The organism is Geodermatophilus africanus, from assembly GCF_900107105.1.
Taxonomy (GTDB): Bacteria; Actinomycetota; Actinomycetes; order Mycobacteriales; family Geodermatophilaceae; genus Geodermatophilus; species Geodermatophilus africanus.
The window spans coordinates 339481-395727 of record NZ_FNOT01000002.1; the positions used below are offsets into that span (position 1 = coordinate 339481).

At 74.6% G+C, this 56247-nt stretch carries 55 protein-coding genes and 3 pseudogenes (2 of these 58 cut by a window edge); 27 read left to right on the top strand and 31 right to left on the bottom strand.

Translation table 11 applies throughout. The features are described from left to right. Positions 1-467 carry the 5' end (the start) of a cytochrome ubiquinol oxidase subunit I gene (locus BLW63_RS04265; protein WP_091151810.1) on the bottom strand. The gene continues 1090 nt to the left of window position 1, outside the view, so the window shows 467 of its 1557 coding nt (coding positions 1-467); its start codon is at positions 465-467; its stop codon lies beyond the left edge, outside the window. A 114-nt stretch (positions 468-581) separates the two neighbouring features. Here BLW63_RS04265 and BLW63_RS04270 point away from each other — a divergent pair, with 114 nt between their 5' ends. The 3 genes from BLW63_RS04270 (at position 582) to BLW63_RS04280 (ending at position 3210) form a co-directional block, all read left to right on the top strand. Continuing rightward, positions 582-947 (top strand): BlaI/MecI/CopY family transcriptional regulator, encoded by a 366-nt coding sequence (locus BLW63_RS04270; protein ID WP_091151812.1) that lies wholly within the window; start codon positions 582-584, stop codon positions 945-947. Positions 948-963: 16 nt separating this feature from the next. After that, positions 964-1917 (top strand): M56 family metallopeptidase, encoded by a 954-nt coding sequence (locus BLW63_RS04275; RefSeq protein ID WP_091151815.1) that lies wholly within the window; start codon positions 964-966, stop codon positions 1915-1917. A 186-nt stretch (positions 1918-2103) separates the two neighbouring features. Then, positions 2104-3210, top strand: coding sequence for an epoxide hydrolase family protein (locus BLW63_RS04280; RefSeq protein WP_091151817.1), 1107 nt, complete (start codon positions 2104-2106; stop codon positions 3208-3210). 29 nt (positions 3211-3239) lie between these two features. On the opposite strand, the gene BLW63_RS04285 is transcribed toward BLW63_RS04280, so the two are convergent. From BLW63_RS04285 to BLW63_RS04315, 7 genes are all read right to left on the bottom strand, one after another. Continuing rightward, complete coding sequence (locus BLW63_RS04285) at positions 3240-3626, bottom strand: hypothetical protein (protein ID WP_091151820.1); 387 nt, start codon at positions 3624-3626, stop codon at positions 3240-3242. A 98-nt stretch (positions 3627-3724) separates the two neighbouring features. Continuing rightward, positions 3725-6043 carry a heavy metal translocating P-type ATPase gene (locus BLW63_RS04290; RefSeq protein WP_091151822.1) on the bottom strand — a complete coding sequence of 773 codons (2319 nt, stop codon included), beginning with the start codon at positions 6041-6043 and terminating at the stop codon, positions 3725-3727. 12 nt (positions 6044-6055) lie between these two features. Further along, a complete protein-coding gene (locus tag BLW63_RS04295; RefSeq protein ID WP_091151824.1) occupies positions 6056-6931 on the bottom strand; it encodes a hypothetical protein in 876 nt (291 codons plus the stop codon). A gap of 11 nt (positions 6932-6942) precedes the next feature. After that, positions 6943-7149, bottom strand: a complete 207-nt coding sequence (locus tag BLW63_RS04300) for a heavy-metal-associated domain-containing protein (protein WP_091151826.1) — start codon at positions 7147-7149, stop codon at positions 6943-6945. 43 nt (positions 7150-7192) lie between these two features. Then, complete coding sequence (locus tag BLW63_RS04305) at positions 7193-7489, bottom strand: metal-sensitive transcriptional regulator (protein ID WP_091151828.1); 297 nt, start codon at positions 7487-7489, stop codon at positions 7193-7195. Positions 7490-7569: 80 nt separating this feature from the next. Further along, positions 7570-7926, bottom strand: coding sequence for a helix-turn-helix domain-containing protein (locus BLW63_RS04310; RefSeq protein ID WP_091151830.1), 357 nt, complete (start codon positions 7924-7926; stop codon positions 7570-7572). Positions 7927-8016: 90 nt separating this feature from the next. Then, positions 8017-8514, bottom strand: coding sequence for an Hsp20/alpha crystallin family protein (locus BLW63_RS04315; RefSeq protein WP_091151833.1), 498 nt, complete (start codon positions 8512-8514; stop codon positions 8017-8019). Between the two features lie 216 nt (positions 8515-8730). Between BLW63_RS04315 and BLW63_RS04320 the strand changes: the two genes are divergently transcribed. From BLW63_RS04320 to BLW63_RS04335, 4 genes are all read left to right on the top strand, one after another. After that, positions 8731-9156 carry an STAS domain-containing protein gene (locus BLW63_RS04320; protein WP_091151834.1) on the top strand — a complete coding sequence of 142 codons (426 nt, stop codon included), beginning with the start codon at positions 8731-8733 and terminating at the stop codon, positions 9154-9156. A gap of 146 nt (positions 9157-9302) precedes the next feature. Then, positions 9303-10493 (top strand): YibE/F family protein, encoded by a 1191-nt coding sequence (locus BLW63_RS04325; protein ID WP_244522348.1) that lies wholly within the window; start codon positions 9303-9305, stop codon positions 10491-10493. Between the two features lie 14 nt (positions 10494-10507). Next, on the top strand, positions 10508-11137 hold the full coding sequence (locus BLW63_RS04330) for a class I SAM-dependent methyltransferase (RefSeq protein ID WP_091152251.1): 630 nt from the start codon (positions 10508-10510) through the stop codon (positions 11135-11137). Positions 11138-11234: 97 nt separating this feature from the next. After that, complete coding sequence (locus BLW63_RS04335; protein WP_091151838.1) at positions 11235-11567, top strand: TraR/DksA family transcriptional regulator; 333 nt, start codon at positions 11235-11237, stop codon at positions 11565-11567. Positions 11568-11627: 60 nt separating this feature from the next. Here the strand turns inward: BLW63_RS04335 and BLW63_RS04340 are convergent, their stop codons facing one another. The 6 genes from BLW63_RS04340 to BLW63_RS04365 form a co-directional block, all read right to left on the bottom strand. After that, positions 11628-12011 carry a VOC family protein gene (locus BLW63_RS04340; RefSeq protein WP_091151840.1) on the bottom strand — a complete coding sequence of 128 codons (384 nt, stop codon included), beginning with the start codon at positions 12009-12011 and terminating at the stop codon, positions 11628-11630. A gap of 37 nt (positions 12012-12048) precedes the next feature. Next, the gene (locus tag BLW63_RS04345; protein ID WP_244522349.1) at positions 12049-12930 is read right to left on the bottom strand and encodes a glycosyltransferase family 2 protein; all 882 of its coding nucleotides are present in this window, start codon (positions 12928-12930) and stop codon (positions 12049-12051) included. A gap of 86 nt (positions 12931-13016) precedes the next feature. Next, positions 13017-13892, bottom strand: a complete 876-nt coding sequence (locus BLW63_RS04350) for a glycosyltransferase family 2 protein (protein ID WP_091152255.1) — start codon at positions 13890-13892, stop codon at positions 13017-13019. Continuing rightward, on the bottom strand, positions 13889-14923 hold the full coding sequence (locus BLW63_RS04355) for a prenyltransferase/squalene oxidase repeat-containing protein (RefSeq protein WP_244522350.1): 1035 nt from the start codon (positions 14921-14923) through the stop codon (positions 13889-13891). The genes BLW63_RS04350 and BLW63_RS04355 overlap by 4 nt, the downstream gene beginning before the upstream one ends. Before the next feature lie 52 nt (positions 14924-14975). Then, a complete protein-coding gene (locus BLW63_RS04360) occupies positions 14976-15722 on the bottom strand; it encodes a class I SAM-dependent methyltransferase (RefSeq protein WP_244522351.1) in 747 nt (248 codons plus the stop codon). Between the two features lie 112 nt (positions 15723-15834). Continuing rightward, entirely contained in the window at positions 15835-17085 is a 1251-nt protein-coding gene (locus BLW63_RS04365) for a glycosyltransferase family 4 protein (protein ID WP_091151846.1), read from the bottom strand. An 87-nt stretch (positions 17086-17172) separates the two neighbouring features. Here BLW63_RS04365 and BLW63_RS04370 point away from each other — a divergent pair, with 87 nt between their 5' ends. The 3 genes from BLW63_RS04370 (at position 17173) to BLW63_RS04380 (ending at position 19749) form a co-directional block, all read left to right on the top strand. After that, complete coding sequence (locus BLW63_RS04370; RefSeq protein ID WP_012949601.1) at positions 17173-17466, top strand: Dabb family protein; 294 nt, start codon at positions 17173-17175, stop codon at positions 17464-17466. 194 nt (positions 17467-17660) lie between these two features. Next, complete coding sequence (locus tag BLW63_RS04375) at positions 17661-18416, top strand: hypothetical protein (protein WP_091151848.1); 756 nt, start codon at positions 17661-17663, stop codon at positions 18414-18416. A 259-nt stretch (positions 18417-18675) separates the two neighbouring features. After that, positions 18676-19749, top strand: coding sequence for a DUF4192 domain-containing protein (locus BLW63_RS04380; protein WP_091151850.1), 1074 nt, complete (start codon positions 18676-18678; stop codon positions 19747-19749). A gap of 197 nt (positions 19750-19946) precedes the next feature. Here BLW63_RS04380 and BLW63_RS04385 read toward each other — a convergent pair whose 3' ends face one another. After that, positions 19947-22025 carry a S9 family peptidase gene (locus BLW63_RS04385; RefSeq protein WP_244522352.1) on the bottom strand — a complete coding sequence of 693 codons (2079 nt, stop codon included), beginning with the start codon at positions 22023-22025 and terminating at the stop codon, positions 19947-19949. Between the two features lie 158 nt (positions 22026-22183). Continuing rightward, positions 22184-22891: an iron-dependent transcriptional repressor DtxR gene (locus BLW63_RS04390; RefSeq protein ID WP_091151854.1), complete on the bottom strand. Its 708-nt coding sequence runs from the start codon at positions 22889-22891 to the stop codon at positions 22184-22186. 140 nt (positions 22892-23031) lie between these two features. Between BLW63_RS04390 and BLW63_RS04395 the strand changes: the two genes are divergently transcribed. Next, entirely contained in the window at positions 23032-24213 is a 1182-nt protein-coding gene (locus tag BLW63_RS04395; RefSeq protein ID WP_091151856.1) for an acetoin utilization protein AcuC, read from the top strand. Next, the gene (locus tag BLW63_RS04400; protein ID WP_244522353.1) at positions 24206-26956 is read left to right on the top strand and encodes a bifunctional acetate--CoA ligase family protein/GNAT family N-acetyltransferase; all 2751 of its coding nucleotides are present in this window, start codon (positions 24206-24208) and stop codon (positions 26954-26956) included. The genes BLW63_RS04395 and BLW63_RS04400 overlap by 8 nt, the downstream gene beginning before the upstream one ends. Before the next feature lie 267 nt (positions 26957-27223). On the opposite strand, the gene sigB is transcribed toward BLW63_RS04400, so the two are convergent. The 3 genes from sigB to BLW63_RS04420 all read right to left on the bottom strand — a co-directional run bounded on the left by sigB (position 27224) and on the right by BLW63_RS04420 (position 31138). Then, entirely contained in the window at positions 27224-28207 is a 984-nt protein-coding gene (gene sigB, locus BLW63_RS04405) for an RNA polymerase sigma factor SigB (protein WP_091151858.1), read from the bottom strand. 254 nt (positions 28208-28461) lie between these two features. Further along, positions 28462-28893: a D-aminoacyl-tRNA deacylase gene (gene dtd, locus BLW63_RS04410; RefSeq protein WP_091151860.1), complete on the bottom strand. Its 432-nt coding sequence runs from the start codon at positions 28891-28893 to the stop codon at positions 28462-28464. 628 nt (positions 28894-29521) lie between these two features. Continuing rightward, positions 29522-31138: a phytoene desaturase family protein gene (locus tag BLW63_RS04420; RefSeq protein WP_091151864.1), complete on the bottom strand. Its 1617-nt coding sequence runs from the start codon at positions 31136-31138 to the stop codon at positions 29522-29524. Between the two features lie 242 nt (positions 31139-31380). Here BLW63_RS04420 and BLW63_RS27770 point away from each other — a divergent pair, with 242 nt between their 5' ends. The 3 genes from BLW63_RS27770 to BLW63_RS04435 all read left to right on the top strand — a co-directional run bounded on the left by BLW63_RS27770 (position 31381) and on the right by BLW63_RS04435 (position 32699). Continuing rightward, entirely contained in the window at positions 31381-31503 is a 123-nt protein-coding gene (locus BLW63_RS27770) for an alcohol dehydrogenase catalytic domain-containing protein (protein WP_280140484.1), read from the top strand. A gap of 112 nt (positions 31504-31615) precedes the next feature. Then, positions 31616-32200, top strand: coding sequence for an HhH-GPD-type base excision DNA repair protein (locus BLW63_RS04430; protein ID WP_091151867.1), 585 nt, complete (start codon positions 31616-31618; stop codon positions 32198-32200). Between the two features lie 157 nt (positions 32201-32357). Further along, the gene (locus BLW63_RS04435) at positions 32358-32699 is read left to right on the top strand and encodes a DUF3099 domain-containing protein (protein ID WP_211516989.1); all 342 of its coding nucleotides are present in this window, start codon (positions 32358-32360) and stop codon (positions 32697-32699) included. A gap of 84 nt (positions 32700-32783) precedes the next feature. Here BLW63_RS04435 and BLW63_RS04440 read toward each other — a convergent pair whose 3' ends face one another. Both BLW63_RS04440 and BLW63_RS04445 read right to left on the bottom strand, forming a co-directional pair. Further along, a complete protein-coding gene (locus tag BLW63_RS04440) occupies positions 32784-33653 on the bottom strand; it encodes a carbohydrate kinase family protein (protein ID WP_091151872.1) in 870 nt (289 codons plus the stop codon). Positions 33654-33655: 2 nt separating this feature from the next. Then, positions 33656-34606 (bottom strand): pseudouridine-5'-phosphate glycosidase, encoded by a 951-nt coding sequence (locus tag BLW63_RS04445; RefSeq protein ID WP_211516990.1) that lies wholly within the window; start codon positions 34604-34606, stop codon positions 33656-33658. 76 nt (positions 34607-34682) lie between these two features. Between BLW63_RS04445 and BLW63_RS04450 the strand changes: the two genes are divergently transcribed. After that, positions 34683-34910 carry a DUF3039 domain-containing protein gene (locus BLW63_RS04450; RefSeq protein WP_091151874.1) on the top strand — a complete coding sequence of 76 codons (228 nt, stop codon included), beginning with the start codon at positions 34683-34685 and terminating at the stop codon, positions 34908-34910. Positions 34911-35052: 142 nt separating this feature from the next. On the opposite strand, the gene BLW63_RS04455 is transcribed toward BLW63_RS04450, so the two are convergent. The 3 genes from BLW63_RS04455 to BLW63_RS04465 all read right to left on the bottom strand — a co-directional run bounded on the left by BLW63_RS04455 (position 35053) and on the right by BLW63_RS04465 (position 38910). After that, the gene (locus BLW63_RS04455) at positions 35053-36114 is read right to left on the bottom strand and encodes a YihY/virulence factor BrkB family protein (protein ID WP_091151875.1); all 1062 of its coding nucleotides are present in this window, start codon (positions 36112-36114) and stop codon (positions 35053-35055) included. Between the two features lie 175 nt (positions 36115-36289). Next, positions 36290-38542 (bottom strand): VanW family protein, encoded by a 2253-nt coding sequence (locus BLW63_RS04460; RefSeq protein WP_091151877.1) that lies wholly within the window; start codon positions 38540-38542, stop codon positions 36290-36292. A gap of 143 nt (positions 38543-38685) precedes the next feature. Then, positions 38686-38910 (bottom strand): DUF7455 domain-containing protein, encoded by a 225-nt coding sequence (locus tag BLW63_RS04465; protein ID WP_012949566.1) that lies wholly within the window; start codon positions 38908-38910, stop codon positions 38686-38688. Positions 38911-39292: 382 nt separating this feature from the next. Here BLW63_RS04465 and BLW63_RS26655 point away from each other — a divergent pair, with 382 nt between their 5' ends. Both BLW63_RS26655 and BLW63_RS04475 read left to right on the top strand, forming a co-directional pair. Further along, complete coding sequence (locus BLW63_RS26655) at positions 39293-39634, top strand: oxidoreductase (RefSeq protein ID WP_170856639.1); 342 nt, start codon at positions 39293-39295, stop codon at positions 39632-39634. Further along, positions 39582-40862 carry an FAD-dependent oxidoreductase gene (locus BLW63_RS04475; protein ID WP_091151881.1) on the top strand — a complete coding sequence of 427 codons (1281 nt, stop codon included), beginning with the start codon at positions 39582-39584 and terminating at the stop codon, positions 40860-40862. The genes BLW63_RS26655 and BLW63_RS04475 overlap by 53 nt, the downstream gene beginning before the upstream one ends. A 210-nt stretch (positions 40863-41072) precedes the next feature. Here the strand turns inward: BLW63_RS04475 and BLW63_RS04480 are convergent, their stop codons facing one another. The 3 genes from BLW63_RS04480 to BLW63_RS04490 all read right to left on the bottom strand — a co-directional run bounded on the left by BLW63_RS04480 (position 41073) and on the right by BLW63_RS04490 (position 44431). Continuing rightward, entirely contained in the window at positions 41073-41465 is a 393-nt protein-coding gene (locus BLW63_RS04480) for a VOC family protein (RefSeq protein WP_091151883.1), read from the bottom strand. Between the two features lie 287 nt (positions 41466-41752). Then, a complete protein-coding gene (locus tag BLW63_RS04485) occupies positions 41753-42670 on the bottom strand; it encodes an MBL fold metallo-hydrolase (RefSeq protein WP_091151885.1) in 918 nt (305 codons plus the stop codon). Positions 42671-42982: 312 nt separating this feature from the next. Continuing rightward, positions 42983-44431: a pyridoxal phosphate-dependent decarboxylase family protein gene (locus BLW63_RS04490; protein ID WP_091151887.1), complete on the bottom strand. Its 1449-nt coding sequence runs from the start codon at positions 44429-44431 to the stop codon at positions 42983-42985. A 365-nt stretch (positions 44432-44796) separates the two neighbouring features. On the opposite strand from BLW63_RS04490, the gene BLW63_RS04495 reads away from it, so the two are divergent. Continuing rightward, positions 44797-45516 (top strand): Crp/Fnr family transcriptional regulator, encoded by a 720-nt coding sequence (locus BLW63_RS04495; RefSeq protein ID WP_091151889.1) that lies wholly within the window; start codon positions 44797-44799, stop codon positions 45514-45516. 16 nt (positions 45517-45532) lie between these two features. Then, the gene (locus BLW63_RS04500) at positions 45533-46951 is read left to right on the top strand and encodes an FAD-binding oxidoreductase (protein WP_091151892.1); all 1419 of its coding nucleotides are present in this window, start codon (positions 45533-45535) and stop codon (positions 46949-46951) included. Positions 46952-47356: 405 nt separating this feature from the next. Here BLW63_RS04500 and BLW63_RS04505 read toward each other — a convergent pair whose 3' ends face one another. Beyond that, complete coding sequence (locus BLW63_RS04505; RefSeq protein WP_091151894.1) at positions 47357-48301, bottom strand: endonuclease/exonuclease/phosphatase family protein; 945 nt, start codon at positions 48299-48301, stop codon at positions 47357-47359. Positions 48302-48322: 21 nt separating this feature from the next. Beyond that, complete coding sequence (locus tag BLW63_RS04510; protein ID WP_211516991.1) at positions 48323-48922, bottom strand: HD domain-containing protein; 600 nt, start codon at positions 48920-48922, stop codon at positions 48323-48325. A gap of 678 nt (positions 48923-49600) precedes the next feature. Between BLW63_RS04510 and BLW63_RS04515 the strand changes: the two genes are divergently transcribed. Together BLW63_RS04515 and BLW63_RS04520 are read left to right on the top strand one after the other, a co-directional pair. Next, entirely contained in the window at positions 49601-50125 is a 525-nt protein-coding gene (locus BLW63_RS04515; protein WP_139263470.1) for a hypothetical protein, read from the top strand. Continuing rightward, complete coding sequence (locus BLW63_RS04520) at positions 50122-50556, top strand: hypothetical protein (RefSeq protein ID WP_091151897.1); 435 nt, start codon at positions 50122-50124, stop codon at positions 50554-50556. The genes BLW63_RS04515 and BLW63_RS04520 overlap by 4 nt, the downstream gene beginning before the upstream one ends. Before the next feature lie 172 nt (positions 50557-50728). Here BLW63_RS04520 and BLW63_RS04525 read toward each other — a convergent pair whose 3' ends face one another. Further along, positions 50729-51097 carry a transposase gene (locus BLW63_RS04525; protein ID WP_091151899.1) on the bottom strand — a complete coding sequence of 123 codons (369 nt, stop codon included), beginning with the start codon at positions 51095-51097 and terminating at the stop codon, positions 50729-50731. A 359-nt stretch (positions 51098-51456) separates the two neighbouring features. On the opposite strand from BLW63_RS04525, the gene BLW63_RS04530 reads away from it, so the two are divergent. The 5 genes and pseudogenes from BLW63_RS04530 to BLW63_RS04550 all read left to right on the top strand — a co-directional run bounded on the left by BLW63_RS04530 (position 51457) and on the right by BLW63_RS04550 (position 55174). After that, on the top strand, positions 51457-52044 hold the full coding sequence (locus BLW63_RS04530) for a hypothetical protein (protein ID WP_091151901.1): 588 nt from the start codon (positions 51457-51459) through the stop codon (positions 52042-52044). 54 nt (positions 52045-52098) lie between these two features. Beyond that, positions 52099-53211: pseudogene (locus BLW63_RS04535) on the top strand (IS630 family transposase). A gap of 57 nt (positions 53212-53268) precedes the next feature. Then, positions 53269-53580, top strand: a pseudogene (locus BLW63_RS04540) (integrase core domain-containing protein); the annotation flags it as partial. Positions 53581-53898: 318 nt separating this feature from the next. Next, a pseudogene (locus BLW63_RS26015) lies at positions 53899-54000 on the top strand (IS5/IS1182 family transposase); the annotation flags it as partial. Between the two features lie 286 nt (positions 54001-54286). Next, complete coding sequence (locus tag BLW63_RS04550; protein WP_244522354.1) at positions 54287-55174, top strand: collagen-like protein; 888 nt, start codon at positions 54287-54289, stop codon at positions 55172-55174. 168 nt (positions 55175-55342) lie between these two features. On the opposite strand, the gene BLW63_RS04555 is transcribed toward BLW63_RS04550, so the two are convergent. After that, positions 55343-56247 carry the 3' portion of a CYTH and CHAD domain-containing protein gene (locus BLW63_RS04555; RefSeq protein ID WP_091151907.1) on the bottom strand. The gene runs 697 nt beyond the window's last position, so 905 of the gene's 1602 nt are visible here — the last part of the coding sequence; its start codon lies off the right edge, out of view — the gene reads right to left on this strand; its stop codon occupies positions 55343-55345.

Below are 56247 nucleotides of genomic sequence, written 5' to 3' on the forward strand. Positions count from 1 at the left end.
ACCCCGACCGGGTGCTGCATCCAGGAGTTGGCCGCGATGATGAAGTACGCGCTGACGATCGAGCCGACGACCGCCGCCCACAGCGCCGCCAGGTGCAGCTTCTTCGGGATGCGGCCCCAGCCGAAGATCCACAGGCCGAGGAAGGTCGACTCGAGGAAGAAGGCCAGCAGCGCCTCCAGCGCCAGCAGCGAGCCGAAGACGTCGCCGACGAAGCGCGAGTACTCGCTCCAGGCCAGGCCGAACTGGAACTCCTGCACCAGGCCGGTGGCCACGCCGAGCACGAAGTTGATCAGGTAGATGCGGCCCCAGAAGCGGGTCAACCGTAGCCATTCGGGCTTGTCGGTGCGCACCCAGAGGGTGTGCATGACGGCGACCAGAACCCCCAGGCCGATGGTCAGCGGGACCATCAGAAAGTGGTAGACGGTCGTGATGCCGAATTGCCAGCGCGCCACGTCCAGGACGTCCACGGCGGGCCCCTCTCCGGTCGTCGTACGATCGACGAGTTCTTTCTACGCCTCGTAGAACAGCAACTTCTACGACACGTAGAAAAGTCCGGTGTGATCCCGGGGACAGGAGGAGTCATGGCGTCGCTGGGAGACCTCGAGCGGGCGGTGATGGACCGGCTGTGGTCGGCCGGCGGGCCGCTCGCGGCCACCGAGCTGCGGGACGGCCTGGCCGACCGGGGCCTGGCGCTGACCACCGTGCACACCGTCCTGTCGCGGCTGGAGCAGAAGGGCTTCGTCGTCCACGACGAGGCCCGGCCGCGCCGGTTCCGCGCGCGCGGCACCCGTGCGGACCACGCCGCCGAGCTGATGCACGAGGTGCTCGGCCAGGCCGGCGACCGGCAGGCGGTCCTGGCCCGGTTCGTCGGCGGCGTCGACCCCGACGAGGCCCGGCTGCTGCGCGAGCTGCTGGCCGCGGCCGGTCCGGACGACGCGCCGCGCTGACCTCCGCGCCGTCCTCGTGCTGCCCGCGACCGCGGCCGCCCTCGCCGTGCTGGCCGCGCTGCTGGCGTGGCCGGTGCCGGCGCTGCTGGCCCGCGCCGGCTGGCCGCGGCGCGACCCGCTGGTGGCCCTGGTGTGCTGGCAGGCGATCGGGCTGGCCGGCGGCCTGTCGATCATCGGCGCGCTGCTCGTGCACGGCCTCGCGCCCTGGGGCCACTCGCTCCCCGAGGCGGCCTGGGCGGTGGTCGGCGGGCTCCCCGCCGAGGCGCCGGTCCGCGGGGACCACTGGGTCATGCTGACCCTGGCCGGCGTGCTCGCCACCGAGCTGGTCGGCGTCCTGCTGCTGTCCTGGGTCCGGACGGCGCGCACCCGCCGCCGGCACCGCGAGCTGCTCGAGCTCGTCGTCCAGCCGGCCTCGCTGCCGATGGCCCTGCCCGCCACCCCGCCCGACGCGCGGCTGCTCGAGCACCCCGCTCCGGTCGCCTTCTGCATCCCCGGCGCGCGACCGCTGCTGGTGCTGTCCTCCGGCATGGTCGCCGAGCTCGACGACGCCCAGCTGGCCGCCGTCGTCGCGCACGAGCGGGCGCACCTGCGCGAGCACCACCACCTGTACCTGCTGCCGTTCGTGGCGTGGGAGGCCGCGCTTCCGGTGCTGCCCGCCGCGGGCCGCGCGCACGCGGCGGTGCGCACGCTGGTGGAGATGCGCGCGGACGACGTCGCGCTCGGCTCGCTGCCAGGGCCCGCGCCGCGCCGGACGCTGGCCCAGGCGATCGTCGTCGCGGCGGGCGGGGCCGGGGGAGCGGGGGTGCCCTCCGGTGCGCTGGCGGTGACCGGCAGCGCGGTCGGCGCGCGGGTGGTGCGCCTGCTCGAGCCGCCGTCCCCACTGCCGGCGTGGGCGCGGGTGCTCGCGCTCCTGTCGGCCGGGCTGCTGCTGCTCGTCCCGACCGCCCTGCTGCTGCTCCCGGCGCTCTAGGCAGGACCGCCCCCGCGCCAGCCGACCCCCGCAGTGGCTCCTGCTGCCGTGATCATGGGCTTGTTGCTGCCTGGTGCGGCGTGCCTGCGCGTGTCGCCGGCAACAGGCCCATGATCAACCGGGGGCAGCCGACCTCCCACCCTTCTGACCCTGCCGGGCTCGCAGCGCGGGAGCAGGCTGGCGGACGTGTCCGAGACCGACGTGACCCCGTTCCGCGTGGACGTGCCCCAGGTGGAGGTCGACGACCTCGCCGAGCGGTTGCGGCGCACCCGCTGGCCGGTCGGGCAGGACCTCACCGGCGACCGCGGCATCCCGGTCGGGCGGGTGCGCGCGCTGGCCGAGCGGTGGGCGTCGGGGTGGGACTGGCGCGTGCAGGAGGCGGCGCTCGACGCCTGGCCGCAGGTGGCCACGACGGTCGACGGCACCCGCGTGCACGCCCTGCACGTGCGGTCCCGGGAGCCGGACGCCGTCCCGCTGGTGCTGCTGCACGGCTGGCCGGGCTCCGTCGTCGAGTTCCTGCGCGTGCTCGGGCCGTTGAGCGACCCGGCGGCGCACGGCGGCGACCCGGCCGACGCGGTCCACCTCGTCGTCCCCTCGCTGCCCGGGTACGGCTTCTCCGGGCCCACGCCCGACGGTGGGTGGACGCCGGCCCGGATGGCCCGGGCGATCGCCGAACTGGTCGCCCGGCTCGGGTACGACCGCTACGTCGTCCACGGCGGCGACTGGGGTGCCCACGTGGGGCGCGACCTCGCCGCCGCCGACGCGGCCCACGTCGCCGGGCTGCACGTGACCATGGCACCGGGACCGCCCGCGGAGGGCGACCCGGCCGCCGAGGAGAAGGCGGCGCGCTACGCCCGCGAGCTGTCCGGGTACGCCAAGCTGCAGGGCACCCGCCCGCTGTCCCTGGCGCCCGCGCTGACCGACTCGCCGGCCGGGCTGCTCGCCTGGATCGCCGAGCGGTTCGCCGAGTGGACCGACCCGGCGAGCGAGATCGACGTCGACCAGCTGCTGACCAACGTCGCCGTCTACTGGTTCACCCGCACTGGGCCGTCGTCGGCCCAGCTCTACTGGGAGCGCGCGCACGCGCCGACGCCGGGCTGGTCGCGGCACGTGCCGACCGGCGTGGCGGTGCTCCCGCACGACCTCTTCCGGCCGCCGCGCGCGGCGGTGGAGCGGGTGGTCGACCTCGTCTCGTGGACCGAGTTCGACCGCGGCGGCCACTTCGCGGCGATGGAGGTCCCCGACCTGCTGGTCGAGGAGCTGCGCCGGTTCGTGCGCGCGGTCGCCCGATGAGCGAGGTCGGCCGCCCGGACCTCCTCGCGCTACCGGCGTCCTGACTCCCGCCGGTGCTCCGACCGTGGCGCGACGGCCGGAGCCAGGACGGCGTACCCCGCCGCGACCGCTCCGCTGATCAGCGCCGCTCTCCGGTGGGGCGCCGAGCGCGTCAGCGGCACCATGCTCGCCGCGTGCAGCAGGTCCACCGCCGACCCGACGCGGACGATCCGGGCATCCGGAACGGCCAGGACGGCGCCGTGCTGGAGCGCCAGCCGGGCGCCCAGCAGCGGGACCGCCCAGCGCCGGGACCGGGGCAGCTCGGGGCACAGGGCGTCGACGACCCGCCCCGGCGCGGCGAGCAAGGTGAGCCCCCAGACGGCTCCCGCTCCCGCGAGCAGTCGGGTGATCCGGCGGCGCCGGTCGTCCACGGTCATGGTCGTCTCCACTCCTCCGCGGGGTCCGGTCGGGATTTCGTGCTCTGCTCACCAGTGTGGGCAGAGCACGACCTCTCCGGGAGAGCGCGGGAGTCCGGTCAGGCGGCGCTGACCGCGGCCCGGCGGCCGGAGGGGACGGCGGTGGTCGCGTCCGCGTTGCCCGGCAGCGGGGCGAACCGGCGCAGCCGCAGGCTGTTGGTCACCACGAACACCGAGCTGAACGCCATCGCGGCACCCGCGATCATCGGGTTCAGCAGCCCGGCCATGGCCAGCGGGATCGCCGCGACGTTGTAGGCGAACGCCCAGAACAGGTTGCCCTTGATCACCGCGAGGGTGTGGCGGGCAAGCCGGATGGCGTCGGCCGCCGCGCGCAGGTCGCCGCGCACCAGGGTGAGGTCGGAGGCCTGGATCGCCACGTCGGTGCCGGTGCCCATCGCCAGCCCGAGGTCGGCCTGCGCCAGCGCCGCGGCGTCGTTGACCCCGTCGCCGACCATCGCCACGACCCGGCCCTCGCCCTGCAGCCGGCGGACGACGTCGACCTTGTCCTGCGGCAGCACCTCGGCGACCACCTCGTCGATGCCGACCTCGGCGGCGACCGCCCGGGTCACCGTCGCGTTGTCGCCGGTCAGCAGCACCGGGTGCAGCCCCAGGTCGCGCAGCTGGCGGACCGCCTCGGCCGAGGTCGGCTTCACCGCGTCCGCGACGGCGAGCACCCCGCGGGCGACGCCGTCCCACGCGACGAGCACGGCGGTCCGTCCGGCCGCCTCCGCCGCAGCCTGCGCCCGGGTGAGCTCCGCCGGGACGTCGACGCCGGCGAGCAGGCCGGCCCGGCCGACGAGCACCGCCGTCCCGTCGACGACGCCGCGCACGCCGAGGCCGGCCTCGTTGCCGAAGCCGGTGACCGGCCGCAGCGGCCCGGTGCGCTCGGCCGCCGCGGCGGCGATCGCCCGGGCGACCGGGTGCTCGGAGCCGGCCTCGACCGCGCCGGCCAGCGCCAGCACCCGGTCGGCGTCCGCGCCGTCCGCGGGGACGACGTCGTGCAGGGTCATCCGGCCGGTGGTGACCGTGCCGGTCTTGTCCAGCACCACCGTGTCGACGGCGCGGGTGGACTCCAGCACCTCTGGACCCTTGATGAGGATGCCGAGCTGCGCGCCGCGGCCCGTGCCGACCATGAGCGCGGTCGGCGTGGCCAGCCCCAGCGCGCACGGGCAGGCGATGATGAGCACCGCGACCGCCGCGGTGAACGCGGCGGGCAGTCCGGCCGACGCGCCGATCCAGAAGCCGAGCGTCGCGACGGCCAGCGCCAGCACGACCGGCACGAAGACGCCGGACACCCGGTCGGCCAGCCGCTGCACCTCGGCCTTGCCGTTCTGTGCCTCCTCGACCAGCTGCGCCATCTGCGCCAGCTGCGTCTCCGAGCCCACGCGCGTGGCCCGCACGACCAGCCGGCCGCCGGCGTTCACGGTGGCGCCGACGACCGTGTCACCGGGAGCCACCTCCACCGGCACCGACTCGCCCGTGAGCATCGAGGCGTCGACGGCGGAGGCGCCCTCGGTCACCACGCCGTCCGCGGCGACCTTCTCCCCGGGCCGGACGACGAACAGGTCGCCGACCGCCAGCCGGTCGACCGGCATCCTGGTCTCGGTGCCGCCGCGCAGCACCGTGACCTCCTTGGCGCCGAGCTCCAGCAGCGCGCGCAGCGCCGCCCCGGCCCGGCGCTTGGAGCGGGCCTCGACGTACCGCCCGGCCAGCAGGAACGTGGTCACGCCGGCCGCGGCCTCGAGGTAGACGTTGGCGCTGCCGTCGGTGCGGGCGATGGTGAGCTCGAACGGGTGCGTCATGCCGGGCTCGCCGGCGGTGCCCAGGAACAGCGCGTACAGCGACCAGAGGAACGCCGCGCCGGTGCCGAGGGAGACCAGCGTGTCCATCGTCGCCGCGCCGTGCCGCAGGTTGGTCCACGTGGCGCGGTGGAACGGCAGCCCGCCCCACACGACGACCGGCGCGGCCAGCGTGAGCGACAGCCACTGCCAGTACTCGAACTGCAGCGCCGGGACCATCGCCATCGCGACCACCGGCACGGTGAGGAGGGTCGACACCAGCAGCCGCTGCCGTTGAAGAACCCCGTCTGCGGCCCCCTCTCGGGCACCGCCCCGAGCCTGCGAGGGGTGGGGAGGAGGGGGTCCTTCTGGGGGCCGGAGGTGGGCGGTGTAGCCGGTCCTCTCGACCGTGGCGATCAGGTCGTCGGTCGTGACGTCCCCGCCGAAGGCGACCCGCGCCTTCTCGGTGGCGTAGTTGACCGTCGCCGTGACGCCGTCCATCCGGTTGAGCTTCTTCTCGACGCGGGTGGCGCACGACGCGCAGGTCATGCCGCCGATCAGCAGCTCGACCTCGCCGGTGCGGACGTCGGGGGTGCTCATGCTGGGGTCTCCTCAGCCGCCGTGCCCGTGACCGGCCGGCTCGTCGGCCGCCGTCCCGGTGGCCTGCACCGTGAAGGCGGCGGTGTGCACGGCGTCGCCGTGCCGGAAGTCGAGGAACAGCCGGTAGGTGCCGGCCGACGGCGCGGTCGCGGCGAAGCCGACGTGCGGGCCGGGCGCCGGGGCGACGTGCTCGTCCTCGACGGGGTGCACGTGCAGGTACTCGAGGTCCCCCTCGCGCAGCGCGACCAGGTGGCCGTACGCCCCCAGGTAGGGCTGCAGGTCGGTGACCGGGCGGCCGTCGCGGCTGACGCCGAAGGTCAGCTCGGACTCCCCGCCGGGAGTGAGCTCCCCGGTCAGGACGACGGTGTAGCCGTCGACCTCGGCCACCGGGGCGGGCTCGGGCAGCGGCCGGGGGTCGTAGGTGCCGGCCACCTGCAGGTCGGCGGTCAGCGCGAGGTCCTCACCGGCGGCGGCCGGCGTGGTGTCGGCGACCAGGTGCCAGCTGCCGGGGGTGAGGGTGAGCGGCGCCCGCCACGTGCCGTCGGCGCCCAGGTCGGGGTGCACGTGCTGGTAGCCGGACAGGTCGGTGCGGACGGCGACCAGGTGCAGGTCCTCGCCGTGGTCCGGCGTGTAGCCGGTCACCGGGGCGCCGTCGGGGCCGAGGACGCGGAACACCACGGTCGTCGTCCCGGCGGCGGGCTGCTCCTCCAGGACGTCGAGGACGTAGCCGGTGCCGGCGTCCACCGCGGGGCCCGGGGCCGGCGCGGCTGCGGCGGGGTGCGTCCCGGGCGCGCCCACCGGGCCGATCGCCGCGCCGACGCCCACCGCCGCCGCGAAGACGGCGCCGAGGCCGGCGGCGACGACGGCAAGCCTGACCGGGGTCCGCACGGGGCGCCGCCTCAGCCCGTGACCTGGTAGCCGGCCTCCTCGACGGCGGCGCGCACGGCGGCCTCGTCGACGGGCTCGGTGCTGGTGACGGTCAGGCCGCCGCCGGCCAGGTCGACGTCGACGGCCGTGACCCCGGGGACGGCGCCGACCTCCTCGGTGACGGCGTTCACGCAGTGGCCGCAGGTCATGCCCGTGACGGTGTAGGTGGCGGTGCTCATGGGTTCCTTCCAGGAGTGGGTCGGGCGGGTGTGAGAGCGCAGCTCAGGACCGGACGAGGCGGGCGATCGCCTCGGTGGCCTCGCGGACCTTCTCGTCGGCCTCGCGACCGCCCGCCTGGGCGGCCTGGACGACGCAGTGCGACAGGTGCTCCTCGACCAGGCCGAGGGCGACCGACTGCAGCGCCTTCGTCATCGCCGAGACCTGGGTGAGGATGTCGATGCAGTACTTCTCGTCCTCGACCATCCGCTGCAGCCCGCGGGCCTGCCCCTCGATGCGGCGCAACCGCTTGAGGTAGTCGTCCTTGCGGTGGATGTAGCCGTGCTGGCCACTGCTCTCCACGGGTGTCCTCCCGACGCGTCCGGTGGGCGCTCCGAGGAAAACCATACCCCCCTAGGGCATTTGGCGCCGAGCGTCGTGCCTCACCGGTCCGCGTCCCGCGCCCGCAGCCGGTCCACCGCGGCCTGCAGCCGCTCGGAGTCGGCGCGGGCGTCGGCCAGCTCGTCCTGCAGGCCCAGGATCACCTCGGCGGAGGCCAGCGTGTGGCCGTCGTCGAGCAGGCCGCGCAGCCGCGCGGCGAGGGCCAGCTGGTGGCGGGAGTAGCGGCGGTGGCCGCCGGGGGAGCGGTGCGGCTGGAGGACGCCGGCGGTGTCGAGGCTGCGCAGGAAGGCCGCCTGGACGCCGAGCAGCGCGGCGGCCTGGCTCATGGTCAGCGCGGGGAAGTCCGGGTCGTCGAGACGGCCGACCGGATCGCCGTCGCGGGGCGCGGATGCGGTCATGCCGGTCCTCCGGGGGCTGCGGGGGCACGGGGCCCGATGAGCGCGAGGGCCGGGTCCGCGTGGACCCGGCCCTCGGAGAGTCGCCGCCGCTCAGCTCTCGACGGACCTGCGCTCGGACGACTCGCCCTCGATGGTGCGCCCCTCGACGGCGGTCGGGGTGTCGGCGCGGGTGACGTTGATCTTGCGGGCCCGCGCCTTCTCCGCGACCGGGATGCTCAGCGTGAGCACGCCGTCGTGGTAGTGCGCCTCGAGCCGGTCGGTGTCCAGGCTGCGGCCGAGGACGAGCTGCCGGGTGTAGCTGCCGTACGGCCGCTCGGCGATCGCCCACTCGGCGTTCTCCAGCTGCGGCACCGAGCGCTCCGCGGTGACGGTCAGCGTGGTGCCCTCGACCTGCAGGTCGATCGAGCCGGGGTCGACGCCGGGCAGGTCGAAGTGGGCGACGAAGTTGTCGCCGACGCGGTAGGCGTCCATCGGCATGCCCGACAGCGGGCGGGCGGTCAGCCCGCCGCCCCGGCCGGTCAGCTGGTCGAGCGCCCGGAAGGCGGCGTTCGTGGCGGCGAACGGGTCGTAGGCGGTCAGCATGGCCATCGCTGTGTCAACCTCCTGGAGTTCGTGTCGGTGTGTTCGCTGCCCGAGGTGAACCTCTAGTGGCAACTGGAGATTACCTCATGCGGATGCCAGAGTAAACATCCATCGCGTAAATTCGTTCGGCCGTGCCAGGCCTCCCCGCCCGCGGGACCGGACCGGGGTGCCCGATGCACCGCTCCGCGCGTGAGCGGCCGCTCCCCGGGGCAGGAGACGGCCGTGGACGACACCAGCGCCTCCCGAGCGCACGGGGAACCGGAGCGGCAGCGGCACGGCGACGTGGAGCCGGAGGTGGGCACCGACCTCGACGGCGACGTCGCGACCCTCACCGTCGGCGGCGAGCTGACCGAGGCGGCCCGGCGGCCACTGGTGCGGACGATGACCGACCTGATGCTCGGCCGTCCGGACCTGCGGCGGGTTCGCCTGGACCTCCGCGCCGCCACGTACCTCAACTCGGCCGGCATGGCCGTGCTGGTGCAGCTGCAGAAGCTCGGCCAGCCGCGCGGCGTGGAGGTCGTGCTGGTCGCCCCGCCGACGGAGGTCGCCCGGCCGCTGCAGCTGTCCGGTCTGTGGTTGCGCTTCCCGGTCGAGGAGTACGAGTCGGTGGAGGACGACCGGGTCGACCGGGAGGGCGGCCCCGGCTGAGAGCCGGTGTCGCGGCGAGCGTGCCGCGATGGGCCTCCTAGCCTGACCGGGTGCCGTCGAGTCCCGCCCACAGCCACGGTCCCGATCCGGACGCGCCACCGCCGAGCCCGGAGGTCCTGACCCGGAGGCGGCGCGCGGTCTGGCTGATGCTCCTGCTGCTCGTGCCGGTGGGCCTGGCCACGGTCGTCGGGCTGGTGGTGCTCTGGCCTGGCGACGAGCCGACCCGCGCCGAGCAGGCCGCCGAGCTGTACCTCCCGCCGGGGACCACCTATCCCGAGGGGCAGGTCTCGAGGGTCGAGCCGTTCGACTGCTCGTTCCCCGGCGGGGAGGGGCAGCCGGCACAGCAGCTGACCTGCGCCACCGTCGTCGTCCAGGTGCTCGACGGGGTCGGCGCCGGGGAGTTCCAGGAGCTCGAGCTCCCTGCGGAGGTGTACGCAGCCGGGATCGCCGAGGGGGACGTCCTCGTGCTCACCCGGGACGCCGGGGCGGAGGGCGCCGGCCTGTACGCGTTCTACGACTACGAACGGGATGTGCCGATCGTCGCCCTGACCGTCGCCTTCGCCGTCGTCACCGTGGCCGTCGCCCGGCTGCGGGGGCTGGCCGCCCTGGTCGGCCTGGCGTTCGCGTTCTTCCTGATGCTGCAGTTCCTGCTGCCCGGCCTGCTGGGCGACTCCTCGCCCACGCTGGTGAGCCTGGTCGGCTCGGCGGCGATCATGTTCGTCGTCCTCTACCTGGCGCACGGGTTCTCGGCCCGGACGACGACGGCGCTGGTGGGCACCCTCTTCGGGCTGGCGCTGGTCGCCGTCCTCGGCGCGGTGGCCGTGGCCACGGCGCGGCTGACCGGCCTGACGAGCGAGGAGACGGTGCGGCTGCAGACCTATGACCCGGCCATCGACTTCTCCGGCCTGGTGCTCGCCGGGGTGGTCGTCGCCGGGCTCGGCGTGCTCAACGACGTGACGATCACGCAGGCCTCGGCGATCTGGCAGCTGCACGAGGTCGATCCGGGGATGACCTGGCGGGAGCTCTACCGCCGCGGGATGGCCGTCGGCCGCGACCACATCGCCTCGACGGTCTACACGATCGTCTTCGCCTACGCGGGCGCCTCGCTGCCGCTGCTGATGCTGTTCGAGGTCTACGCCCAGCCGTGGGACGTCGTCCTGACCTCGTCGGCGCTGGCCGAGGAGGTCATCCGCACGCTGGTCGGCTCGATCGCGCTGGTGCTCGCCGTCCCGGTGACGACGGCGGCCGGCGCCTTCTTCGCCAAGGCCGCCGGCAGCCGGGCGGGCGCGGCGACCGACCAGCGGCTGACCGCCCTGCGCGCCCGCTTCGCCCGGTGAGCCACGCTGTGCCGGTGACCGCCGACCTGCTCGACGCCGCCCGCGCCGCCCCGGGCTTCATGCCCGACGACGAGGGGACGGCGCTGTACGAGGCCGCCCGGGCGGTCGCGGTCCCCGGTCCGCTGCTGGAGGTCGGCAGCTGGATGGGGAGGTCGGCGCTGTACCTGGCCGCCGCGGCCCGCGAGACCGGCCGCCAGGTGGTCACCGTCGACCACCACCGCGGCTCGGAGGAGCACCAGCCCGGCTGGGAGTACCACGACCCGACGCTGGTCGACCCCGCCGTCGGCCTGCTCGACACCCTGCCGCGGTTCCGCCGGACGATCGCCGACGCCGGCGCGGAGGACGTCGTCATCGCAGTGGTGGCGCGCTCGGAGGTGCTGGCGCCGCTGTGGGCGACCCCGCTCGCGCTGCTGTTCCTCGACGGCAGCCACACCGAGGAGTCCGCCCGCCGCGACCAGGACGCCTGGGTGGCCAAGCTGGCCGTCGGCGGCACGCTGGCGATCCACGACGTCTTCCCCGACCCGGCCGATGGCGGCCAGGCGCCCTACGGGGTCTACCGGCGGGTGGTCGCGTCGGGGGAGTTCACCGAGCTGCCCGGCACCGGGTCGCTGCGGCTTCTGGGCCGGACGTCGTCCCCTCGGTGATCAGTCGTCCCCTCGGTGATCATCGGCATCCGGCTGCCGCCGCCGGCGTGTCGAGCAGCCACTCGCCGATGATCAGCGGGAGCGCGAGCATGGCGCCGTGACCGCCGCCGACGAGCTGGCTCGCGCCAGGGTGGGGACGCTCGCCCGGATCGACGTCCTGGTCCGTGAGTTCGACGAGGTCGTCGACGCGTCGCGGCAGTCCAACGCCGACGACGAGCACGACCCCGAGGGCGCCACCATCGCGTTCGAGCGCCAGCAGGTGGCGGCCCTGCTGGACTCCGCGCGGCGGCGGCTGGCCGACATCGACGACGCGCTGGCCCGCGTCGAGGCCGGCGAGTACGGGACGTGCGCGACCTGCAGGCGCCCGATCGCCCCTGAGCGGCTGGCCGCCCGCCCCTCGACCCGCACCTGCATCGCCTGCGCCTCCTGAGGGAGGACGCCGTCCTCCCCGCTCCCGGCACGAGCGCGCCCGGCACGGGAGCCTCGGCTCCTAGCGCTGGGCCACTCCGGCCTCGTCGGCGCGGGTGGCCAGCACGCAGAACTCGTTGCCCTCGGGATCGGCGAGCACCGCCCACCCGGTGTCCCCGGCGCGCAGGTCGTCGGCGAGCGTCGCGCCGAGGCCGAGGAGACGGTCGACCTCCTCGTCCCGGCTCCGGTCCACGGGGCGCAGGCAGAGGTGCATCCGGTTCTTGACCGTCTTCGGCTCCGGCACCCGGAGGAAGATCAGCCACCGACCCGCCGGCCCCCGGAGCTCCGCCTCGTCCTCGTCGTCCTGGCCGTCGGGCTCGAAGTCGTCCAGCACCTGGGCCCACCAGGCCACCTGGGCACGGGGGTCGCGAGCATCGATGCAGAAGTTCGAGGTCCGGGACACCATGCGGCGCAGCCTCGCACCCGCGCCGGTGTCCCGCGCGTCAGCTCACGTAGCGGCGGGCGGTCGACGTCCGCTGGGCGTGCTCCAGCGCGGCGAATCGGGCCTCGGCGTGCGGGGGCAGCACCCGCCGCTCGCGCACCACCCAGTGGGCCCCCCGCGCGGCCGCCCACAGGCCCTGGGCGGTCACCCGGTCGCGGGGCAGGGTGCGCAGCAGGTGCACGGTGCGGCGCAGCGCCGGGCGGACCGGTCGCCGCAGCCACGTCGTCCAGAGGGTGTTGCGGATGCCGTCGCGCCGCCGCCGGTGGGAGTCCCGGGCCCTCGACGCCTGGTGGTGCACCGTCAGCGCGGGCAGGTAGCACAGCTCCCACCCGGCGGCGGCCAGGTCACCGGCCATCAGCTCCTCCTCGCCGCCGAGCCACAGCCGCTCGCTGAAGCCGCCGACCTCGGTGAACGCCCCGCGGCGCAGCACCGAGGCGCCGGCCAGGAAGGAGCCCAGCGCCGGTCCGGGCAGCCAGTCGGCGCCGCGGACGGGGGAGTCCCGCAGCTCGGCGACGATCGGGTCCTCCCGGCCGCCCGGCTCGACGAGGATCCGGGCGGTCAGCACCGCCAGCCGCGGGTGCGCGTCGAGGACGTCGGCGGCAGTGCGCAGCGCGCCCGGGTCCCACCAGGTGTCGTCGTCGCAGAAGGCGACGTAGGGGGTGTCCACCCGGGCCACGCCGACGTTGCGGCCGATCGCGCCGAGGTTCTCCGGGCTGGCGACCAGCTCCACCTGCGGGAACCGCTCCGCGACCGCCTCCGCCGTCCCGTCGGTCGAGCCGTTGTCCACGACGACGACGTGCGGCCGCTCGGGCAGCGCCACCAGTCGGGAGAGGGCCAGCAGCACCTCGTCGCGGCGCTGGTGGGTGATGACGACGACGGACACCCGCGGGTCGCGTCGGCCCTCCTGCAGGGTCCCGCAGCGAGCCTGCGAGTGGTGGGGGGCAGGAGGGTCCTCTTTCTGCGTCGCCGTCATGCCGCGGCCTGGGCCAGCACCCGCAGGTCGGCGCGGACGGACTCCGGGACCACCCGGCGCCGGCGCAGCGCGGCCGGCACCTCCGGCAGCGCGCGCAGCAGCCCGCGGCGCTCCGGCGCTCCCGTGCGCAGCGCTTCCACCACCAGCCCGGCCACCTGCGCCCACGGCCGGCGCATCACCGCGGTGAGCAGCCGGCTGCGCCAGATCGCCGTCCGCCGGCCCTCCGGCGCCGACCGCCGCGTCGACGGGTGGTGGTGCACCGTGACTTCGTCGACGTAGGCGATGCCCCAGCCGGCCGCGGCCAGGTCCAGCGACAGCCGCTCCTCCTCGCCGGGGAAGCGGACGACGGGGTCGAACCCGCCGACGGCGAGGAAGGCCTCGGTGCGCACCATCGCGCCGCAGGCGATGAACCCCAGCAGCGCCGGGCCGGGCAGGTCGCCGGGCGTTCCCAGGGGGCTGCGCGCCAGCTCGCTGCAGAACGAGTCGAGCCGCTCCTCGGGGCCGACCAGGATCCGTGCGTTGAGCACCGCCAGGCGGGGGTGCGCGCGCATGACCTCGACCGCGCGGGCGAGGTCGCCGGGCGCCCACCACGAGTCGTCGTCGGCGAAGGCCACGAACTCCGTCCGGGCGCGCTCGACGCCGAGCGTGCGCGCGTGGGACCCGACGTTGCGCTGCAGCGGGACGACGGTCACCTCGGGTCGGGCCGCCCGCACCGCCTCGACGGTGCCGTCGGTGGAGGCGTTGTCGACCAGCACGACCGGCGCCTCGTGGCGCGGCAGCGTGCGCAGGAGGTCCTCGCGGCGGTTCTGGCTCATGACGACGACGGCCACGTCGCCAGGGAGCGGGTCGCCGGGGCGGGGAGGGCTGCTCACGGCAGCACCCTGCCCGCGCCGCCGGGCAGCCAACCGGCGGTCTCCTGTGAGTTGTCCGTCCCGGCCGGGGGCAGCGCGCCCGGGTCGGTGAACAGCCCCGACGCCGCGGTCGCCCCGGAGAGGGCGTCCGCGGCGAGGACGACGGCCGCCGCGGTCCACGTCGTCCGCTCGACCGGCCAGCGGGCGTCGTCGGGGTAGACGTAGCCGGTCCAGTACGACCCGTCGTCCGCCCGCAGGTGCTGCATGGCGGCCACCTGCTCCAGCGCGGCGTCCGGCCGGCCGGCGGCGGCCAGCGCGAGCGCCAGCTCGCAGGTCTCCGCGCCGGTGACCCACGGCCGGTCTGCCACGCAGCGGGCGCCCAGCCCGGGGACGACGAAGCGGTGCCAGCCGGTCGCCAGCCGGGCGTCGGCCGCGGCGCCGGTGACCGCGCCGCCGAGCACCGGGTAGTACCAGTCCATCGAGTAGCGGGACCGGTCCGCGAACGCGTCGGGACGCGTGCGCAGCGCGGCGCCGAGGTCGGCGACGGCGAGCTCCCAGTCCGGCTGCGGCTCCCCGAGCAGGGCGGCCAGGGCGGTGCCGCAGCGCAGCGCCTGGAACAGGCTGGCGTTGCCCGTGAGCAGCGCGGTGTCGTCGGCGGTGCCGTCGGGGCGCAGCGCCCAGCCGACCGCGCCGCCGGGCAGCTGCATGCGGGTGACCAGGTCCAGGCCGCGGCGCACCGCGGGCCACAGCGCGGCGACCAGCCCGGGGTCGCGGGCCAGCAGCCAGCTGTGCCAGACGCCGACCGCCAGGTAGCCGGCGTGGTTGCTCTCCGCGGCGGGGGAGACCTCGGCGCCGGCGCGGTACTCCGACGCCCACGAGCCGTCCGGTCGCTGCCGGCGGGCCAGCCAGCGGTAGGCCGCCCGCGCCCGGTCGTGCTCACCGCCGACGTCGAGGGCCATCGCGGCCTCGACCGCGTCCCACGGGTCCAGCCGCCCACCCCCGAACCAGGGCAGCGCGCCGTCGGACTCCTGCTCGGCCGCGATGGCCGCCACCGTTGCGCGCACCTGCTCCCCGCTCAGCACGCCGGGCAGCTCGGGGAGCAGCTCAGACAGCGGTCTGCTCCAGCTCCGGCTCGCGGACCGGGACCGCTGCCGCGGGTCTCCGCGCGTAGACGACCAGGCTCTTGCCGATCACCGGGTCCAGCAGCCGCTCGGCGAACCGGGTCGGCCACGGCCGCTCCGTCAGGTCCCAGACCAGCAGCCGGTGGTAGGCGCGGACGGCGGCGCTGTCCCGGTCGACGCCGACGGCGCACTTGAGCCACCAGAACGGGGCGTGCAGCGCGTGCGCGTGGTGCTGCTCCCCGGGCACCAGGCCGGCGGCGGCCAGCCGGGCCCGCAGCGCGCCGCCCCGGTAGATGCGGATGTGGCCGCCCTCGTTGGCGTGGTAGGCGTCCGACAGCGCCCAGCAGACCCGCTCGGGCCCGTACCGCGGGACGGTCACCGCGACCGTGCCGCCCGGCCTGAGCACGCGGGCGATCTCGGCCAGGGCGGCCGCGTCGTCGGGGATGTGCTCGAGGACCTCGGAGGCGATCACCCGGTCGACGCTCGCGTCGGGGAAGGGCAGCGCCAGCAGGTCGGCGCGCACCACCTCGTACGCCGCCCCCGCCGGTGCCTCGCCGGCCTCGGCGATGGCACCGAGCCAGCGCTTCGTCGTTTCCACCTCGGGCACGCCCCGGTCGACAGCGACCACCCGGGCGCCGCGCCGGTAGGCCTCGAACGCGTGCCGGCCCTCGCCGCAACCCAGGTCCAGGACGGTCATCCCCGGCCGCAGGTCCAGCCGGTCGTAGTCCACGGTCAGCACGGTGTCCCCGGTTCGACTCCGGACTCGATCCGCTCCTCGGTCGCTGTCCCCCGCGAGCGGGAGGTGCCCCCAGCACGCGGCGATGCTCCCCCGCCCGTCGTCTTCACAGCCGCGCCTTCCGCTCCAGCACCTCGCGGTACCACTCCGCTGTCCGCTCGGCGGTCGAGCGCCAGGTGTAGGAGGCCAGCACCCGGCGCCGTCCGGCGCGGCCCAGCTGGTCGGCGAAGGACGGCGAGTCGAGGACCAGCTGCAGCGCCGCGGTCAGCTCGCCGACGTCCCCGGCGCGGACCCGGACGCCGGCCCGGCTGCCCACGACCTCGGGCAGCGCGCCGGCGTCGGTGGTCACCAGGGCCGTGCCGCAGGCCATGGCCTCGATCGCCGGCAGCGAGAAGCCCTCGTAGAGCGAGGGGATGGCGACGACGGCGGCGCTCTGCAGCAGCCGGACCAGGTCGGCCTCGGGCAGCGGGCCGGTGAAGCGGACGGCCTCGCGGAGCGCCAGCCGGTCGAGCGTGGCCTCGGCCGGCCCGCCGGGGCGCGCGGTGCCGACGACGGTCAGCCGCACCGGGCGCTCGGTGCGCAGCTTCGCGACCGCCTCGAGCAGGTGCACCAGCCCCTTGAGCGGGACGTCGGCGCTGGTGGTGACGACGATCGAGTCGGCGTCGCGGGACCGGTCGTCCGGCGGCGGGGTGAAGACGTCGGGGTCGATGCCCACCGGGATCACCCGGATCGCGTCCGCCGGGAGGCCGAGGTGGGTCTCGATGTCGCGGCGGGAGCTCTCCGAGACGGTGGTGACGCCGTCCAGCTGCGGGGCCACCCGGGCCTGCATGCGGGTGAATCCGTACCAGCGGCGCAGGGTCAGCCGGCGGCGCAGCGAGGGCGCGGCGGCCAGCTCCAGGTCGCGGTCGATGGCGACCGGGTGGTGCACGGTGGCCACGGTCGGCACACCGGCGCGGGTCAGCTGCAGCAGGCCCGAGCCCAGGCACTGGTTGTCGTGCACGACGTCGACCTCGGCGGCACGGGGGAGCAGCAGCCGGGCCGCGCGGAGGCTGAAGGTCAGCGGCTCGGGGAAGCCCGCCGTGCACATCGTCGCCCACTCGCGGACGTCGATGCGGTCGCGGAACTCCGAGGGGCGCGGGGTGCGGAACGGGTCGGGCTCCCGGTAGAGGTCCAGGCTCGGCACCCGCGCCAGCGGCACGCCGTCGTCCAGCTCGGGATAGGGCTGGCCGCTGAACACGGTTACCCCGTGGCCGAGCGCGGTGAGCTCCCGGGAGAGGGCCCGGACGTAGACGCCCTGGCCGCCGCTGTGCGGCTTGCTGCGGTAGGACAGCAGTGCGATGCGCAGCGGCCGTCCCATGGTCGGCGACTCTATCCAGGCTCGTTACCGACCGGTCCGCCGGTGCCGGGCTGCGCGCCCCCCGCCGGGCCTGACAGGATCGCGGCCGTGCTGCGCCACGTCGTCCTCTTCACCTGGTCCGACGACGCCGACGAGGAGCGCCGGGAGCAGACCCTGGCCGCCCTCCGCCGGCTGCCCGAGGAGGTGGGCGGGATGACCTCCTTCGCAGTGGGCCCGGACGCCGGGCTGCGCGAGGGCAACGCGCACACCGCCCTGGTGGCCGACTTCCCCGACGTCGAGGCCTGGCGGCGCTACGCCGACCACCCGGTGCACCTGCAGGTCATCGCCGACCACGTGAAGCCGATCCTCGCCGCGCGCAGCGCCGTCCAGTACGAGGTCTGAGAAAGGACCACCCTTCCCCCCACGCCTCGCAGGCTCGGCGTGGGCCCCTGAAGGGTGGCCGTTCCACCACCTCACGGGCTCGCGGCGGGACCCTGCAGGAGGGCCGTTCGAGAACCTCACCAGGCTCGGCGCGGGACCCTGGAGGTGGCTGTTCCACCACCTCACCGGGCCGGCACGGGGCTACCGTCGGTGGCGTGAACCGATCGCCGCGCGCCCGCCGTACCTCCCTGCTCGCGACCGGCCTGGTCGCCGGTGCGGTCCTGACCGGCTGTGCGTCGGACGCCGGGGTCCAGGAGGCCGCGGCCACCGGGGCGCCGTCGCCGTCCGCCGAGGCAGCCGCGGCGACCTCCGCCCCTGCGGACCTCGCTGCCGGCCTGCTGCCGGCCGAGGCGTTCGGTCCCGGCGCGCGGGTCCTCCCGGTGCCGGGGCAGCGGCTGTCCGAGCACGCGCTCGCCGGGATGGGCGCGCCGGCCGACGTCGAGGTCACCCCCGAGGCGTGCACCGCGGCGCTGCGGGCCCTGCCGGTGCACGGGCCCCCCGCCGCGGAGGACCTCGCCGCGCAGGTCGCCGTCCAGGGGACGACGTACACCGCCCAGCTGCTGGCCGTGGCCGGACCGGCGGCCGGGCTCGTCGGCCGGGTGCCCGAGCTGGTCGGGCAGTGCCCGCAGGTGACGGTCAGCTCCCCCGAGCACGGCAGCGCCACGATCGACCTGGCGACCTTCGGCGTGCCCGACCTCGGCGACGCCGCGGTGGGGGTGTCGGTGGCGGTCGCGGCCACCGAGCCCGGCGGTGCCCGGCGCGAGTCCTCCGGACTGGTCGGGCTGGTGCAGGACGGCGACCGGGTGGTCGCGCTGGCCACCGGCGACCGCGAGGGCGCCGAGCCCGAGCGTGCAGCGTTCAGCGCGCTGCTCGAGCAGGCGCACGAGGTGCAGGCCGAGACCCTCGACTGACCGAGGACCACCCTTCCCCCCACGCCTCGTGGAGGAACCCCGTCCTCCCCGCCCTCCACAGGCTCAGGGCTGGGTCCGGGACGGGACCTGCGGGCCCCTGGGGGGTGGCCGTTCCAGCACGTCGCCAGGCCGTGACAGGAGGCCTGAGCCCGGGACGGAACCAGGGGCCGACGGGGCCGGGCGTCCACAGTTGCCCAGCCGGTCCACAGATCCCCGCGCACGGCCCCTCCGGGCGGGGACGGCGGCGAGGGTCGGCGGCATGGACGACCCCAGCCGCCCCGTCGTGTTCCTGTCCGACTCCGCCGACATCGCCGCCGCGCTGCCCCACCTCGTCGGTTTCCACCCGCACGAGTCGGTCCTGCTGGTCGCCCTCGGCGGGCCGACCGGCAACCGGGTGGGCCTCACCGTGCGCGCCGACCTGCCCCCCCGGGCCGCCTGCGCCGCGGTGGTCCGGGCGCTGGTCCGCAGCGTGGCCACCGTCGACCCGGCCGGCGTCGTCGTCGCGGTGGTCTCCGAGGCACCCGACGAGCGTGCGCCGCTGCCCGGCGACGACGCGCTCGCCGGCCTGCCGCACCGCGACGTCGTGCACGACGCCGTGGTCGCGCTGGCGGCGCGCGACATCCCGGTGCGCGACACCCTGCTGGTCCGGAGCGGCCGCTGGTGGTCCTACGACTGCCCGGAGCCCTGCTGCGCCCCGGGGGCCGGCGCGCCCCTGCCCGCGGGCGTCTCTCCGCTGGCGGCCGCCTCGGTCGCCGGCGGCCAGGTCGTCGCCCGCGACCGCGCCGCGCTCGAGGCGCGCATCGCACCGCTCGACGGCCCGGCCCGGGCCGCGATGGAGGCGGCCACCTGGCGGCTGGTGGACCGCCGGGCGGGCGCCGCGCGGGTCGACGCGGACGCCGAGGCCCGACGCTCCTGGGACGCCGTGCTGCGCGCCGTGCGGCGCTGCCGCCCGCCCGGGTCCGGCCGGCTGCCCGACCGCCAGATCGCCGGCGTGCTGTGGGCGCTGGCCGACGTCCGGGTGCGCGACCGGGCGCTCACCCTCGCGCTGGGCGACGACGCTCCCGCGGCCGAGCTGCTGTGGACCGAGTGCACCCGCCGGGCCCCGGCACCCCTCGACGCCGCCCCGGCCACGCTGCTGGCGGTGAGTGCGTGGCTGCGCGGGAACGGTGCCATGGCCAACGTCGCGCTCGACCGGGCGCTGGACAGCCGGCCGACGTACACGCTCGCGCGGCTGCTCGCCGACGGGCTGGCCGCCTGCCTGCCCCCGGCCGAGCTGCGGGCGATGCTGGCCTCGGTGACCGCTGACCCCGACGAGGTCTGGGCCGCGGGGTGAGCCCGCTCGCGGTAGCCGGAGGACGCGTGGCCCCGTCCCGGCGGCCCCCCGCAGGTTCCCGCCGCCGGCCCCGTCCCGGCCGCCTCCAGGGCCCCGCCGCGAGCCTGCGAGTGGTGGGGAGGAGGTGGTCCTTCTGCCGAGCCTGCGAGGGATGACGAGGACGGGGTCCTTGCACGGTGGGGGGCAGGAAGTCCACCTCAGAGCAGTTCGGGGCGCTCCCAGTCCTGGCCGTGCACGTGCTCGGCCAGGAAGGCCAGCACGGTGTCGTACCAGACCTGCGCGTTGCCCGGGGTGAGCACCCAGTGGTTCTCGTCGGGGAAGTAGAGGAAGCGCGACGGGACGCCGCGCTTCTGGAGGTCGTACCAGAGCCGCAGCGCCTCGCCGATCGGCACTCGGTAGTCGCGGTCGCCGTGGATCACCAGCACGGGCGTGCGGATGGCGTCGGCGTAGCGGTGCGGCGAGTTCTGCTCGTAGCGCTTGGGCTCCCGCAGGGGGTCGCCCCACTCCCGCTCCCAGTAGTAGGCGGCGTCGGTGGTGCCGACGAACGCGTCGACGTCCCACAGGCTGGCGTGGGTGACGATCGCCTGGAACCGGCCGGTCTGGGTGGCCACCCAGTTGGCCATGTAGCCCCCGAAGGAGCCGCCCATCGCCGCGGTGCGCGACCCGTCGACGTCGGGTCGCTCCTCGACGGCGTCGACCGCGGCCATGAGGTCGGTGTAGGGCGCCTCGCCCCACGCCCCCCAGCCGCGGCGGACGAAGTCCTGCCCGTAGCCCTGCGACAGCGCCGGGTCGGGCAGCAGGACGGCGTAGCCGCGGGCGGCCATGACCCACGGGCACCACCGCCACGACCACGAGTTCCAGCTCATCAGCGGCCCGCCGTGAATCCACAGCAGCAGCGGCGCCGGGCGCTCGGCCGACGCGCCCTCGGGCAGCACCAGCCAGCAGTGCACCGGCGTCCCGTCGGCGGCGGTGGCCTCGACCTCGTGCAGGCTCCCGGGCAGCCCGTCGAGGGTGCCGGGGTTGGGCAGCGGCTCCGGGTGCTGACCGGTCGCCCGCGGATCCAGCCGCACCGGCGCGGGCGGCTCGTCGTACGCCGAGCGCAGCGCGTACAGGGCGCTGCCGTCGCGGGCCACCTGCAGGTCGCTGTAGGCGCCGTCGGTGGTCATCCGCACCGGGTCGCCGCCCGCGGCGGGCACCCGGAACAGCCCGTGCCGCCCGCCGTCGTCGGCGAGGAAATACACCGTCGTCCCGTCGGCGGCGAACTGCGGGGCCGAGGGCCAGCGGTCGAAGCCGGCGGTGAGCTCGCGGGCCGCGCCGGTGGCCACGTCGACGTGCAGCAGCGTGTAGTCCGGCGGGTCGTCGTGGGTCGACTTCGACTCGCGCACGCAGACGACCGCGCTGCCGTCGGGGGAGAAGCGCGGCGCCGAGAGGTCGGCGAGCGGGTCGTCCACCAACGCCCGGCTCTCGCCGGACGCGGTCTCGACGAGCACCAGCCGGTCGCGCTGACCGGCCGGGCCGTCGGGCACGGTGTCCACGCGCGCCAGCAGCCGGCCGTCGGGGGAGAGGTGCAGGTCGCCGCCGGCACCGGCGGGCGGGACGGCGTCCGGGGTGAGGTCACGCAGTACCACTGCGGGCCGTTCGGCGCCGGCGTCGGCATCGGCGGGCAGCGCACCGGCCCAGAAGACGTGCGGCGTGGCGGGGCCCAGGTCGCTGTCCCAGTGCCGCACCGGGTACGCCTCGTGCAGGATCGCGGTGACGCCGGCCTCCTTGCGCTGCTTGCGGCGCGCCGCGTCGGCCTCGGCGTCGCCCGCGCCCGGCATGGCGGAGGCGGTGAGGACCACCTCGCCGGTGTCCGCGGCGACCGCGACGGTCCCGACCCCGCCCGGGTGGGTCAACACCGGCCGGGCCTCACCGCCGCCGGCGGGCAGACTCCACAGCGCCGGCTTCGGGTCCTCGCCGTCACCGTCGCCGGGCGCGGCCGTGGGGTCGGGACGGGCGGAGGTGAACAGCAGCGAGCCGTCGGGCGCCCACACGGGCGAGGACTCGCCGGGCGCGCTGCGGGTGAGCCGGCGGGGCGGCCGGCGTCCTTCCGGGTCGACCTCCCAGACGGCCGACTGCCACTTCGTCTTCTCGCGGTCCAGGGTCTGCACCGCGACGGCGAGCCGGCGGCCGTCGGCGGACAGGGCCAGCCCGGCGAGCCGGGGGAGGGCGACGAAGGCGGCCAGGTCGGCGAAGGGGGAGGAGGGCGTGGCCTGGGCGTCGGAGGGCTCGCTCACCCGGCCCACCGTAGGCCGGGAGCGCGGTGGCCCCCTTGCAGGGTCCCCGGCCCCGTCCAGAGGCTCGCCGCGGCCCCGTCCAGGGCGCCGCCCTGAGCTCGCGAAGGGTGGGGAGGACGGGGCCCTTCCCCGAGTGGCGGGGGCGAGGGGGTCCTCCTTCAGAGGCGGGGAGCCGCCTCGGCCGGGCTGAGCTCCTCGTCGAGAGCGCTGACGAACACGTGCTGGGCCACCCCCACCGGCAGCGCGTTGCCGTCGAGGCTGACCGTGCCGGCGGTCAGCTGCGCGACGGCGGTCATGCCCGGGCGCAGCCCCTGGTCGGCCAGCTGCCGCATGAGCTCGTTGTCCTCCTGCAGCTGCTCGCTGATCCGCTTGATCTCCACGCGGCGCCCCTCGAGGGTGGCGGTGGTCGACAGCAGCGTCAGGGCGTCGAGCACCGCGGAGGTCTCCCCGCCCAGGGCGTCCAGGCCCGGGATCGGGTTGCCGAACGGGGACACCGTCGGGTTGCCGAGCAGGGTGAGCAGCTTGCGCTCGACGGCCTCGCTCATGACGTGCTCCCAGCGGCACGCCTCCTCGTGGACGTCGGCGTACTCCAGCCCGATGACGTCGACCAGCAGGCACTCCGCGAGCCGGTGCTTGCGCATCACCGCGGTGGCCAGCTGCCGCCCGGACTCGGACAGCTGCAGGTGCCGGTCGCCCTCGACGGTCAGCAGGCCGTCGCGCTCCATCCGGGCGACGGTCTGGCTCACCGTCGGGCCGCTCTGGTGCAGCCGCTCGGCGATGCGGGCGCGGAGGGGGACGATCCCCTCCTCCTCCAGCTCGAAGATCGTCCGGAGGTACATCTCGGTGGTGTCGATGAGGTCGTTCACAGGTCTCCTCCGTGTCGTCCGTGATGGTACGGGCGGAGCGCGCGTCCGCCCGGTCGCGCGACGGCGTCGCCGCCGGCACGTCCCGACGGTCCCGGCGGTAGCGTCGCCGACGACATCGCCGTCAGCGTCAGGAGTGTCCCGTGAGTGACTCCGTCGCCGTCGTCTGGGACGACGCGCTGCTCGGTTACACGATGGGCGGGGACCACCCGCTGCACCCGGTCCGGCTGGACCTCACGATGCGGCTCGCCGACGGCCTCGGCGTCCTGGCCACCGACCGGCTGCAGGTGCTGCGGCCCACCCCGGCCGACGTCGACCTGCTCACCCGGGTGCACGACCCGGCCTACCTCGAGGCGGTGAAGCGCGCCCCGGCCGACCCCAGGGTGGGCCACGGCCTCGGGACGGCGGACAACCCGGTGTTCGAGGGCATGTACGACGCCGCGGCGCTGATCACCGGGGGCAGCGTGCTCGCCGCCGAGCAGGTGCACAGCGGCCGGGCGCAGCACGCGGTCAACATCTCCGGCGGCCTGCACCACGCGATGCGCGACCGCGCGTCGGGCTTCTGCGTCTTCAACGACGCGGCGGTCGCCATCCAGTGGCTGCTCGACCAGGGGCACGACCGCATCGCCTACCTCGACCTCGACGTCCACCACGGCGACGGCGTCCAGGCCGTCTTCTACGACGACCCGCGCGTGCTGACCGTGAGCATCCACCAGACGCCGCTGACCCTCTTCCCCGGCACCGGCTTCCCCGAGGAGACCGGCGACCCGGAGAAGGCGCTCGGCAGCGCGGTCAACCTGGCGCTGCCCAACGGCACCGACGACTCGGGCTGGCTGCGCGCCTTCCACGCCGTCGTCCCCAGCGTGCTCAAGGCGTTCGCGCCGGAGATCCTGGTGACCCAGTGCGGCTGCGACGCCCACCACGAGGACCCGCTGGCCGACCTCGCGCTGACCATCGACGGGCAGCGGGCCAGCTACCGCGCCGTCCACGACCTGGCCCACGAGATCTGCGACGGCCGCTGGATCGCCCTCGGCGGCGGCGGCTACGGCCTGGTCCGCTGCGTGCCGCGGGCCTGGACGCACCTCATCGCCGAGGCCGCCGGTGCCCGGCTCGAGCCGGCGACGGAGATTCCCGAGTCCTGGCGCGAGGACGTGGTCCGCCGCGGGCTGCGCGCCCGGCCGCCCACGCACATGACCGAGGGCGGCTACACCGGCTTCGCGCACTGGGACCCGTTCACCGAGTCCCGCGTCGACCGGGCCATCGGCCGCACCCGCAACGCCGCGTTCCCCTACTTCGGCCTGGACCCGGACGACCCCCGTGACTGACGAAGGACCCCACCGCCCCCCACCACTCGCGAGCTCGCGGCGGGACCCTGCGCCGGGGCCGGCCGAGCCCGCCGCCCCGCAGCCGCCCGCGCACTGGGAGGCCGACATCATCGCCGCCGACGGCGGCACGGTGCACCTGCGGCCGATCTGTCCCGAGGACGCCGAGGGCCTCGTCGGGCTGATGGACCGCAGCTCCGACCAGACCCGCTACTACCGGTTCTTCGGGCCGATGAAGCGGCTGTCGGACAAGGACCTGCACCGCTTCACGCACGTCGACCACGACACCCGGGTCGCCTTCGTCCTGGTGCTCGGCGACCAGGTCATCGGGGTCGGCCGCTACGACCGCTACCCGGGCACGGACGACGCGGAGGTCGCCTTCCTCATCGAGGACGCCCACCAGGGCCGCGGACTGGGGTCGGTGCTGCTCGAGCACCTGGCCGCGGCGGCCCGCGAGCGCGGCATCGAGAACTTCGTCGCCGAAGTGCTGGCGCAGAACAACCGGATGGTGCGGGTCTTCCTCGACGCCGGATACACCCCGACCCGCTCCTACGAGGAGGGCGTCGTCCACCTCACCTTCCCGATCGCGCCGACCGAGACCGCCCTGCAGGTCGCCTACGAACGCGAGCAGCGCAGCGAGTCGCGGTCGATCGCGCGGCTGCTCACGCCGTCGTCGGTCGCCGTGGTGGGCGCGAGCAACGACGAGGGCAAGCTCGGCAACGCCGTCCTGCGGCACCTGCTCGACCTGGGGTTCGAGGGGCCGGTCTACCCGGTCAACCCCGGCACCCGGCACGTGCGCGGGGTGCCGGCCTACGCGGGCATCGAGGACGTCCCCGACGACGTCGACCTCGCCGTCCTGACGGTGCCCGCCGAGGAGGTGGCCGGCGTCGTGGAGGCGTGCCGGCGCAAGCGGGTCCGCGGGCTGGTGGTCATCACCGGCGGCTTCGGCGAATCCGGCCCGGAGGGACGGGCCCGCGAGCGGCAGCTGGTCGCCGCGGCGCGGGCCTCGGGCATGCGGGTGGTGGGGCCGAACTGCCTGGGTATCGTCAACACCGACCCGGCGGTGCGGCTCAACGCCAGCCTGGCGCCGCGGGTGCCCGGCCGCGGGCGGGTCGGCTTCTTCGCGCAGTCCGGCGCGCTGGGCTCGGCGCTGCTCGAGCAGGCGCGCACCCGCAACATCGGCCTGTCCAGCTTCGTGTCGGCCGGCAACCGCGCCGACGTCAGCGGCAACGACCTGCTGCAGTACTGGGCCACCGACCCCGCCACCGAGGTGGTGCTGCTGCACCTGGAGAGCTTCGGCAACCCGCGCAAGTTCGCCCGGCTGGCCCGCCGGGTGGGCCGCACCAAGCCGGTGGCCGCAGTGAAGAGCGGCCGGCACGTGCGGATGACCGAGGGGCTGGCCGGCACGTCGGTCGCCGTCCCCGAGGAGTCGGTGGCCGCGCTGTTCGCCTCCGCCGGCGTCATCCGGGTCGAGACGCTGGCGCAGCTGTTCGACGTCGGCACGCTGCTGGCCCACCAGCCGCTGCCGGCCGGTGACCGGGTCGCGGTCGTCGGCAACTCCACCGCGATGGGCTGGCTGGTCAGCGACGCGGTCCTCGAGCAGGGGCTCGCGCTGGCCCACGAGGCGCCGACCGACATCGGCGCCGGCGGGACGGCGGAGGAGTTCCAGGCCGCCCTGCAGGGGGCGGTGGACGACGAGGGTGTGGACGCCGTGGTCGCGGTGTTCCTCCCGCCGCTGTCCCGCGGCTCGGCGGAGTTCGGCCGGGCGCTGCGGGAGGTCGCCGCCGGGGCCGAGAAGCCGATCGTCGCCACGTTCCTCTCCAACGAGGGCGTCCCGGCTGAACTCGCCCTCGTCGGGGAGGACGGGACCCCGGCCCGCGGCTCGGTGCCGTCGTTCTCCACGCCCGAGCGGGCGGTGCTCGCGCTGGCCAAGGTGGCGCGGTACGCCGCCTGGCGGCGCCGTCCGGTCGGCGAGGTGCCCGACCTGGAGAGGGTCGACGAGCAGGCCGGGCGGGACGTCGTCCGGTCGGCGCTGGCGTCGGCACCGGAGGGGCGGGCGCTGACCGACGACGAGCTCATCACGCTGCTGGCCGCCTACGGGATCCCGCTGCTGGGCACCCGGACGGTCACCGACGTCGAGGCCGCGGTCGCCGCGGCCGACGAGGTCGGCTACCCGGTGGTGCTCAAGTCGACGGCCGCCTGGCTGCGGCACCGCTCCGATCTCGGCGGGGTGCGCCTGGACCTCGCCGACGCCGACGCGGTGCGCGCCGCGTTCGCCGCCATCCCGTCAGGCGACCCGGTGATCGTGCAGGAGATGGCCGCGCCCGGGGTGGCCACCGTCGTCGAGATCGTCGACGACCCGTCGTTCGGCGCGCTCGTCAGCTTCGGCCTGGGCGGAGTCGCGACCGACCTGCTCGGCGACCGCGCCTACCGGACGCTGCCGCTGACCGACCTGGACGCCGCGGAGCTGGTGCGGGCGCCGCGGGCGTGGCCGCTGCTCAACGGCTACCGCGGCTCCGAGCCGGTCGACGTCGCGGCGCTGGAGGACCTGCTGCTGCGGGTCGCCCGGCTCGCCGACGACCTGCCCGAGGTGCTGCGGCTGGTGCTGGAGCCGGTCATCGTCGGCCCGCCCCACCCCTGGCACGGCGGACGGTCGCTGGTCGTGGCCGGTGCCGCCGTCCGGGTCGGTCCGCCGACCGCGCGCGTCGACCCCGGCCCCCGCCGCATGCGAACCCCCGGCGACTGAGCCGCCTCACGACGATCGGCTCAGCTCGCCTCGGCAGGTCCTGGCTCACCATCGGTGGTGAGCCAGGACCCGGGACGATCAGCTCACCTGATCATCGAGGGCGGTCGTCGCAGACATGACGGAGGGCCGGCCACCAGGCGGTGACCGGCCCTCCGTGCCGCCGTCCCGGGTCCCGCCCTGAGCGTGCGGAGGGTGGGGAGGACGGGCGGCCCCTCTGCAGGGTCCCACCGCGAGCGTGCGAGTGGTGGGGGGCAGAGGGGCCCTCGATCAGGCGAGGTAGTCGCGCAGCGCGTCGGCGCGCTGCGGGTCGCGCAGCTTGGCCATCGTCTCGCGCTCGATCTGGCGGACCCGCTCGCGGGACAGACCGAACTGCTTGCCGATCTGCTCCAGCGTCCGGGGCTGGCCGCCGTCGAGGCCGAAGCGCAGTACCACCACGTCGCGTTCCCGATCCTCCAGCGTGGAGAGGACGGTGCGCACGTCGCCCTTCATCATCTGGAAGGCCACGGCGTCCTCGGCGACCGCGGCGTCGGCGTCCTCGATGAAGTCACCGAGTCGGGACTCCTCGTCGGCGCCGACGGTCTGGTCCAGCGACACCAGGTCGCGCGAGTACTCCAGCAGCTCGGTGATCCGCTCGGGTGTCATGTCGAGCTCGAGGCCCAGCTCCTCGGCGGTGGGCTCGCGCTCGAGCTCCTGGTGGATCCGGCGCCGGGTGCGCACCACCTTGTTGACCTGCTCGGCGAGGTGCACCGGCAGCCGGATGGTGCGGCCGGAATCGGCCATCGCGCGGGTGATGGCCTGGCGGATCCACCACGTCGCGTACGTCGAGAACTTGAAGCCCTTGGTGTAGTCGAACTTCTCGACCGCGCGGATCAGGCCGACGTTGCCCTCCTGGATCAGGTCCAGGAACGTCATGCCGTGGCCGGTGTAGCGCTTGGCCACCGAGACCACCAGCCGGAGGTTGGCCTCCAGCAGGTGCCGCTTGGCGGCCTTGCCGTCGGCGGCCAGCGCCTTGTAGTCCCGCTGCAGGGCAGGGGTCAGCTGCCGCTCGGCCAGCAGGCGGTCGGCGTACAGGCCGGCCTCGATCCGCTTGGAGAGCTCGACCTCCTGCTCGGCGGTGAGCAGCGCCGTCTTGCCGATGGTGTTGAGGTACACGCGGACCAGGTCGGTCGACACCAGGCCACTGGTGTCCGGCTCGCGGCGGGGCGAGCGCACCTCGAGGGTGTCGGTGGTGGAAGACTGCAGCAGCGTCACGATCTGTCTTCGTCCTTGCCTTCGGATCGGATGCACACCGTCGGTCGTCGATGGGCGACGGTGCACCCCGGGGCGTCGGGGGGTCGGGCCGCTCGGCCGGCTCCGGTCAGCCGGCGAGCCCCCGCTAGTCATGTCCCTGTGGTACGCCCTGTCCAACGGCCCCGATGGGGTCGGGTGTTCCACGGATGCCCGTTTCCCAGCAAACGCACAGGGCGTGTGTCGCGTCACGTCCCCGTACCCCGCCCGGACGGCGGTCAGACCTCCAGCAGCAAGGTCATCGGCCCCTCGTTGACCGACGAGACCAGCATGCGGGCCCCGAACACCCCGGTCGCCACCTCGCTGCCGCGTCGGCGCAGCTCGGCGGCCACCTCCTCGACCAGCGGCTCGGCCACCTCGCCGGGAGCGGCGTCGGCCCACGAGGGACGGCGGCCCTTCCGCGTGTCGGCGTAGAGGGTGAACTGGCTCACGACCAGCACCGGCAGGCCGAGATCACCGGCCGAGCGGGCGCCGTCGTCGGCCGGGAAGACCCGCAGCTCGTGCACCTTGCGCGCCAGCGCCCGGGCCCGCTCCGCGTCGTCCGCACGGCCCACCCCGACCAGGACCAGCAGCCCGCGGCCGATCTCCCCGACGGTCGCGCCGTCCACCATCACCGCCGCCGTCACGACCCTGCTCACCACCGCGCGCACCCGGCCATCCTCCGACCGACCGGCTCCCCGTCGGCGGGTGCCCGGCAGGCGTCCTCGCCGGCGTCGGACGGCGGGCGTCGCGCCCCGAGCCACGTGGGAGAACCGGCACCCGCAGCCGTGCTCGCACTCGGGCAGGATCCGGGCGTGCCCACCCTCCGTATCACCCAGGACCCCGCGGCGGACGAGCTGCTCGCCCGAGACCCGCTCGCGCTCCTCCTGGGCATGCTCTTCGACCAGCACGTGCGTCAACGAAGCAGTGGACGCGCCGGTGGTTCCGATGACGGCCAGTGTGGTCAGATCCATGCCCGCGCTGCGTTCCCGGGCGACCGACGGGGGCGCGTGCGGCAAGGAACCGACGGGTGAGGACGACGCAGTCGGCACGGGGACCGAAGATGATTCCTCCACTGCGGGCCCCCGCTGGCCGTTGGTCCACGGCTCGGTGGATTGGTCAGCGTCGGCGATGGCGGGCACGTCGGGCAGTTGGTCGGCGGCCACCGGGTTCACGGGGTGGCGGCGCGCCGGCCGGGCCGCACCCAGACAATGTGGAGCACATGGACTGAGTGCGCTCACCCGGCGAGGAGCGCCGGTGACGCGGGCCGGCCAGGAGTTCCGAGCTGAGCCGTTCCGCTCAGCGCCTGGCCCAGGGCAGCCGCGACCGGCGGAGCACCTGCCGGGCGGCGAGGAAGCCGCTCCCGCCGCCGAGCCCGGGGCCGGGGTGCGTCGAGGCGCCGATGTGCCACAGCTGGGCCACCGGCGTCCGGTGCCCGCGAGCGCGCGGGGTGGGGCGCCAGAGCAGGAACTGGTCGAGCGTGCAGGCGCCGGAGTACGGGTCGCCGCCGATGAGATTGGGGTTCCAGGCCTCGAGGTCGGCCGGGGAGAGGACGCGCCGGGCGACGAGCGCGGAGTCGAGATTGCCTACGTGCCTCCCGAGCTCGCCGACCACGCGGTCGGCGTAGCGCTCGCGCAGGTCTTCGGTCCAGGTGCCGTCGCCGACGTCGATCCGGGCGGCGGCGTCCCCCACCGGCCGGCCCGGAGTCTCCTGCAGCTGCAGCCACAGGACGCCGGCGCCCTCGGGTACCCGCGTCGGGTCGAGCGCCGCCGGCTGCCCGGCCACGATCGTCGGAGCGGCCGGCAGCAGGTGCCGCTGCGCCTCGTTGACCGCGCGGCTGACGCTGTCCAGGCCGGCCGACACGTGCACGATCGCAGCCCTGGACAGCCGGTCGTGGTCGTGTGCCCACCGCGGAGGCTCCGACAGCGCCAGGTGGATCTGCATGTCGCCGCGGCCGTAGCGGTAGCCGCGGGCGGCGTCGCGGACGCGGTCGGGCACCGCGGCCACGCCGTCGAGCAGGTGGAGGTACAGGGACTGGGGCGTCACGCTGGCCAGCACGGCCTCCCGCGCGCCGACCCGCTCGCCGTCGGCCAGACGTACGCCGGTGGCCCGGCCGGCGGCCGTCTCGATCGCCACGACCTCCGCGCCGGTCCGCGTCGTTCCGCCGGCGTCGGTGACGATGCCGGCCAGGGCCTCGACCAGGCGGACGCCGCCGCCTTCCGGCACCGGGCAGCCGCCCTGGGCCAGGGCCAGTGCGATCACCTTGTTGATGAACCCGCTGAAGGCGTCGTCGGGGCCGAGCCCCTCGTGCCCGACCCATGGTGAGAGCAGGCCGTGCACCGTCTCGGAGGCGAAGGTCCCGGCCAGCCACGAGCGAGCCGACTCCAGCCCCTCCGCGCAGAACTGCTGCAGGCCCTTCGGGCCCAGCTGCCAGGTCGCCTTGCCGAGCAGGGCCAGCCCGGAGGGTGAGAGCAGTTCGGTGCCCAGGGCGCCGAAGGCGATGCCTGCCCGGCGGCCGAACTCGCGGAGGAACGTCTGCCAGGCCTCGCCGTCGCCGGGGGAGAGCCGGTCGAAGTCCGCGGCCGTCGTGTCGGCGTCGGTGGACAGGATCGCGGTGGAGCCGTCGGGCATCGCAGCGGCGGCCGGGATGTCGGTGTTGCGGTACACCAGCCCCCGCCTGCCGAGGTCGTCGGCGAGCGAGGGGTAGGCGGGCCCGCCGACGAACAGCGGATGCCAGCAGGAGAACAGGTCGGTCGTGTAGCCCCGAGCCGGGGTGTCGGCCTCGGTGCGGATCGCACCACCCAGCCGCGGGTTGCGCTCGTAGACGCCGACGTCGCGGTCCGCCCTGGCCAGGACTGCGGCGGCGACCAGCGCGTTGATCCCGCTGCCGATGACGACGACGTCGTGATCGGCCATGCCTCTCAGCTGCCCGGGGCGGTCCGTGGGGAAACGCTCGTCACGGGACGGCCCGCTCGTCGCCGGGTACGGGGGACGCCGCGCCCACGGACATCCGAGCCGCCGTTGCCGGTGCACCGCACCAGCCCTACCGGATCGAGCAGCTCCGGCTCGACGACCCGCAAGCCGGACGAGGTGCCGGTGCGCATCGCCGCCGTCGGGGTCTGCCACACCGACGTCATCGTGCGCGACCAGCTCGATCGCTGCCGCAGCCGATCGTCAGCGGCCACGAGGGAGCGGGGGTGGTGGAGCGGGTCGGCTTCCTCGTCCGCGGCATCCAGCCCGGGGACCTCGTCGTCCTGGGCAACCTCGACCGCGAGGGGTGACCAGCGTTGCGGCCGCTGAACTTGCTGCCGACCCCGGCGAGAAGTGGTGAGACTGCGCTGCCAGGTCCCGACTGATGATTGCGGCGGTTCGGCCTACGGCACCATCACCGATGTGCCGACACTCCGCATCGCCCAGGACGACGCCGCCGACGAGCTGCTGAGCCGCGACCCGCTGGCACTACTGCTTGGGATGATGCTGGACCAGCAGTTCCCCATGGAGCGGGCCTTCGCCGGGCCCCGGCTGCTGGCCGACCGGCTCGGCGTCGACACCCTCTCGGCCGCCGACCTGGCCGAGGCCGACCCCGAGCAGCTCGGAACGGTCTTCCGGGGGCCGCCGGCGGTGCACCGCTACCCGGGTTCGATGGCCGGCCGCGCCCAGGCGGTGTGCCGGCTGCTGGTCGAGCGCTACGACGGCCGCGCCGAGGCACTGTGGGCCGACGTGCCCGACGGCGCCACCCTGCTGCGACGGGTCGGGGAGCTGCCCGGCTTCGGCGCGCAGAAGGCGCGGATCTTCGTCGCGCTGCTCGGCAAGCAGTACGGCGTGACCCCGCCGGGCTGGCGCGAGGCCGCCGGCGACTACGGCCAGGAGGGCTCCCGGCGGTCGGTCGCCGACATCACCGGGCCCGAGTCGCTGGCCCAGGTCCGGGCGTTCAAGCAGGAGGCCAAGCGCACCGCGAAGGCGGCCGTGACCTCCTGAGATGCAACGCGGGGGTGCCTGCATGGCGCGCGATCCGGTGGCACCATGGGCGGCAGACCCCGGGCTGTGCGGGGACCCTGGCGCCGTCGGGACGCCGGGCTCCGCAGCCCGTGAGGGGATCCGCCGTCCCGGGGGGACGGCGGAGGGGAGGAAGCCCGTGGCCTCGAGCCATCAGCCCGCGCGTTCCCGCCGGCCGGAGCCGGTGCTCATCACCGAGGCGGCACCGAGCCTCGCCGAGCAGCACGCCGCCCGGAAACGGCGCTACGTGATCACCATGGCCGTCCGCGGGGTCAGCCTGGTGCTGGCGGCGGTCTTCTACCAGACGTTGTGGCTGGCGTTGATCTTCGCGGCGCTGGGGACCGTGCTGCCGTGGATCGCGGTCATGATGGCCAACGACGGCCCGCCGAAGAAGAAGCTGGACGTCAACCGGTACACCGCACCCCGACCGGACCGCATCCTGGAGAACCCCGCGCGCCCGAGCCGGGTCATCGAGCACTGAGGAAGGACCCCGTCCCCGTCACCCCTCGCGAGCTCGAGCTGAGCCTCTGGACGGGGCCTTGCGGCGGGGCTCCAGCAGGGGGCCTCATCGGGCACCGGGCCGGGCGACCACGGCGGCAGCCCGCGCCAGACCGGCCTCCAGCGCCGCTCCTGGGTCGCCGTCCGGGGCGGCCAGCCACACGGACAGCAGCCCGGCGGTGAACGCGTCGCCGGCGCCGGTCGTGTCGACCACCGCCGCCGGGTGCGCCGGACGGTGCACCAGCCGCTCGCCCGCGGCCCACAGTGCGCCCTCGGCGCCCAGCGTCACGACGGCGACCGGGTGGCAGGCCGCCAGCGCCCGCGCCGCCGCCGCGGGGTCGGCGCGGCCGGTGAGCAGCCGCGCCTCGTCCGCGTTGGGCAGCACCAGCGTGGCCGCCGCGGTGTCGGCCAGCCAGCGCTCGACACCGTGGGCGGCCAGCGGCCCGGTGGAGGCGGGGTCCACCGACACCGTGCAGCCGGCCGCGCGGGCGGTGGCCAGCGCCGCCAGCCCCGCGGCGCGCGGGCCGGGCGCGAAGAGGGTGTAGCCGGACAGGTGCAGGTGCCGCCGCGGCGTCGGGACGTCGTCCGGCGCGAGCGCGAGGTTGGCGCCGCGGTCGGCCAGCATGCTGCGCTGCCCGCCGGGCTCGACCAGGCTGACGATGGTCCCCGTGGCCGCCCCCGGGACGACGCGGACGGCCGGCGTCACGCCCGCCGCCCTGAGCTCGGCGACCAGCCCGCTGCCGGCAGCGTCGTCCCCCACACAGCCGGCGAGGGTGACCGGTGTGCCCAGCCGGGCGAGGTGGACGGCGACGTTCGCGCCGGCGCCCCCGCCGCGGCTGCGGATCGACGCCGGCCGGTCGGACCCGGGCGCGGGGTCGCCGTCGAGCAGCACGACGACGTCGGTGGCGAGGTCGCCGACGACCACGACGTCGCTCACGGTCAGCAGGAGAGGGCGACCAGCGCGACGGCGATCCGGCCGGCGAGCTCCGCGTTGCGCAGCACCAGCCGCACGTTGACCGCCAGGGTGGCGCCCTCACTGGCCCGGTGCAGGTGGTCGAGCACGAAGGGGGTCACCGCCTTGCCGTGCACCCCCACCCGCGCCGCCGCGGCCAGCGCGTCGCCGATCACCCGGTCGTGCAGTGCGGGGTCGAGCTGCTCGTGGTCGGGCAGCGGGTTGGCCACCAGGACGCCACCGGGGGCCAGGCCGCGCCGGGCGGCGAGGACCGCGGCGGCCTCCTCGGGCGAGGACACCGCCCAGTCCACCGTCGAGCCGGAGTCGGCGACGTAGAAGCCGGGGAAGGTCGTCGTGCGGTAGCCGACGACGGTCACCGACAGCGACTCCAGCCGCTCGAGCGTCGCCGGGACGTCGAGGATCGACTTCACGCCGGCGCACACGACCAGCACCGGTGTGCGGGACAGCGTGGTGAGGTCCGCGGACTCGTCGAAGGTGTCGGCGGCCTCCCGGTGCACCCCGCCGAGGCCACCGGTGGCGAAGACCCCGATGCCCGCCGCGGCGGCCAGCAGCGCGGTGCTCGACACCGTCGTCGCCCCGCTGCGGCCCAGCGCCAGCGCCACCGGCAGGTCCCGGACGGCGAGCTTCGCCAGGTCGGGGTCGGCGCAGACCCGGTCGAGCTGCTCGGCGGTCAGCCCCACGTGCGGCGCGCCGTCGAGGACGGCGATGGTGGCCGGGACCGCCCCGCCGGCGCGCACGGCCGCCTCCACCTCGTCGGCGGCCGAGCGGTTGTCCGGCCGGGGCAGCCCGTGGGCCAGCAGGGTGCTCTCCAGTGCCACGACCGGGCGGCCGGCGGCCAGCGCCTCGGCGACCTCGGGGGACGGCACGGGCGCGGGCGCGGTCCGGACGGCGGGCGTGGCGGTGGTGGGGAACGGCACCCTGCCATCATGGTGGCCGGGGAGGCGCGCCAGGACGGCGCCTCCCGGATCCGTCCCCGACCCGAGGGAGCCCCGCGTGAGCGACACCGACCTCCTCGAGAAGCCCGACGTCCGCGAGGGCGACACCGGCAACGCCAACGAGGTCTTCCACTACGTGCGCAAGAACAAGATCGCCGAGAGCGCGGTCATGGGCACGCTGGTCGAGGCCCTGTGCGGCGAGGTCTTCCCGGTGACCAAGAGCCCGAAGCCGGGCAGCCCGGTGTGCCCCGCGTGCAAGGAGATCTACGAGCAGCTCAAGAAGTAGCAGGCCCCGTTCCCCGCAGCTCGACGGGGCGGTCTCACGACGATCACGTGGTCCGGGTGGCGACACGCCGTCCGGAACCGGTGTGTCGTCACCGCAACTCCATGATCGTCGCGATGCCGGGCCGGGATGCCCGCCGGTGTGCTCAGTCCTGCAGCTCTCGGGCGCGTTCCAGCTTGGCCGCCCGGCGGGCCTGGCTGCGGCGCTGGTGCCGGCGCAGCGGTGCTGGCCAGCGGGCCTGGACGGTCGCGTTGAGTTCGGCGCCCAGCAGTACCGACATCCCGAAGAAGAAGCAGAACAGCAGCACGGCGATCGGGGTCGCCAGCGCCCCGTAGGGCAGCGTGGTGGTGAGGATGTCGGCCACGTACGCGCGGGTGGCCAGCGCCGTGACGACGAAGAAGGCCACGGCCAGCACCGTCCCCGGCAGGTGCCGGTGCCAGGGCAGCCGCCGCGGCAGCACCACGTGGTAGAAGCTCGTCAGCGCGAGCAACAGGCCGAGGAGCACCACCGGCCAGTACACGGCGTTGACCAGCACCGTCGCGGTGCCCTGCCAGTCGGAGGGCAGCAGCGAGACCAGCACCCCGCGGCCCAGCACCAGCAGCGGCAGCGTGAGCACCGCCAGCAGCAGACCGACGACGAACAGCCACAGCGCCTTCAGCCGGGTGCGGATCGGCCCGCGTACGTCGCGCTGGTCGTAGGCGATGACGACGGTGTTCATGAATGTCGCCGTCGCCGAGGAGCCGGCCCACAGCGACAGCAGGAAGCCGACGCTCACCAGGTCCAGCCGCCCGGAGCCGAGGATGTCGTCGAGCGTCGGCTGCACCAGCCCCTCGACGACGTCCGGCGTCAGCACCTCGGTGGAGGCCCGGACCAGTTCCTCCTCGACCCGGGCCACCGAGGCCTCGCCGATGAAGGTGCCCAGGTAGCCGAGCGTGCCCAGCAGCCCGATCAGCAGGGGCGGCACCGAGAGGATCTGCCAGAACGCCGCCTCGGCGGACAGCCCCAGGATGCGGTCGTGCCAGGCCTTGGCGACGGTGCGCCCGAGCACCTGCAGCGGGACCCGGACCGCCGCGGGCCAGTGGTCCAGCCGCCCCCGCGCCGGCGGGACGGGGACGGCGGTGGCACCTGCGGGCCGCTCACCGTCGGCGGCACCGTCCCCGGGCTGTCCGGCGCCGGCCGGTCGGCCCCCGGGCAGGACGGTGCGCACCGCCCCAGTGTGCACGCTGATCAGCGCGCCGACCTGCCCGCCAGCAGGGTCCCGCCGTCGGCCCCGTCCCGGCCGCCTCCAGGGCCCCGCCGCGAGCCTGCGAGTGTCGGGGGGCAAGGGGGTCCTCCGAGAGGAGGACGGCGTCCTTCCATGGCGGGGGGCAGGGGGGTCCTGCTCAGCCGCCCGGAGCCGGTGCGGGGGGCGGGACGGCGCCCTCGGGCGCCGGCGGGGTGGCGGGGTCGGCCACCGGCACGCAGCGGACCGCCGGCTCGGCCGCGTAGCGGGTCCGGAAGTCCTCGCGCTTGACCTCCGCGCCGCCGGCCAGGTCGCGGAACACCCGGGTGACGGTGATGTCGAAGCCGGTCGAGCCGCCCTGCGCGCTGCAACTGCCGTCGTCGGGTTTCTCCTGCACGACCGGGTCGCGGAGGTTGTAGCGGTCGCTGCTGATCGAGTCGATCTCGTAGCGCTTGGTCCCGTAGAAGGTGACCGTCAGCGAGTTCGGTGTCCACTGGGTGTCGACGTAGACGCCGGTGTCGCTGTCGTTGCGCCACTTCAGGTCGATCGAGTCGTAGTAGACCGTCGCCTCCCGGCCGGCGGGGTAGCGGCTGATGTAGAAGCTGTGCGGCTTGTGGTAGACGTCCTCGAGGCCGGCGAAGAAGACCGCGTTGAACATCGTCGTGGCGACCTGGCTGACGCCACCGCCGACGGCCGTGGCGAACTCGCCGTTCTGGATGACGCCGGCCTCGACGTAGCCCTGCGCCGTGGTGCGCGGCCCGGTCTGGCCGTTGAGGCTGAAGGTCTCACCGGGCCGCACCAGCGCGCCGTCGATCTCCGCCGCGGCCACCCGGATGTTGGTGCCGCTGGCGGCGCTGGTGAAGTTCGTGGTGAAGGTGCTGATCTGCTCGCGGATGCCCAGCGCCTCGGCGTCGGCGGTGCTGAACTCCGGTGCCACCGGGCCCAGCTCGGCGGTGACCGTGCGCGGCGCCGGCTGCGGCAGGACCTCCACCAGCTGGGTCGACAGCGCGGCCGGGTCGACGCCGGCGCCGTCGACCGAGGGGACGATCGAGACGCCGCCGCCGGACACCTCGAAGCGGGCGTCCTCGGCCGGCGTGCCGAACTCGGCGAAGTCGCCGCCCATCGACTCCTGCAGCGCGGCGGGATCGATCGCGACGGCGAGCCCGCCGTCCTCCTGCGGCGTGAAGGTCAGCGAGGCGGCGATCGCGGACTCGGGCACCTCCACGGAGGTGGCGCCGTCCTGGCTCGTCACCGTTACCGGCGCGGCCAGGCCGGGGGTGACGGTCTCGTCGAGCACCCGCTGGGCCTCGGCGGCGTCCACGGACACCTCGGTCACGTCGACGGGCAGCTCGATCGGGGTGGCGGGGTCGCCGCCCGAGGCCAGCGCGGCGGTGACCGCCTCCGCGGCCCCCTCGCGGTCGAGGGTGCGGCCGGGCACCGGCTCGACGAGGGTGGCCGTCGTCCCCTCGATGGCGATGGTCGCGTCGACCGGGGCGCGGTCGACCTGCTCGGCGATGACGTCGATCTGCGCCGCCAGCGCGGTGTCCTCGCCGGTGATGACGGGGGCGACCTCCCGCTCGTCGACGAGGGTGACCAGCCGGGTCCAGGGGTTGAGCGGCTGGTCGCTGGCCCGGTCGACGGTGCCGTCGACGTCGAGGGTGATGCCGGCGGTGGCCGGGGAGAGGGTGCCCTCCACGTCGTCGGCCAGCAGCACGTGGTCGGCGGCGACGCGCGGCGCGAGCTCGGTCTGCAGCCGCTCGGTCGCGGCGGCGGGGGAGAGGCCGCCGAGGTCGACGCCGGCCACGACGGTGTTGCGGGGGACGTCACCGCCGGAGACCAGCAGGTCGACGCCGTAGGCCGCGGCGAGGACGCCGGCGGCCGCGACGGGCGTCACCACGGCCGGGCGGCGCCACCAGGGACGGCGGGGCTGCGGCGTGCCGTCGTGCGGCCCCCCGTCGTCGGGGCCGTCGGGGCCACCGGGATCGCCGCCGGGTCCGTCGGGGCCCGCGACCACCGGTGGCAGGACGCCGGTGTGCTCGTCGGCGTCGGTGTCGTCGTCAACGGGCGGCGGCAGCTGGGCGGGGGCCTCGCCGGGGGCGAAGCGGATGTCCTGCGTCTCGCCGTCCTCGACGGCGGGCGCCGCGTCCCCCGCCTCGGCCGGCGGCGTCACGGCCCGGGCCGCAGACGTCGCGGCCTCGGCCGGCGGGGTCGCGGCGGTCGGCGCGGGCGTCTCGGCGGTGCCGGCCGGGGCGGGCACCTCGGGTCCGATGGGCCCGCGGTCGCGCGGCACCGGGCGGGTCTCGTCGGACAGGTCCTCGGCGTCGGTGGTGTGGTCGGGCCCGGCGGGGACCGACTGCTCCGGCGGCGCCCCAGTGGGGGGCTGGGCGTGCGGCACGGGGGTCTGCGGGGACATCGCGGGATCTCCGGTCGGTCGTCTACCGGGAGATCCCGGGAACGACGGAGCCGCCGGCGCCCTGTCCCCATCGGCCGGGAACGGGACGCCGGCGGCGGCGTCGGGTGAGGGCTTCATCGCTGTCAGCGACGATAGCGCCTCCGTCAGTGGCTGAGGCGCTGTTCGCCGTCCGTCTCGATGATGTCGACGGCGATGTCGCGGAGCTTGCCCTCGTACTCACGGGCGTGGTGCCCGCAGAAGACGAGGTCGCTGCCGCTGGCGAGGACCACCCGCACCTTGGCCAGTGCGCCACAGCGGTCACAGTGGAAGGGAACGACGAGGTCGTCGGCGGGCGGGGTCGTCGTCAGCGTCTGGGTCATCTGGGTCATCACTCGCTCTCTACCGCACGGACCCGCGGCTGCGGATCGGCCTCCTGCACAGCGCCAGAATGTCCCCCTGTGTTCCCGGCCCGCCCCGATCCGGCCTCGGACTCGCCGAGGACGGTGAGGCCGGTGCCGGTGGTGCGGGTGGTGCGGGTCAGCAGGGACGTCACTGGTTCGTGCCGGTCTGTCGTGTCGTGCTGTTGTCGTCGTTCGCGTGCGCCGGTCGTCGTCCGGCTGGTGGGTCCGCTGCTGTCTTGACAACCCCCACGCTACGCCGTCTACCCGGCGCGTGACGGCGTACACCGACCGACCGGCTCATCGGGGTGAGATCGTGACCTCGCCGAAACACTGCGCACATCGTCGGCCTGCCGGCCGACCCGGAGGCCAGGTGCCGTCTTCCTGCTGCTCTGAGCCCTGCCCGCGCAGGGCGCCACGTGCCGTCGGCGCGGCCCCGGCGGTCAACACCCGCGACGACCGGTACGGCGGCTCGCTGGAGAACCGGGTCCGGTTCGCCCGTGAGGTCCTCGCCGCGGTGCGCGCGGCGACCTCCGAGGACTTCATCATCGGCTTCCGCGTGACCGCCGACCAGAATCTCCCGGGAGCGATGACGCAGCAGGACCTGCGGGACGTGGTGGCCGCCCTGACCGCCGACGGCGTGGTCGACCTGCTCAGCGTCAGTGCCGGCACCGGAGCGACCGAGCGCAGCACCCAAGTTCTTCGTCCCGGGTGATGCGGTCCCCGAGAACGCCTACAGCGAGCTGGCCGCAGGGATGCGGACCGCGACCGGGATCCCGGTGATCACCGCCGGCCGCATCCTCGACGCCGACACCGCCGAGCACGCCCTGCGGGACCAAGGCGTCGACTTCGTCGCGATGACCCGGGCACTGATCGCCGACCCCGACCTGCCCCGGAAGCTCCTCACCGGCGGCCGCCCGAGGCCGTGCATCAGCATCAACGAGGGGTGCATCGGCCGGCTCTACTCCGGGATGCCGATGGAGTGCTCCATCAACCCGGCGATCCGCAACGCCGAACTCGGCGACGGTGCCGCGGCCGGCACGACAGCCGACGGTGCCGCGGCCGGCACGACAGCCGACGGTGGGGTGCGGGAGCACGTCGTCGTGGTCGGCGGGGGTGTCGCCGGCGCCGAGGCCGCCCGCCGCGCGGCCCGCCGGGGTCACCGGGTAACCCTGCTGGAGGAGCAGCCGCGGTTGGGCGGGCGTGCCCGCACCGCCGATCTGCGGCGCGGACGCCAGCGATGGGACCTCTACCTGGACTGGCTGGGAGCAGAGCTCCGCGACCTCGGCGTGGACCTTCGCCTCGGAGCGCCGGCGACCCCGGACATCGTCGCTGGGCTGGCGCCCGACTCCGTCGTCCTCGCCACCGGTTCCCGGCCGCGGCGGAGCTCGTGGCACGGCAGCGACGTGGCGGTCGCCGACGCGGACGACGTGATAGTCGCTCCGCCGGTGCCGCACGGAACCGGGACTGTGACCATCATCGATCCCGAGGGCGGCTTCACCGCCGCCGAGGCGCTCGTGGGCGCCGGCTGGACCGTCCGGACCATCACCGATCTGCCCTACGTTGCCGCCAAGGTCGACCCGACGCAGGTCTGGTTCGTCCGCCGCCGCCTCAAGAAGGCAGGGGTCGACCTGCAGGGCCAGGTCGAACTCATCCGGGACTCTGAGGGCTGGGGGCTGCTTGACCTGGAATCCGATGAACGGCAGGCCATCGCCGCCCCCGACCTGATCGTCCTCGCCGGGGCTCGCACCGCTCGCGACGACCTCTTCCGCACGCTCGTCGAGGCCCTGCCCCACACGCCCGTCCGCCGCGTCGGGGACACCCGCGCCCCGCGCGGCCTCCGCGACGCCGTCTCCGAGGGAGCCGCCGCCGGCAACACGGGCCGTTTCAGGGAGGGGAGGCCGGAGTCCCAGTCCGGGGTGACGCTGACCGGCGGGAGCTGAGCTGCCGCTCGGGAGGGCGCGCCCTCGGGTGGCTGTCCCGATCGGCGTGACATGCCCGAGCGTGGGGGAGAACTACAGCAACCGGTACAGCAACGCGGTCCGGACGAGCCCGGCAGGCGCGCCGCGCTCCCGGGATCAACACCTGGGATTGGGCGGTGATGTCACCGTTGAGCCGCTCGCCGGCGCGGTCGAGCCTGGTCCCGCTACCGCTTACCAGGAGACGCCGGGCTCGTAGGTCCCGAAGCTCCACTCCTGACCGCCGGGGTCCAGGACCCGCGCCCGCCGGGTGTGGAAGGGAGTGTTCTCCGGCGCGATGACCGGCTGGGCACCGGCGGCAACGGCCCGCGCGAACGCCCCGTCGACGTCCTCGACGCGCAGGTAGAGACCTCGTCCGGTGGACCGTCCGATCAGCGGCGGGACCTGGTAGTCGGCGTCGTCACTGCTCACCATCAGGGCGACATTCCCCCAGCGGACCTCGGCGTGCGTCACCTGCCCGTCTGGCCCCTGCTGACGCCGGACCTCCGAGAAGCCGAGCGCGGCCAGCCAGTCGAGCGCGGCCGGGGCGTCGCGGTAGCTCAGATAGGCGAACAGCTGCGAGGTCACCCGGTCGAACCTAGGGACTCCCGCTGCTCCCGCAAAGATCGGAGGCGCCGCCTCCGCGGACCAAGGCGTCGATACGTCTGGCGCCTGGGGTGTCCGGCTGGTCGGTCCGGACAGCGTTGAGCGACTGGCGGGTGGAGGTGCGTCGTGATCGTGACAGTGACCTACCGGAAGTGGCCTCCGTACCTGAGGCGGAAGTAGTGCTCACTGTGGTGGTCGGCGGCTCGTTCAGCGCACGGCCCGGGTCGGGCGGTGGCCCGGGGCCACGGCTGTTCGAGCGCGAGGTGCGGTCACAGGCCGGCCCACGGGTCCTCGCGCCGCCACAGGGTGGGGAAGTGCAACGGCACGTCCTGCTCCCGGGCGAGCGGGACGAGGACCTGCATGCTGGCGTCGAGGTCATCCATGAGATGGGGCAGCGTGCGCAGGGGCTCGGTGAGCGGCCGGAAGAAGTCGTCCCAGTGGATGAGCACCACCCGGCGGGCGCCCACGACCTGGACCGTCTCCCGCCAGTACTCGCGGATGTAGCCGGGGTCCTGGTGGCCGAGCTGGCCGATCCCGAGGTAGGCGACCTCGGCCGTGCGGTCGGTGAGCGCGCCGCCGACGAACCCCGCGCTGCCCTGGATGAGGGCGGTGCGGCCGCTGGCGTGTTCGAGGAGGATCGACCACGCCTCTCCACAGCGGTATGCCGACGTCCGCACCGGTGGCACGACCGGGCGCTCGATGACACCGGGATACCGGTCGGGTGGGCAGTGAGTCGACTCGATGAGAGTCAGGGTGAACCGGCCGGAGGCGACCGGCCGGCCCGGCGGAACGACGGCGATCCGGTCCTCGGGCAGTCCACCGCCGACGCCGATGTGCGCGGCCGACGCCCCACCGAGCAGGCGCGCCCCCGTGGCGGCGGCCACCGTTGCCGAGTCCAGGGCGTGGTCGTAGTGGGTATGCACCGGAACGACGGCGTCGACAGCCGTGACACCCGCCCGGCCGAGCGCCTCGTGGATGCGGCCGGGATCGGGGGCGATGCGGCGCAGCAGCACCCTGGGCAGGGAGGGCCGCGAGAAGAACCCGTCGGTGAGGACGGCCGACGTCCCGTCGGACACCAGCAGACTCGCCACCCCGAGGAAGGTCACCGACAGCCCGCCGTCGGCCGCCGGGACGTCGAAGCGGTCGGCGTAGCTGGAGATGTCCGCTCGACCCCATCGACGTCCCATGCCCGCACCGTAGGGACGGAGCCTCCCCCGCGGGGGACTGCCCGCGGTTGTGTTGACTGCTTCAGACCCGCGAGGTGGCAGAGCGAGATCCGCGCGGAAACGAACCTTCCTTGGGCGGTGGCCCGCAGCCAGGTCTGGACGCGTCCTGACCGCAACTTTGACCTGTCGAGGGCTCCTGGGGGTCGACGGCTGGGAGGCTGCACGCCTTGCTCGCTGTCCGTTCGGCGTAGCTGGAACCCGGCGGACGCGCTCAGTAGACCCAGTAGTACTGCAGCAGCTCCTGGCGAGGCTTTTGACCAGCTTGGCATGACGTCATCCACCAGCTGCGCGCGCGGCGGTGAGGATGGCCTCGGCGCTGCGGTGGGCGTCGGCCGGGGTCGTCTGCCACCCGACGACCGAGATCCGCATGACCCGGCGTCCGCGGAAGGTGCTGCCGGCCAGCCAGCAGACGCCGTCGCGTTGGACCTGCTCGATCACCGTGTCGGTGAGGGCGTCGTCGTCGCCGAAGCGTACGAGGACCTGGTTGAGCACGACGTCGTTGAGGATGTCGATGCCGGGCTCGGCGGCGAGGCGTCGAGCGATCAGCCGGGCGTGGTCGCAGCACCGGTCGACGAGGTCGGTTAGGCCCTGGCGGCCCAGCTGGCGCAGCGCCGCGTACACCGTGACGCCCCGGGCCCGTCGGGAGAACTCCGGCGTCCAGTCGAAGCCGTAGGGCACGTCGTCGGCGTGCGCCGGGACGTAGGCCTGGGTCGAGGTCATGGCCGCGCGGTGAGCGCGCGGGTCGGCGACGACGGCGATTCCGCAGTCGTAGGGGACGTTGAGCCACTTGTGGCCGTCGGTCGCCCACGAGTGCGCCTGCTCCGCGCCGGCCAGCAGGGTGCGCCGCCGCGGGCTGGCGGCGGCCCACAAACCGAACGCGCCGTCGACGTGCAGCCACGCCCGGTGCTCGCGACAGATTCGGGCGATGTCGACGAACGGGTCGAACGCCCCGGTGTTGATCTCCCCTGCCTGCGCGCAGACGATCGTCGGGTCGCCCGTACCGCCGGCGAGGGCGTCGCGCAGCGCGTCGGCCCGCATGCGGCCCTGGTCGTCGGCCGGCACCACGTCGACGAGCTGGCCCAGCCCGAGCAGCCGGCAGGCGACCCCGATCGTGACGTGCGCGTACTCGCCGGCCAGGACGCGGACCCGGGGCGCGCCGTGCAGCCCGTGCGCCTCGACGTCCCAGCCGGCGTCGCGCAGGACCGCATGCCGCGCGGCGGCCAGGCAGGTGAAGTTGGCCATCTGGCCGCCGGTGACGAACCCGACCCCGCTGGACGCCGGCACACCGAGGAGCTCGCGGATCCAGGTGGCGGCGACCTCCTCGACCACCGACAGGGCCGGTGAGGCGACGAAGCCCCCGCCGTTCTGGTCCCACGCCGACACCAGCCAGTCGGCCGCCACCGCGGCCGGCACCGCGCCGCCGATGACGAACCCGAAGTACCGCGGTCCACCCGACGCGACGAGCCCGGGGTCGACGTCGCACGCCAGGCTCTCGACGATCACCGAGGGATCCTCGCCCTCGTCGGTGAGCGGGTGTGCGAGCACGGCGCGCAGCTCATCGAGTCCCGTCTTCGCGTGCACCGGTCGGTCCCGCAGCCCGTCGAGATACCGGCGGGCCAGGCGGGCGGCGTCGTCGAGACAGTCGTAGCGCCGATCCGGCGCTCGGGCATTCTCGACCTGAAGCGATCGGCCAGCGAAGGTGGAAGCCTCGTCGCGCTCCATGGCGGTCCTCCTCGTTCGTGGACACGCGGCCGTCGGCCAAGCGTGGTCCGCCGCCAGGCTGGGCACCAGGGAGAGGGCGCTCGACGCTCGGCGATCGGTCGGCCCCGGCTGCGGCGCCCGACGGCATGCCGGCATCCTTCGTGGTGAGCCACATCGGTCCGCTGAGAAGCCGTCATACGAGTAGGCGGTCGGGCCCTGTGAGCGTCGCCGGGGGCGCCGGCTGCCGAGTCAGGCGTTGATGTCGCGCCCGCAGGGCAACCGCGGCCGATCAGTACATGCTGTGGGCGCAGTCGCGTGGCTGCTCATCGCGGGACCGAGGGTGCACGAGGGGCCAGGGCGTCGCCGGATCGTCCTAGGGTGGCCGGATGGACGACGGCGTCCGAGCCGCGCTGGCCGCATCCAGCTTCGCTCGGCTCCCCGCCCCGGCCATCCAGCGCCTGCTGACCCGGGCCCGCGTGGTCCGGACAGCGGCCGGTTCGGTGACGCACCGGGAGGGCGAGGCGGCCGAGCACCTGGAACTGGTCATCGACGGTCTGGTCCGGGTCTTCGTGACCGCGCCGGACGGTCGGACCCTGACCGTGCGGTACTGCCGACGGGGCGCGCTGATCGGCGCCGTGTCGCTGTATGCCACCGGGTTCCGGATGCCCGCGGGCATCCAGGCGGTCGTCGACGCGCGGCTGCTGTACCTGTGCCCGGACGTCGTACGTCGAGCCGCTGCCGAGGACCCCCGCGTGGCCGACGCACTGCTGCACGAGCTGGCCGATCGGGTGCTCAGCTTCATCCACGAGATCACCGGCAGCGCGTTCACCAGCGTGCGCCAGCGCGTCGCGCGCCACCTGCTGGACCTGGCGGCCCAGGAGTCGAGGGCCACGCGAGGAGCGCAGCCGGTGGTGCAGGTCCGGGTCAGTCAGCGGCAGCTGGCCGAGTCCGCCGGCACGGTGTGGGAGGTGGTCGTGCGAGTGCTCCGCGACCTCCGGGACGCCGGAGTGCTCCGCACCCACCCGGACCACATCGACATCCTCGATCCGATTCGCCTCAGTCAGGTGCAGGGTGGAACCTCGGTCGCTGCCGGCGCCTCGCCATGACACGACACTGCCGCGCATGGCCAGTCCGACGAGTTCCGACACGGTCCCCTCGCACCCGTTCGACGCGACGGCGGTCGCGGACCTCCGCACCGCCCTGCTCGGCGAGGTCGTCGCCCCCGGGGACAACGGGTATGAGAAGCACCGCCGGGTCTGGAACGGCTCGATCGACCGGCGTCCCGCGCTCATCGCCCGGTGCGCCGGCGTGGACGACGTCCGCACCGCGCTCCGCTTCGCTCAGGAGCACCAGCTGCCGATCGCGGTCCGCAGCGGTGGGCACAGCTTCCCGGGGTTGTCGACCTGCGACGACGGCCTGTTGATCGACCTGCGCCCGATGAGCAGCATCCGCGTCGACCCGGACGCGCGGGAGGCCGGCGTCCAGGCCGGGGTGCTGCTCGGCGAGCTCGACGCGGCGACCCAGGAACACGGGCTGGCGGTGCCGGCCGGCATCGTGTCGCACACCGGTCTGGCCGGGTTGACCCTCGGTGGTGGCACCGGCTGGCTCCAGCGCTGGTACGGGCTGACCGTGGATTCGCTGTCGTCGGTTGACGTGGTGACTGCTGAGGGCGAATTCGTGCGGGCCAGCGAGGACGAGAACCCCGAGCTGTTCTGGGGGTTGCGCGGTGGGGGCGGCAACTTCGGCGTCGTCACGGATTTCCGGTTCCGTCTCCACCCCCTCGGCCGGCAGGTGATGGCGGGCGCGACCTTCTGGCCGATGGATCAGGCGCAGCGGGTGCTGTACGCCTATCGGGACTGGCTCGCGGACTGCCCGGACGAGCTCATGACCATCGTCGTGCAGCGGCTGGCCCCGCCGCTGCCCGTCGTCCCGGCCGAGCTGGTCGGCCGTCCGGTGATCGCGGTGGTCGCCTGCTACGCGGGTGACGTCGATGACGGCGAGCGGGTGCTGCGGCCCATGCGGGAGGTCGGCTCACCGGTCCTGGACGTGTTCGGGCCCAAGCCGTTCGTGGCCCACCAGCGGTTCTTCGACCCGTCGTTCCGGCACGGCTGCTGGTACTACGTCCGCTCCTGCGACGTCGCGGAACTCGACGACGACGTGATCGACGTCATGACCGAGCACGGTCCTCGGATCAGCTCGCCGCTGAGCAGCGTCGCGCTGTGGCAGATGGGCGGGGCGGTCGCCCGGGTCGGCGACGGCGAGACGGCCTTCAACGGCCGCGGCGCTGGTTTCACCTTCAACATCAACGGCAACACCGCCACGGCGGACGGGTTCGACGCGCAGCGGCAGTGGGCGCGTGACTACTGGTCGGCCCTGGCGCCCTTCCACACGAGCGTCTACGTCAACTTCCTCATGGAGGAGGGGGATGCCCGTGTCAGGCAGGCGTACGGCGAGGCGAAGTACGAACGACTCCGCGCGCTGAAGCGGCGGTACGACCCCGGAAACGTGTTCCGTCTCAACGAGAACATCCGGCCGGACTGAACCAGGCCGGTCGGCCAAGTCAGGCATGCTCCTACCGCGCCTGGCCTCACGTCGACGCTGACCTCACCGGCAAGGCTGTTGCCAGGTCCGCCGCCCATGCCGGGACCCTGATGGTCTTGATGTGCGTAACGCGCACCAGGAGGCGAAGGGTCCATGGCCGCGGGCGCCACTACGGCGGGCACCTGAGCCAGACTGCGCGAGTGAACCCTCCCAACAGGAGGGTTCGCCGGCCGGAGCAGCCACACCAGAGGCCGAGTCCGGTGGGGTGGAGCAGGAAGAGGCGTCGCTGCAGGTGCCTGAGCTTCCCGTGGCATGTCCCGACCGCCTGCAGAGCGCACATAGCGGGTAGCGAGTGGTTCGCGTCCCCGGTGAGCGCACAGCGCGACCTGCGGCTGCGGATCGTGGCTACAGGTCGAAGCGGGCGAGCACGGGACGGTGATCCGACGGCGGTTCCCCCGCGGCACGCGCCGGGGTCTGGGGCTGTACGCCGACGCTGGGCACCTCGAGCGGCACGGTGCGGGCCTCGGTCAGGTGCTCGGTCAGTGCGTGGGAGATGAGGATGTGGTCGATGAGCTCGCGCCGCCCCTGGTTGATCCGCGACCAGTCGTCCGGCGGGTCCATCCGGTAGCCGATGGCCCACAGTCGCTGCGCGTCGCCGCGGTCCGGCCTGTTGTAGCCGCCGGGGCCGTACTGGGAGCCGGGCGGCCGGTACAGCAGCTGGGTAGTGGCCGCGTCGAGGGTGTCGTTGAGGTCGCCGCACACCACAACGGGGCGGCCGGCCCAGGCGCCGGCGAGCGCCGCGGTGGCCCACTCGCGAAGGGCGGCGGCCTCGGCCGCGCGCCGGTTGAGTGCGTACACGCCGCAGCGGACCCGCTCGCCCTCGTCGGTGGTGTCGAACCGGCCGCCGGGGAAGGACAGCAGCTTGCTCTTCAGGTGCGCGGTGATCGCCCGCACCTCGCTGCTGTCGCCCGTGGTGGCGGTGACCGCCAGCGCGCCGTGGCCGGCCCGGGTGATCGTCGTGCCGTCGTCGTCGACCTTCACCGGCGCCAGCGCCGCGGGCAGGTCGACGACCTGCTCCACGTCGGTCAGCGGGCGGGGGACAGCCAGCCCACGCGGATGGGTGTGCGGGGACTCGAAGTGGGTGGAGAGCACCCCGGTCCAGGCCGGTCCCAGTCGGCCGCGCAGCTGCTCGAAGGCGTCCTCGTCGCCGATCCCCTGCACGCCGACCAGGTCGGGCTGCTCGGCGGTGACGACGGCGGCGAGCGCGTCGAGCTTGGCGTCGAAGGCCGCGCGGTCGGCGGGCTTGGGCGTGAAGAGGTTCTCCACGTTCCAGGTCATGACCGTGAACACCGGGGTCCTCGTTCGCTGCTGTCAGCGCCGGGCGCGCAGGCGCTGCTCAATGCGGAGCACCGCGGCCCGGATGGCCGGTGCGCGCTGTGGGTGCACGCGGGCGTTGGGGCTGTCCGGGCCGTGCCGGCGCAGCATCTCCGCCAGCCGGTCCTCCACGGCCATGACCTGCCCGTCGGGGCCGGTGGTCTGGTCGGCGTAGGTCAGCGCATCGGCCAGCGGGCCGCGGGCAAAGCGGGGGGCCGAGAAGGCGCGCAGCGGGCCGGCCAGCCCGCGAACCGCGGCGACGAACCGAGCGGCCGAGTGATGGGCCACCAGCCCGGCCAGCGGCTCGGGCCAAGAGTGCTCCTGCAGGTGCCATGCGCCGTCGAGGGGATGGAAGCCCGAGCGCCGCAGCGGCTGCGCGTAGCCGATGTCGTGGAGCCAGGCCGCCGCCACCAGCACCGGCCGGTCGGTCTGCGGTACCGCGGCTGCCGCGGTGGCGGCCCGGTGGGCGACGCCGCGGGTGTGCCGCCACCGGCTGCTCAGACCGCCGAGCAGGTCATGGGCGAGGCCGAAGGCGGCCTCGACGAGCGGATGACCGGTGACCGCGTCGCGCAGCTCCCGTTGCTGAAGGTCGGGCACCAGGCGACGCTATGCCGCACCTCGCTGACTGCGCGTCGCGCTCCCCGGTCCGTGGGCCGACACACCGACATTCGGTTGCCCCGCGAGCGCGGGCTGTCAGCGAGCAGTGAGGACTCCGCCACCGTCGTCGGCGGGTGCCCCGGCCCGGTCAGCGCGTCCCGTGTCGGAAACCGCGGGCGCGACCCGACGTGCCGCGCCCTATCCGGCCCGCACGGGGCTCGCCGACCGACCCCGACACATGTGCCGGGTCCGCACCGTCCGCCGGTCGTGGCGGTACACACGGCCTCGGCGGCAAGGAGGAGTCGAGGCGACTCCCGTCAGGTGTCCGGCAAGACGTCGACGGCCAGGCTCCACACAGCAGGCCGGGGTCGTGATTCCCGGCGGGAACGGACGCGAGACGCAGGCTACCGCCGACAGCCATTCGTGAAGCAGCGCACATTCTCCGCATTGGTCGGTGAGATGTGCGAACGGTCACCCAGCCGAAGTTCATCGCCGTTTAGAGGCCGAGCAACATGCAAGCAATATCCTGGGGCGAGTGTGGTGTCACGCCCCGAAGCGGCGCACGACCGCGCCGCGGATTCGCCCTATTGAGAGCCTGACCACAGTAGACGGGTTCGATGCCGGTCACCTGGCCGACGGGGAGTCGAACCTGGTCACGCCTCACGGCCGCTCGCAGAAATGGCAGGAAACGTGACACCCTCCCTTCCCGGCTCGATCGGCGGAAATGCCGAATGCGACTCCTGTGGCCCACCGCCGCGACCGCGCAGAACGCGGCTGACGTCGGTCAAGTTCGCGGCGGCGCTGCCCTTGGAGCTGGCGTTGCACACGCTCGTCGTTCTCGTCCACCCGCCGATCCTGCTCAGCGCCGTAGCGATCGCGATCAGCTCGACGACCCTGACGGTTTGGATCGTCGAACCGGCGGTCATGCGCACGCTCGGCTCCTGGCTGCACGCTCCCACACCCGGCGCGACTACCGCGGCTCGCCGCGCCCCGAACGCCGACGGCACCACCAGGACCGACCCCCGGCCCAGCGGCCAGGCCGTCGTCCTCGACCGGCCCGGCGATCCGGTCACCTCGCCCGAGAGCGCCCGGGCGCAGCCGCTCGCCGGCCCCGGCTCGTACCGCGCCATCACCCAAGGCGCGGATTCGCCGAGCCGCCCCCTCTCCAACGCCCCCGGCCCGTACGGGGGATGGCGACCATGACCGCGCCCGCCGGCCCCAGCCTGACCGCCTGCCGGGCCGACTTCGTCGCAGGAATCCTCCATCTCGCAGCGCTCGACGCCCAGCTGCGCACCGAGCACAGTCCCGACTCCGAGGGTGCCCGCACCGTCTGCACCCCCGAGGACCTGCTACCCCGGGCCATCGGCTGGACGCTGCGCGAGCACGGCCCGAACTGTTTCCGCCACCAGCTCCACGCCCGCGATGCGGAGGCCCTGACCCGGGCGCTGCGCACCGTCGCCGGCACCCCGCCGACCGGCTGCTGCAGCATCCCCCGCGCGAACGAGGACTGCTACGACTGCGGCGCCCTTCCGGCCACCGCCCAGTCGGAGGACCCCGCCTTGTTGTTCGACTTCGCCCTGACCGTGCTCGGGTGGGCCACGCCCGGCGGGGACGAGTCAGCACCGGCGCGGTGACCACGCAGCCGGGTCGGCAACCGGGCCTGTCCACAGCACCGGCCGGCCGAAGCAGCCCCCAGTAGGGTCGCCCGCCGGCTGTCAGTCGTACGACCGGCTGCCGGCTGAACCCGCGAGGTCAGCAGCGTGGCCGGCACTGCCGGGTGGACAGGGGAGTGGGCGCTGAATCGCGTCAAGGGGGTGATCGGGACCGCGGCGCTGCCCGCTGCCTCCACGGGTAGGCCCCTCGCCGGCCATCACCGCGATGGCCTCGAACCGCCTTTGGGGGCACCACCTTGCCCAGCAGCCCACTGGCCCGCCGGTGGATGGCCAGCTCGGCCTCAAGGTCGACGATCCTGCGTTTCGCGGCATGAAGCTCCGCCTGCTCGGACGTCGTCAGCCCCGGCTCGAGGCCCCGGTCGATCCGGTCCTGCCGCAGCCAGGAATAGATCGTTTGCTCGCTGATCTCCAGGTCGAAGGCCACCTCGGACACCTTGCGTCCCGAAGCCACCAGATGCAGCACCTTGCGCCGGACCTCGGGCGGGTACCCACGTCGTCCCACAGCCCCTCCTCAAGGGGTCAGGTGGCACGAACCTCCAACAATCGGACTCCACGAAACAAGGGGCTGACCACAGAGTCAACTGAACCGGGGGCAGTCCCGGGCGCCGCGGTCTGCGCCGAGCCCTGCGCGAGGCCCGGGAGGGGCGAGCCGGCGACCAGCCGCCTGGACGAGCGCGTGGAGCCTCGGTTCGTTCGGCTCTGGTGTCCGGTGACCGGCCGCGCTCCCATGGGGACGACTCCAGAGGAGTCGATCGCGGCGCGAGCGCGAGAGGAGCTCGCGACGGAGGGGGGCCGCGCCGCTGACCCAGGTACGCCACGTGGCGCAGCGCAGACTGCGTCCGGTCACAGGGGGTCGATCGCATGACCGCCACTGCGCGGAGAACCGCACTGATCCTGCTTGTCGTCGCCGGCACAACAGGGGCGACGGCAACTGCCGCCACTGCCGCGACCGACGAGCCGACGACGCTGCACGTCGAAGGTACGCAGACCCAGGTCAGCGCGGACCACTACCAGAGCTACGGCGGCCTGCTGGGGGACCTCTGGATCCTCACGTTCGACCCGCTGTACGAGTCCGACTCCCTCGTGGTCGGAACCGGCACCGAGCGGTTCGTGGGCTGCGTGGACGAGGACCTCGACGGAGCCTGTGGCGAGAGTGAGCCGTCCGGGGAGTTGTGGCTTGACTTCGTCGAGTGGGTGACGTTCGACCCGTCCACGGGAGCGTTGATCGAGAGCAGGTGCACGCACCCGATCACGGGCGGGACTGACGGCTTCCACGGCGCCCGGGGGATCGTCACGATGCACGCGGTCCCGGTGGACGGCGACGTCGAGGTCACGTACGAGGGGACCGTCGTGCTGGACGCGGTGCCGACGGATGCACCCGCTGGACCAGCGTCAGCCCCCGGCGCGTTCGCCGCGGACGGCCCGGCAGACGGCCGAGGTCACTGCTAGTGCTCCGTCGCGGTGCTTCTTGATGTGATCTCACGGCCAGGGTGACCATTTCTCATGGCCGCGCACGTGCGGGTGGTGCAGGTTCCCGACGCCGATCGGCGGGAGCTGCAGCGACGTGCTCGGGACAAGGGCGCACCGGCACGGGTGGTCGAGCGGGCCCGGATCGTGCTGCTGGCCGCGGATGAGGTGCCGGGCAAGCAGATCGCCACGCTGGTCGGCTGCGCCGAGGGCACGGTGGTCACCTGGCGCGGCCGCTACGCCGAGCACGGCCTGGCCGGCCTGGAGGATCTGCCGCGGCCGGGCAAGCCGACCCAGCTGCCCGAGGCGCTGCGGGATCGGGTGCTGGAGCTGACCCTGACCGAACCGCCGGTGCAGTTCGGCGCGACGCACTGGTCCTCCCGGCTGCTGGCCACCGCGCTGGCCGGGGAGGGAACGCCCATCTCGCACGCCACCATCGCCCGGATCTGGCACCGCTTCGGCATTCAGCCCTGGCGGGCGGAGACCTTCAAGTTCTCCACCGACCCGGCCCTGGAGGGCAAGATCCGCGACGTCGTCGGCCTGTACCTGCATCCGCCGGAGCAGGCGGTGGTGCTGTGTGTCGATGAGAAGCCGCAGATCCAGGCCCTGGAGCGGACCGCTGCGACCCTGCCGGTGCGGCCCGAACAGCCCGGAGCGGCCAGCTTCGACTAGGTCCGGCACGGCACCACCACCCTGTTCGCGGCGCTGGAGGTGGCCACCGGCGAGGTGACCGAGGCCTGCACCGAGCGACACCGGCACCAGGAGTTCCTGGCCTTCCTCAAGCAGGTCGCGGCCGCCTACCCCCGCCGTGAGCTGCACGTGGTGGTCGACAACCTGGCCACGCACAAGCACCCGGCGGTGCGCGCCTGGCTCGAGCGCCATCCCCTAATCCAGCTGCACTTCACCCCGACCTCGGGCTCGTGGCTGAACCTGGTGGAGGCGTTCTTCTCGATCATCACCCGCCAGGCGCTGCGCCGGGGCAACTTCCCGACCGTCGCCGACCTCATCGCCGCGATCGAGCGCTTCATCGCCGCCTGGAACGACCGCTGCCGGCCGTTCACCTGGACCAAGGACCCCGACACCGTCATCGCCAAGGCCACCGACCCGCGACACCACAAGACATCAACCGCGACCGATACGGAGCACTAGACGAGCAACTACGGTTGCTCCACCAAGCAGGTGTTGCAACGACCGGTTGAGCCCAGGCAGTACCTCGCCATTGCCTTCACCGAGCGCCTGGCCGCTGCCGGCGCCGCACCCAGCGTCGGCAGCGTCGGCGATGCCCTGGACAACGCGCTGGCCGAGACCCACATCGGGCTGTTCAAGACCGAGCTGATCCGACGCCAGGGACCCTGGCGCGGCCTCGACGACGTCGAACTGGCCACCCTCGAGTGGGTCGACTGGCACAACAACCGTCGACTGCACACCGCGTGCTATGACCTGACCCCGGTCGAGTACGAGCAGGTGTTCTACGGTCACCACCCGGCCCAAGAACGGGCCGAGGTCTCAACACCCTGAGTCTCCGGACTCGCCGGGGCGGTTCAGAGATCAAATCGCCCGATTACTAGTTCTTCCTCCGCAGTAGGTGCGTGAGCGAACAAGTCGCTGGACCCAACTCACAGGTTCTGGATGCAGGCTTGGGGCGCGACGCTGCCATGCCACCCGCCCCCGCGAGACATGGGTGGCAGATCTCTGAATCTCGCTACCGCCACTCTGGGCGTGACCACATGGGTAGGTCGGCGCGATTGCCCTCCGGATATTCCTACAGTGCTTCTCCAGTAGACCTGACAGTCGTCCTGAGTAGCGGTTGTGCTGCACGCATGCCTTGGGCTATGACACCCGCGGGTGTGCCGCCATCTGCGCCGCCGCGGGATCACCGCGCGCATCGCCCGGATCGGCCGCGACCCCAGTGCCCGGCTGGGCCGGCACCACTGGATGGCCATGTTCACTGCGGGTTCACGGTGGGGAGCGCTTGCTGCCGATGGCGCGGGGCATGGTGAGGGTGGCCTTTGGGCCGGACCACAGCTGATGCCGGCCGCGCCGGCGTCGGCCTGATCCCGCAAGGGCGCGGGATGCCACACACCGACCGCGGGTGGCTGATCCAGCGACACCACCTGCCACAGACGAGAGGCAGTCCCCAGTCATGGCCGAGTCGAAGACCACCACGCGCAGTGAAACCGTCGCAGTACCCGCCGCAGTCCCCGTCGAGGAGGGTGATCGCGGCGTGAAGGGCCCGACCGGCCCGGTCGGCCCCGCCGGCGAACCCGGCGACAAGGGCCCCAAGGGCCCGGTCGGCCCTGTCGGCGAGCGGGGCGAGAAGGGCGACAAGGGCCCGGTCGGCCCCGTTGGAGAGCCCGGTGACAAGGGTGAAAAGGGCCCGATCGGCCCGATCGGTCCGGTCGGTGAGCGCGGCGAGAAGGGCCCGGTCGGTCCGCGGGGCGAGCGTGGCCCCCAGGGTGAGATCGGCCCGCGGGGCGAGCAGGGCCCCGAGGGGGAGACCGGTCCGCAGGGTGAGCAGGGTCTGCCCGGCTCCACCGGTCGCCCCGGCGAGCAGGGTGAGCAGGGCCCGGCCGGCCTGCCCGGGCCGCGCGGTGAGACCGGACCGCGCGGGGTGCCCGGTGAACGGGGTGAGCAGGGGCCCCGCGGTGAGCAGGGCCTGCGCGGCGCCCAGGGGCCGCGCGGCGTGATCGGTGAGACCGGTGAGCAGGGCCAGAAGGGCCTGCCCGGGGCTCAGGGCGAGCGGGGCGAACGCGGTGAGACGGGTGCTCCTGGTGTTCGCGGCCTGCAGGGTCCGCAGGGCGTACAAGGCCCGGCCGGGCCGGCCGGGCCGGTCGGGCTGCCCGGGGTGCAGGGGCCGCAGGGCCCCTCGGGTCCGGCCTGGCTCCATCAGCCCAGCCCCGCCGAGCTGGCGGCCAAGGTCAGGCAGGCGGCGTTGGACGTCTCGCCGCGCACCGTGCTCGATCCGCGGGTGGGTGTTCAGTACCTGGCGACGCTGACCTCCCGGCTGATCAAGCTGCAGGGCGGGCTGTTGCTACGCGCCATCGTCGACACCGACGCCGCGGCGAACAGCCCGACCGGCACCGATCGATCCAACGTGCGCTCCATCGCCTGACCCCCGCAGCCAGACCCGAAGGGCGCCCCGGACCGCCACGGCCGACCGGGGCGCCCTTCGCCGTCCCCGCTGCGCTCGCCCCGACGCGGCAGCCATGAACAGGGCGCCCACGCGACCAGGTTTCAAGCACGGCCTCTGGGGGGACCCGGGTGGGCCACGGCCCGCCGGCTAGCGCAGCCAGCGACGGACGGACTTGCGCCCGGCGGCCTTCCACGCGGCGTCGAACCGCTGCTGCGTGTGCTGCGCGCGGGCCTCCTCCTGGGCGTGCAGCCGGCCGTAGAGGAAGGCGACCTCGGTGGAGGGGGAGTGCAGGGCGAGGGCGTGCAGGCGCTCGCGGGTGAGCGCGGAGTCCTGGTGTTCGCCGAGGGCTTCCTGGACGGCCTCCATGGCGGCGGCGAAGGTGGCGGCGTCCTTGCCGAAGACGATGGCGACCGACTCCCCGGCGTAGCGGGCCTGCTTGGCCGCCTTGCGGGCGTCGTGCAGCAGCTCGTCCCGCTCGGCACCGGCGGGCAGCGCCCGGGCCTGGTCGACGATGCGGCGGACCCGGTCGTAGCTGCGCTCGACCAGCGGCGGGAGCGCCCGGCCGGCTGGTGCCTTCGCCGGCTTGCGCAGCGGCGGCTGCTCGACCAGCTGCTGCAGGGCGGTGAGGACCTGGTGGTAGCGGTCGCCGTCCAGCTCGGTCAGCACTCGGTCGTGGGCGGTGCGGTAGGCGGTGTCGAGCTCCCCCTGGGCGGCGTCGGCGCCGGCGCGCGTGGGCAGTGCGGCGGACTGGGCGTCGACGGCGGTGCGCACGCGGTCGCGCATCACTTCGGCGTCCCGGGCGGCGCCGAGTTCACCGGCCAGCCACTTCAGCTCCGTGCGCAGCGGCCGGACGACGTCGGGGTCGAACAGCGGCGTGAAGGTGCTCAGGGCGCTGCGCAGGCGACGCGTGGCCACGCGCATCTTGTGCACGGCGTCGGGTGCGTCGAGCCGCACGGGCAGGTCCTGAGCCTGCACCTGCGCGACCTGCTCACGGATGTGCGCCAGCACCACCTCGCCGGCGCCGGACTTCGCGGTCCACCGTCGCCGGGTGT

Excerpts from the sequence above, each read along its gene's own strand:
- BLW63_RS04270 (WP_091151812.1), top strand. The coding sequence starts at position 582 with ATGGCGTCGCTGGGAGACCTCGAGCGGGCGGTGATGGACCGGCTGTGG.
- BLW63_RS04285 (WP_091151820.1), bottom strand. The coding sequence starts at position 3,626 with ATGACCGTGGACGACCGGCGCCGCCGGATCACCCGACTGCTCGCGGGA.
- BLW63_RS04290 (WP_091151822.1), bottom strand. The coding sequence starts at position 6,043 with ATGAGCACCCCCGACGTCCGCACCGGCGAGGTCGAGCTGCTGATCGGC.
- BLW63_RS04300 (WP_091151826.1), bottom strand. The coding sequence starts at position 7,149 with ATGAGCACCGCCACCTACACCGTCACGGGCATGACCTGCGGCCACTGC.
- BLW63_RS04310 (WP_091151830.1), bottom strand. The coding sequence starts at position 7,926 with ATGACCGCATCCGCGCCCCGCGACGGCGATCCGGTCGGCCGTCTCGAC.
- BLW63_RS04315 (WP_091151833.1), bottom strand. The coding sequence starts at position 8,514 with ATGGCCATGCTGACCGCCTACGACCCGTTCGCCGCCACGAACGCCGCC.
- BLW63_RS04325 (WP_244522348.1), top strand. The coding sequence starts at position 9,303 with ATGCTCCTGCTGCTCGTGCCGGTGGGCCTGGCCACGGTCGTCGGGCTG.
- BLW63_RS04340 (WP_091151840.1), bottom strand. The coding sequence starts at position 12,011 with ATGGTGTCCCGGACCTCGAACTTCTGCATCGATGCTCGCGACCCCCGT.
- BLW63_RS04365 (WP_091151846.1), bottom strand. The coding sequence starts at position 17,085 with ATGGGACGGCCGCTGCGCATCGCACTGCTGTCCTACCGCAGCAAGCCG.
- BLW63_RS04380 (WP_091151850.1), top strand. The coding sequence starts at position 18,676 with ATGGACGACCCCAGCCGCCCCGTCGTGTTCCTGTCCGACTCCGCCGAC.
- BLW63_RS04420 (WP_091151864.1), bottom strand. The coding sequence starts at position 31,138 with ATGGCCGATCACGACGTCGTCGTCATCGGCAGCGGGATCAACGCGCTG.
- BLW63_RS04460 (WP_091151877.1), bottom strand. The coding sequence starts at position 38,542 with ATGTCCCCGCAGACCCCCGTGCCGCACGCCCAGCCCCCCACTGGGGCG.
- BLW63_RS04465 (WP_012949566.1), bottom strand. The coding sequence starts at position 38,910 with ATGACCCAGATGACCCAGACGCTGACGACGACCCCGCCCGCCGACGAC.
- BLW63_RS04485 (WP_091151885.1), bottom strand. The coding sequence starts at position 42,670 with ATGGGACGTCGATGGGGTCGAGCGGACATCTCCAGCTACGCCGACCGC.
- BLW63_RS04490 (WP_091151887.1), bottom strand. The coding sequence starts at position 44,431 with ATGGAGCGCGACGAGGCTTCCACCTTCGCTGGCCGATCGCTTCAGGTC.
- BLW63_RS04495 (WP_091151889.1), top strand. The coding sequence starts at position 44,797 with ATGGACGACGGCGTCCGAGCCGCGCTGGCCGCATCCAGCTTCGCTCGG.
- BLW63_RS04500 (WP_091151892.1), top strand. The coding sequence starts at position 45,533 with ATGGCCAGTCCGACGAGTTCCGACACGGTCCCCTCGCACCCGTTCGAC.
- BLW63_RS04515 (WP_139263470.1), top strand. The coding sequence starts at position 49,601 with ATGGCAGGAAACGTGACACCCTCCCTTCCCGGCTCGATCGGCGGAAAT.
- BLW63_RS04520 (WP_091151897.1), top strand. The coding sequence starts at position 50,122 with ATGACCGCGCCCGCCGGCCCCAGCCTGACCGCCTGCCGGGCCGACTTC.
- BLW63_RS04530 (WP_091151901.1), top strand. The coding sequence starts at position 51,457 with ATGACCGCCACTGCGCGGAGAACCGCACTGATCCTGCTTGTCGTCGCC.